Annotated in this window: 46 protein-coding genes and 1 pseudogene (2 of these 47 running past the window's edge); 24 read left to right on the top strand and 23 right to left on the bottom strand. The window is 69.5% G+C overall.

Annotated features, from left to right (window positions below):
• The 4 genes and pseudogenes from AORI_RS84420 to AORI_RS65910 form a co-directional block, all read left to right on the top strand.
• Positions 1 to 237: pseudogene (locus tag AORI_RS84420) on the top strand (diguanylate cyclase domain-containing protein) (its annotated part extends 1,047 nt beyond the left edge of the window); the annotation flags it as partial.
• 26 nt (positions 238 to 263) lie between these two features.
• Entirely contained in the window at positions 264 to 731 is a 468-nt protein-coding gene (locus AORI_RS84415) for an EAL domain-containing protein (RefSeq protein ID WP_228688421.1), read from the top strand.
• 259 nt (positions 732 to 990) lie between these two features.
• Positions 991 to 2,532: a substrate-binding and VWA domain-containing protein gene (locus AORI_RS65915; RefSeq protein ID WP_228688179.1), complete on the top strand. Its 1,542-nt coding sequence runs from the start codon at positions 991 to 993 to the stop codon at positions 2,530 to 2,532.
• 8 nt (positions 2,533 to 2,540) lie between these two features.
• Positions 2,541 to 4,286: a hypothetical protein gene (locus tag AORI_RS65910; RefSeq protein ID WP_016335318.1), complete on the top strand. Its 1,746-nt coding sequence runs from the start codon at positions 2,541 to 2,543 to the stop codon at positions 4,284 to 4,286.
• Here AORI_RS65910 and AORI_RS65905 read toward each other — a convergent pair.
• The gene (locus AORI_RS65905; RefSeq protein WP_016335317.1) at positions 4,280 to 4,984 is read right to left on the bottom strand and encodes a class I SAM-dependent methyltransferase; all 705 of its coding nucleotides are present in this window, start codon (positions 4,982 to 4,984) and stop codon (positions 4,280 to 4,282) included. The genes AORI_RS65910 and AORI_RS65905 overlap by 7 nt on opposite strands.
• Positions 4,985 to 5,024: 40 nt before the next feature.
• On the opposite strand from AORI_RS65905, the gene AORI_RS65900 reads away from it, so the two are divergent.
• A complete protein-coding gene (locus AORI_RS65900; protein WP_016335316.1) occupies positions 5,025 to 8,951 on the top strand; it encodes an alpha-(1->3)-arabinofuranosyltransferase in 3,927 nt (1,308 codons plus the stop codon).
• Here the strand turns inward: AORI_RS65900 and AORI_RS65895 are convergent.
• Both AORI_RS65895 and AORI_RS65890 read right to left on the bottom strand, forming a co-directional pair.
• A complete protein-coding gene (locus AORI_RS65895; protein ID WP_228688178.1) occupies positions 8,946 to 9,860 on the bottom strand; it encodes a hypothetical protein in 915 nt (304 codons plus the stop codon). The genes AORI_RS65900 and AORI_RS65895 overlap by 6 nt on opposite strands.
• A gap of 118 nt (positions 9,861 to 9,978) precedes the next feature.
• Positions 9,979 to 11,178, bottom strand: a complete 1,200-nt coding sequence (locus AORI_RS65890) for a lipopolysaccharide biosynthesis protein (RefSeq protein ID WP_043848965.1) — start codon at positions 11,176 to 11,178, stop codon at positions 9,979 to 9,981.
• A 69-nt stretch (positions 11,179 to 11,247) separates the two neighbouring features.
• On the opposite strand from AORI_RS65890, the gene AORI_RS65885 reads away from it, so the two are divergent.
• Together AORI_RS65885 and AORI_RS65880 are read left to right on the top strand one after the other, a co-directional pair.
• Positions 11,248 to 12,939 carry an MmpA family trehalose lipid delivery protein gene (locus AORI_RS65885; RefSeq protein ID WP_016335313.1) on the top strand — a complete coding sequence of 564 codons (1,692 nt, stop codon included), beginning with the start codon at positions 11,248 to 11,250 and terminating at the stop codon, positions 12,937 to 12,939.
• A 3-nt stretch (positions 12,940 to 12,942) separates the two neighbouring features.
• Positions 12,943 to 13,122, top strand: coding sequence for a hypothetical protein (locus AORI_RS65880; protein ID WP_016335312.1), 180 nt, complete (start codon positions 12,943 to 12,945; stop codon positions 13,120 to 13,122).
• A gap of 925 nt (positions 13,123 to 14,047) precedes the next feature.
• On the opposite strand, the gene AORI_RS65870 is transcribed toward AORI_RS65880, so the two are convergent.
• The gene (locus AORI_RS65870) at positions 14,048 to 15,280 is read right to left on the bottom strand and encodes a glycosyltransferase family 4 protein (protein WP_016335310.1); all 1,233 of its coding nucleotides are present in this window, start codon (positions 15,278 to 15,280) and stop codon (positions 14,048 to 14,050) included.
• A 163-nt stretch (positions 15,281 to 15,443) separates the two neighbouring features.
• Here AORI_RS65870 and AORI_RS65865 point away from each other — a divergent pair, with 163 nt between their 5' ends.
• Positions 15,444 to 16,142, top strand: a complete 699-nt coding sequence (locus tag AORI_RS65865; protein WP_043848214.1) for a methyltransferase domain-containing protein — start codon at positions 15,444 to 15,446, stop codon at positions 16,140 to 16,142.
• Here the strand turns inward: AORI_RS65865 and pgfA are convergent.
• On the bottom strand, positions 16,136 to 17,170 hold the full coding sequence (gene pgfA / locus AORI_RS65860; protein WP_043848213.1) for a cell envelope lipid trafficking protein PgfA: 1,035 nt from the start codon (positions 17,168 to 17,170) through the stop codon (positions 16,136 to 16,138). The genes AORI_RS65865 and pgfA overlap by 7 nt on opposite strands.
• A gap of 224 nt (positions 17,171 to 17,394) precedes the next feature.
• Between pgfA and AORI_RS65855 the strand changes: the two genes are divergently transcribed.
• Positions 17,395 to 17,778 (top strand): hypothetical protein, encoded by a 384-nt coding sequence (locus AORI_RS65855; protein ID WP_016335307.1) that lies wholly within the window; start codon positions 17,395 to 17,397, stop codon positions 17,776 to 17,778.
• Here AORI_RS65855 and AORI_RS65850 read toward each other — a convergent pair.
• On the bottom strand, positions 17,775 to 18,947 hold the full coding sequence (locus AORI_RS65850) for a PucR family transcriptional regulator (RefSeq protein ID WP_043848212.1): 1,173 nt from the start codon (positions 18,945 to 18,947) through the stop codon (positions 17,775 to 17,777). The two genes, AORI_RS65855 and AORI_RS65850, sit on opposite strands and share 4 nt — an antisense overlap.
• A gap of 60 nt (positions 18,948 to 19,007) precedes the next feature.
• Positions 19,008 to 19,445, bottom strand: coding sequence for a MarR family winged helix-turn-helix transcriptional regulator (locus AORI_RS65845; RefSeq protein ID WP_043848211.1), 438 nt, complete (start codon positions 19,443 to 19,445; stop codon positions 19,008 to 19,010).
• Between the two features lie 38 nt (positions 19,446 to 19,483).
• On the opposite strand from AORI_RS65845, the gene AORI_RS65840 reads away from it, so the two are divergent.
• Positions 19,484 to 20,005 carry a hypothetical protein gene (locus tag AORI_RS65840; RefSeq protein WP_016335304.1) on the top strand — a complete coding sequence of 174 codons (522 nt, stop codon included), beginning with the start codon at positions 19,484 to 19,486 and terminating at the stop codon, positions 20,003 to 20,005.
• Here AORI_RS65840 and AORI_RS65835 read toward each other — a convergent pair.
• From AORI_RS65835 to AORI_RS65815, 5 genes are all read right to left on the bottom strand, one after another.
• The gene (locus AORI_RS65835) at positions 19,995 to 20,774 is read right to left on the bottom strand and encodes an SH3 domain-containing protein (RefSeq protein WP_016335303.1); all 780 of its coding nucleotides are present in this window, start codon (positions 20,772 to 20,774) and stop codon (positions 19,995 to 19,997) included. The genes AORI_RS65840 and AORI_RS65835 overlap by 11 nt on opposite strands.
• Positions 20,775 to 20,869: 95 nt before the next feature.
• Positions 20,870 to 21,559 carry a sigma-70 family RNA polymerase sigma factor gene (locus AORI_RS65830; RefSeq protein ID WP_016335302.1) on the bottom strand — a complete coding sequence of 230 codons (690 nt, stop codon included), beginning with the start codon at positions 21,557 to 21,559 and terminating at the stop codon, positions 20,870 to 20,872.
• A 144-nt stretch (positions 21,560 to 21,703) separates the two neighbouring features.
• Positions 21,704 to 22,201, bottom strand: a complete 498-nt coding sequence (locus AORI_RS65825) for a hypothetical protein (RefSeq protein ID WP_016335301.1) — start codon at positions 22,199 to 22,201, stop codon at positions 21,704 to 21,706.
• A gap of 109 nt (positions 22,202 to 22,310) precedes the next feature.
• Entirely contained in the window at positions 22,311 to 22,931 is a 621-nt protein-coding gene (locus tag AORI_RS82505) for a hypothetical protein (RefSeq protein WP_016335300.1), read from the bottom strand.
• 62 nt (positions 22,932 to 22,993) lie between these two features.
• Entirely contained in the window at positions 22,994 to 23,863 is an 870-nt protein-coding gene (locus AORI_RS65815; RefSeq protein ID WP_016335299.1) for an alpha/beta fold hydrolase, read from the bottom strand.
• Positions 23,864 to 23,980: 117 nt separating this feature from the next.
• Between AORI_RS65815 and AORI_RS65810 the strand changes: the two genes are divergently transcribed.
• Positions 23,981 to 27,067 (top strand): ATP-binding protein, encoded by a 3,087-nt coding sequence (locus AORI_RS65810; RefSeq protein WP_043848963.1) that lies wholly within the window; start codon positions 23,981 to 23,983, stop codon positions 27,065 to 27,067.
• Positions 27,068 to 27,225: 158 nt separating this feature from the next.
• On the opposite strand, the gene AORI_RS65805 is transcribed toward AORI_RS65810, so the two are convergent.
• The 3 genes from AORI_RS65805 to AORI_RS65795 are packed head-to-tail and all read right to left on the bottom strand — an operon-like array spanning position 27,226 to position 31,671.
• A complete protein-coding gene (locus tag AORI_RS65805; RefSeq protein ID WP_016335297.1) occupies positions 27,226 to 27,516 on the bottom strand; it encodes a hypothetical protein in 291 nt (96 codons plus the stop codon).
• A complete protein-coding gene (locus AORI_RS65800; RefSeq protein ID WP_016335296.1) occupies positions 27,513 to 30,908 on the bottom strand; it encodes a TM0106 family RecB-like putative nuclease in 3,396 nt (1,131 codons plus the stop codon). Before AORI_RS65800 ends, AORI_RS65805 begins: the two co-directional genes overlap by 4 nt.
• A gap of 52 nt (positions 30,909 to 30,960) precedes the next feature.
• Positions 30,961 to 31,671 (bottom strand): GntR family transcriptional regulator, encoded by a 711-nt coding sequence (locus tag AORI_RS65795; protein WP_043848210.1) that lies wholly within the window; start codon positions 31,669 to 31,671, stop codon positions 30,961 to 30,963.
• Between the two features lie 121 nt (positions 31,672 to 31,792).
• Between AORI_RS65795 and AORI_RS65790 the strand changes: the two genes are divergently transcribed.
• The 3 genes from AORI_RS65790 to AORI_RS65780 all read left to right on the top strand — a co-directional run bounded on the left by AORI_RS65790 (position 31,793) and on the right by AORI_RS65780 (position 35,063).
• Positions 31,793 to 32,707 carry a glycoside hydrolase family 16 protein gene (locus AORI_RS65790; RefSeq protein WP_016335294.1) on the top strand — a complete coding sequence of 305 codons (915 nt, stop codon included), beginning with the start codon at positions 31,793 to 31,795 and terminating at the stop codon, positions 32,705 to 32,707.
• A 9-nt stretch (positions 32,708 to 32,716) separates the two neighbouring features.
• Positions 32,717 to 33,580: a sigma-70 family RNA polymerase sigma factor gene (locus AORI_RS65785; protein ID WP_016335293.1), complete on the top strand. Its 864-nt coding sequence runs from the start codon at positions 32,717 to 32,719 to the stop codon at positions 33,578 to 33,580.
• Positions 33,581 to 33,707: 127 nt separating this feature from the next.
• Positions 33,708 to 35,063, top strand: coding sequence for a deoxyguanosinetriphosphate triphosphohydrolase family protein (locus AORI_RS65780; protein ID WP_016335292.1), 1,356 nt, complete (start codon positions 33,708 to 33,710; stop codon positions 35,061 to 35,063).
• 53 nt (positions 35,064 to 35,116) lie between these two features.
• Here the strand turns inward: AORI_RS65780 and AORI_RS65775 are convergent, their stop codons facing one another.
• Positions 35,117 to 36,361 (bottom strand): HNH endonuclease signature motif containing protein, encoded by a 1,245-nt coding sequence (locus tag AORI_RS65775; RefSeq protein WP_043848209.1) that lies wholly within the window; start codon positions 36,359 to 36,361, stop codon positions 35,117 to 35,119.
• Positions 36,362 to 36,625: 264 nt separating this feature from the next.
• Positions 36,626 to 37,093 carry a GNAT family N-acetyltransferase gene (locus tag AORI_RS65770; protein WP_267283985.1) on the bottom strand — a complete coding sequence of 156 codons (468 nt, stop codon included), beginning with the start codon at positions 37,091 to 37,093 and terminating at the stop codon, positions 36,626 to 36,628.
• 106 nt (positions 37,094 to 37,199) lie between these two features.
• Here AORI_RS65770 and AORI_RS65765 point away from each other — a divergent pair, with 106 nt between their 5' ends.
• Together AORI_RS65765 and AORI_RS65760 are read left to right on the top strand one after the other, a co-directional pair.
• Positions 37,200 to 37,976 (top strand): cyclase family protein, encoded by a 777-nt coding sequence (locus tag AORI_RS65765; protein ID WP_016335289.1) that lies wholly within the window; start codon positions 37,200 to 37,202, stop codon positions 37,974 to 37,976.
• Positions 37,973 to 39,583: a thiamine pyrophosphate-binding protein gene (locus tag AORI_RS65760; RefSeq protein WP_016335288.1), complete on the top strand. Its 1,611-nt coding sequence runs from the start codon at positions 37,973 to 37,975 to the stop codon at positions 39,581 to 39,583. The genes AORI_RS65765 and AORI_RS65760 overlap by 4 nt, the downstream gene beginning before the upstream one ends.
• A 5-nt stretch (positions 39,584 to 39,588) precedes the next feature.
• Here the strand turns inward: AORI_RS65760 and AORI_RS65755 are convergent, their stop codons facing one another.
• Genes AORI_RS65755 through AORI_RS65745 form a run of 3 tightly spaced genes read right to left on the bottom strand, consistent with a single transcriptional unit; the run spans position 39,589 to position 43,524 of the window.
• A complete protein-coding gene (locus tag AORI_RS65755) occupies positions 39,589 to 40,851 on the bottom strand; it encodes a class I SAM-dependent methyltransferase (protein WP_016335287.1) in 1,263 nt (420 codons plus the stop codon).
• Positions 40,852 to 40,878: 27 nt separating this feature from the next.
• A complete protein-coding gene (locus tag AORI_RS65750; RefSeq protein WP_016335286.1) occupies positions 40,879 to 42,264 on the bottom strand; it encodes an FAD-binding oxidoreductase in 1,386 nt (461 codons plus the stop codon).
• 45 nt (positions 42,265 to 42,309) lie between these two features.
• Entirely contained in the window at positions 42,310 to 43,524 is a 1,215-nt protein-coding gene (locus tag AORI_RS65745) for an SGNH/GDSL hydrolase family protein (RefSeq protein ID WP_016335285.1), read from the bottom strand.
• A gap of 114 nt (positions 43,525 to 43,638) precedes the next feature.
• On the opposite strand from AORI_RS65745, the gene AORI_RS65740 reads away from it, so the two are divergent.
• The 4 genes from AORI_RS65740 (at position 43,639) to AORI_RS65725 (ending at position 49,073) form a co-directional block, all read left to right on the top strand.
• Positions 43,639 to 44,010, top strand: coding sequence for an MmcQ/YjbR family DNA-binding protein (locus tag AORI_RS65740; protein WP_043848208.1), 372 nt, complete (start codon positions 43,639 to 43,641; stop codon positions 44,008 to 44,010).
• 334 nt (positions 44,011 to 44,344) lie between these two features.
• Complete coding sequence (locus tag AORI_RS65735; RefSeq protein ID WP_043848961.1) at positions 44,345 to 45,511, top strand: sensor histidine kinase; 1,167 nt, start codon at positions 44,345 to 44,347, stop codon at positions 45,509 to 45,511.
• Positions 45,508 to 46,170, top strand: a complete 663-nt coding sequence (locus AORI_RS65730) for a response regulator transcription factor (RefSeq protein WP_016335282.1) — start codon at positions 45,508 to 45,510, stop codon at positions 46,168 to 46,170. The genes AORI_RS65735 and AORI_RS65730 overlap by 4 nt, the downstream gene beginning before the upstream one ends.
• A gap of 20 nt (positions 46,171 to 46,190) precedes the next feature.
• Positions 46,191 to 49,073, top strand: coding sequence for an AfsR/SARP family transcriptional regulator (locus AORI_RS65725; RefSeq protein WP_016335281.1), 2,883 nt, complete (start codon positions 46,191 to 46,193; stop codon positions 49,071 to 49,073).
• Here AORI_RS65725 and AORI_RS65720 read toward each other — a convergent pair.
• Together AORI_RS65720 and AORI_RS82500 are read right to left on the bottom strand one after the other, a co-directional pair.
• Entirely contained in the window at positions 49,045 to 49,485 is a 441-nt protein-coding gene (locus tag AORI_RS65720; protein WP_016335280.1) for a hypothetical protein, read from the bottom strand. The genes AORI_RS65725 and AORI_RS65720 overlap by 29 nt on opposite strands.
• Positions 49,486 to 49,660: 175 nt before the next feature.
• Complete coding sequence (locus tag AORI_RS82500) at positions 49,661 to 50,401, bottom strand: carbonic anhydrase family protein (RefSeq protein WP_016335279.1); 741 nt, start codon at positions 50,399 to 50,401, stop codon at positions 49,661 to 49,663.
• A 302-nt stretch (positions 50,402 to 50,703) separates the two neighbouring features.
• Here AORI_RS82500 and AORI_RS65710 point away from each other — a divergent pair, with 302 nt between their 5' ends.
• A complete protein-coding gene (locus AORI_RS65710) occupies positions 50,704 to 51,090 on the top strand; it encodes a hypothetical protein (RefSeq protein ID WP_016335278.1) in 387 nt (128 codons plus the stop codon).
• Positions 51,091 to 51,094: 4 nt separating this feature from the next.
• Here AORI_RS65710 and AORI_RS65705 read toward each other — a convergent pair whose 3' ends face one another.
• Positions 51,095 to 51,748: a TetR/AcrR family transcriptional regulator gene (locus AORI_RS65705; RefSeq protein ID WP_016335277.1), complete on the bottom strand. Its 654-nt coding sequence runs from the start codon at positions 51,746 to 51,748 to the stop codon at positions 51,095 to 51,097.
• A 116-nt stretch (positions 51,749 to 51,864) separates the two neighbouring features.
• On the opposite strand from AORI_RS65705, the gene AORI_RS65700 reads away from it, so the two are divergent.
• From AORI_RS65700 to AORI_RS65690, 3 genes are all read left to right on the top strand, one after another.
• The gene (locus AORI_RS65700) at positions 51,865 to 54,561 is read left to right on the top strand and encodes an MMPL family transporter (RefSeq protein ID WP_016335276.1); all 2,697 of its coding nucleotides are present in this window, start codon (positions 51,865 to 51,867) and stop codon (positions 54,559 to 54,561) included.
• The gene (locus AORI_RS65695) at positions 54,561 to 56,621 is read left to right on the top strand and encodes a YhgE/Pip domain-containing protein (protein ID WP_016335275.1); all 2,061 of its coding nucleotides are present in this window, start codon (positions 54,561 to 54,563) and stop codon (positions 56,619 to 56,621) included. The genes AORI_RS65700 and AORI_RS65695 overlap by 1 nt, the downstream gene beginning before the upstream one ends.
• A 523-nt stretch (positions 56,622 to 57,144) precedes the next feature.
• On the top strand, positions 57,145 to 57,671 hold the 5' portion of the coding sequence (locus tag AORI_RS65690) for a class I SAM-dependent methyltransferase (protein WP_016335274.1). The gene runs 307 nt beyond the window's last position; only the first 527 of its 834 coding nucleotides appear in the window; the start codon lies at positions 57,145 to 57,147; its stop codon lies off the right edge, out of view.

Here is a 57,671-nt window from a genome sequence, read left to right as displayed (position 1 = left end):
AATGGCTACCGGCAGTGGGCGCTGTCGGATTCCGTGCTCGACAGCAGGGAGCGGCACGAGTTCGGGCTGGCCGTCTCCATGGCGGGTGCCTGGGAGACCGGTGAGATCGAGGTCGGCTTCCGTCCGCTCACGTGGCTCGCGGACAGCAGACCGGCGGGAATCGAGCTGAGGCTCGCGTGGAACCATCCGCGTCACGGCCGGATCGGTCACGACACCTGCGTCCGCTTCGCCAACGAGACCGGCCTGATCGTGCCGCTCGGCGAATGGCTCATCCGCACCGCCTGCGAGGAATCGGACGACAGGCTCCCGATGGTCGTGGGGCTGACCCCGATCTCGTCGGGTCGGTGCGGAACATCCTGGCCGCGACCGGCCTCGGGCCGTCGCGGCTCCGCCTGGGCTTTCCGACCGAGGCCGTACTCGCGGACCTCGGCGAGACGGTCGACAACCTGCACCTCCTCGCCGAGATCGGGGTGGACGCGGAACTGCAGGGCTTCGGCGCGGGTGGCGACGTCGTCTGCCTGGTCGACGTGCCCGTGCGGACGGTCCGGATCGCGCCCCGGCTGGCGGAGCGGCGGACGGAACCCCTGGCGGAACGCACGCTGCGGAACCTCATCGACACCGCGACCATGGCGGGCGTGACGGTGATCGCGGACGGCATCGATTCGACCGGCGACGCCGGCTGGTGGCAGTCCGTCGGTGCCCACATCGGCGCCGGACGGTATTTCGGTTAGGCCGATCTCGCGTGTTTGGAGGCGCAACTCGCGTGATTGGAGGCGTAACTCACGAGTTACGCCTCCAATCACGCGAGTAACGGCTCTGATCACGTGAGTCACGGGTTTCGTTAGGCCGTTTGCCGCAACGGGGCGCGCTAAGTTACCCGAGGGTTGACGTTCGCGGGCGGATTGGGCAACATCCCAGGTCCTCACCCCGCACCTCGGAGGCACGCACATGCAGGACGGCCCGAGGCGTGGCGGGCGTTTCAACGCGCCCGTGGTCGTCTTGAGTCTGTTGCTGGTGATCGCGCTCGGCGCCTGGTGGGGTGTCGACTACCTGCGAGCCCGGTTGGCGGGCAACGGATGTGACGCGCTGACGCCGGTCGAGATCACCGCGGCGCCCGACGTGGCGCCGGTGCTCACCCGGCTCGCGAAGACCGTGCCGCAGGAAGAATGCTTCAGTGTCAACGTGACCGCGAGCGAGTCGGCCAAGACCGCCGACCTGCTCGGGACCACCGCCTCCGGTGGGCCCGACGTCTGGGTCCCCGAGTCGAGCACGATGTTGTCGCAGGCCAGGGACGCCGGCGCGTGGAACCTGCCGGAATCCGGTCAGTCGGTGGCGAATTCCCCAGTGGTGCTGGGACTTCCCGACGAAACCGCGCGGCGGTTCGGCTGGCCGGGGAAAACCCCGTCGTGGCAGGAGATTCTCGACGGCGCACCGATCGGCATCCCGGATCCGGCGCGCGATCCGCTCGGCGTCGGCACACTGCTCGCCCTGCGGAAGCTGACCGAGAAGGAACCCGACCCGGCCGCGGCCTTCACCGCCGCCACGCGGAAACTGAACCCGGTGCCGGACCGGTTCCCGGCAGCCTTTCCCACGACCGAACAATCCGTCCTCGCGCGGAACCTGGTGGCGGCCTACCCGGGTGTCCCGGTGCAGGGCTTCGACTATCCGTACGTCGTGCTGCCCAAGGCGTCCGAAGCGTCGAGGACCGCGGCGGAACGTTTCCTGCGACTGCTGCTCGACCCGCTCGCCGGCGGCATCTTCGCCGACGCGGGATTCCGGGCGCCCAGCGGCCGGTTCGCCGTGCCGCGGGCGCAGGACGGCCGGACCGATCCGGCGCCGCGTCCGCCGGGAGCCCCGCCGGTGGCGGACCTGTACGCCGTCCTGCAGGCCTGGGCGGGGACGAACCTGAGCGCCCGGGTCCAGGTGCTGCTCGACGTCTCCGGTTCGATGGCCGCCGCCGTGCCGGGTACGGGGAAGAGCCGGATGGAACTCACCTTGCAGGCCGCGACGCAGGGGCTCGGCCTGTTCAAACCCACGACGGAACTGGGTTTGTGGCTGTTCTCGACCAAATTGGACGGTGACAAGGACCATCGTGTCCTGCTGCCGATGAAGTCGATCGCCGAGCAGACGGCCTCGGGCGGTGTCGCGCGACTCCAAGCCGTGCGCCCGAAAGCCGGCGGCGCGACCGGGCTCTACGACTCGATCCTCGCCGCGTATCAGAACGCCAGGCAGAACTGGAAACCCGGCCGGATCAACCTGGTCGTCGTGCTCACCGACGGGCGCAACGAGGACAACGAGACGATCGGGCTGCCCCGGCTGCTGGAGGAACTGGGCAAGCTCCAGGATCCGCGGAAACCGTTGCCGGTCATCGGGATCGGCATCGGGCCGGATATCGACGCGTCCGAACTGCGGCAGGTTTCCACCGCCACCGGCGGGGAATCGTTCACCACCCCCGATCCGAGGAAGATCTCGGACGTCTTCTACCAGGCGCTGAGCAAGATCATGTGCCAGCCGCCGACCTGCAAGAATTGAGGCGATCCGTGGCTCTCCGGGGGAAAAGACCTTCGCCGGTCGCGCTCGCCGCGCTCGCGGCCGGCGTGATCCCGTTCGTCCTGCACGTGTGGGCCGCGCTGCGCGGCAGCCTCGCACAAGACGACTTCGTCATCACCTATCACGCCGCGAAGGCGGGACCGTTCGACATCGGCTACTTCTTCCAGGACTACCACGGCCATCTCGCGCCCGGCGGGTTCCTGCTCGCCGACGTGCTGACCGCATGGGCACCGCTGAACTTCGCCGTGCTGATGGCGCCGGTCCTGGTGATGCAGGCGGCGGCGTCGGTGCTGCTGTGGGCGGTGCTGGTGCGCTGTTTCGGGCGCCGGTGGGGGATTCTCGTCCCGTTCACGATGTTCACGACATCGACCTTGCTGCTCGTCCCGACACTGTGGTGGGCGTACGCCATCCAGATCGCGCCCGTGCTCCTGGCGGCCACGGCCGCCCTGCACGCGCACGTACGCTACCTCGCCGACGGCGGCCGCTGGGCGATCGCGACCGTGGCGTGGACCGTGTTCGGGCTCGCCTTCTACGAAAAAGCGGTGTTCATCCCGGTACTGATCGCCGGGATCACCGTGCTGCTCGGGATTTCCTTGCGCCGCCATCTCGTGCTGATGGGTGTCCTCGCCGTCGTCCTCGCGGGCTACGCCGCCGTTTTCCTGACGTTGACCACGAGTCAGGTCGGGCAAGGCGGCGGCCCGGTCACCGTCGGCACGGTCGCGGACATGACGGGCCGGATGCTCGGCGACACCCTGATCCCCGGGATGGTGGGCGGGCCATGGTCGGGGCCGGGACCCGGCGCGACGTTCGCCGCTTCCCCTGTGGTGGTGCGGATCGTGCTGCTGCTCGTGGCCGTCGCGGTGCTGGTTTCCGGGAGCCGCTTGGGCGGGCTCCGGGCCAGGAAGGCGTGGATCCTGCTGGGCCTGGTGTTCGTGGCGGACATTGGGCTTTCGGCGGCCACCAGGCTCACCGAGGTCGGCCCGGAACTGGGCAGCGATCCCCGTTACGTCGCCGATCTTGCGCTCGTCGTCGCGCTGTGTCTCGCTTTCGCCTTCCTGGAGCCCAAACCGCTCGACCGGCCTTCGGATGCCGTGCCGTCTCCGGCGAAACGTCCGTTCGCCCTGGCGTTGTGTCTCGCCTTGCTCGCGAGTTCCGCCGTGGGCTTTTCCCGGCTGGCGCCCGGATTACGGTTCGAGCACTCCCAGGAGTTCCTCGCCAACGCGCGTGCTTCGATCGAACGGGACCCAGACCTCGTCCTGTTCGACACGCCCGTGCCGAACGACGTCCTGCACGGCTGGTTCGGCGAGAACGCCCGGGCCTCCCGGGTGGTGGGCCTGATCCCGGGTTTCCAGTTCGACCAGCCGGCCAGCCGGATGTCCCTTTTGGACGACTCGGGTACCGCGAGGACGATCACCGGCGTGGAATCGGTTTCCCGCGGCGTGCCCGGTCCGGTGGCGGGCTGTGGGTACACCGTCGGCGAGCAACTGGTCCGGGTTCCGTTGGACACGCCCGTTCTCGGCCGGTACCTGCTCAGGATCGACTACTTCACCGCAGACGGCGGCGAAGGGTTCGTGGATCGCGACGGGACCCGCGTGCCGGTGTGGTTCCAGCCCGGCCTGCACACGATGTACCTGCCGATCGAGGGTCTGTTCGACAAGATCGGCTTTCAGTTGTCCGCGAAGGGTGCTCCCGTCTGTCTCGCGAAGGTCGACGTCGGCAAACCGCTTACTCAGTAGGGGTCGTACGGGCTGTCGTGGCCGAAGGCCTTCGCGACGGGGGACAAGCGCAGCCGCAGCAGGATCTTGATCCCGACGTTGCGCGCGAACCACGGCAGCTGGGCGACCACCCGCAGCCTGTCCTTCGCCGACGGCGGGGCGAGCCGGAACCGGGCCAGCGAGGTCGCGCGGTCGAGATAGGTGTAGCGCCGTCCGAAGAGGACTTTCGCGATCGTGCCCAGTGTGACGCCGATCGAGGAAAAGCAGTCGTGGACCAGGATTTCCCGGCCGTCGTCCAGGTTCGCCGACCAGCGCAGGTCGTCGGTGTAGGTCCAGTAGTCGTGTTTGCCGTCGATGTAGAGCAACTGGATCGGACGGTCCCAGCGTGGGCGGAGCTTCGTGCTGTACTCCGCCACGAGCTCGACGACGTCCTCGACGCCCGCCTTTCTCAGGTTCGCCTCGAACCGTTGGCGTGTCGGCGATCCGCCGAACAACCGGCCGTCGACGAACGGGTCGACCGCGACCACCCGCGCCCCGACCGTGCGGGCGGCGCTCGCGAGCACGATCGTCGAACGGCCCTGGTGGCTGCCGATCTCCACGATGAGATCGCCCTTGTCCAGCCGGCACGCGGCGTTCCACAAGGCGAGGCCCTGATCCCGCGTCATCCAGCCCTTGACGGGTTCGGCGAGCGACCACGCTTCTTCGAAACCGTCTGTCATAGGGCGCATAGTAGCCACGTTTCCGCCTAGTATCTACCGGATGGTAACCCCCGGCGCGCTCGTGAAGAGGCCGAGCACGTGGATCGTGCTCGCACTCACCGTGCTGTCCTTTGTGCAGCGTCCCGGCAGGACGACCTTCGACACGAAACTCGACCTCGCCGTGGATCCGCTGGCCTTCCTCGGCCGGGCGCTGCACCTGTGGAATCCCCAGGCGACGGCGGGGGAGTTGCAGAACCAGGCGTACGGCTACCTGTTCCCGATGGGGCCGTTCTTCGCGGCGTGCCAAGCCGTCGGCATCCCGGTGTGGATCGCGCAGCGGCTGTGGTGCGCGATCCTGCTCTCGGTCGCGTTCGGCGGCGCCCTGCTCGTGGCCCGCGCGCTGAAAATAGGGAACGAACGGACTCGGCTGATCGGAGCAGTGGGTTACGCCCTCGCGCCGAGGATGGTCACCGAAATCGGTTCGCTGTCCTCGGAAATGCTGCCCGCCGTCCTGCTGCCGTGGGTGCTGCTGCCGTTGATCCTCGCCGATCGCATCGGCTCGCCGCGCCGTGCCGCCGGGCTGTCCGCGCTCGCCGTGCTGTGCATGGGCGGGATCAACGGCGCGATGGTCGTGATGGCGCTCGTGCTCCCGGGATTGTGGCTGCTGACCAGGAAATGGCGGAGCACGCATGTCGCGCTGGTGATCTGGTGGTTCGTCTTCGTCGTCGGCGTGGTGCTGTGGTGGTTCCTGCCGCTGGTGCTGCTCGGCCAGTACAGCCTGCCGTTCCTCGACTACATCGAATCCGCGACGAACACCACCGCGCCGATGTCGCTGTTCGAGGTGCTGCGCGGCACCAACCAGTGGGTCGCCTACGTGGTGCAGGGCACGCCATGGTGGCCTTCGGGCTGGGCGCTGATCGACAATCCGGTGCTCATGACGGCGACCGGGCTGGTGGCCGCGGTCGGGCTGTTCGGTCTCGCGCGGCGTGGGCTGCCCGAACGGCGGTTCCTGGTGCTCGGCGTGCTGACCGGGTTGACACTGCTGACCGTCGGCTACGTCGGGACGCTCGACAGCCCGCTGGCGGAACCCGTGCGGCATCTGCTCGACGGCCCGCTCGCGCCGCTGCGGAACGTGCACAAGTTCGAACCGGTGCTGCGGCTGCCGTTGATGCTGGCGTTCGTCCACGGCATCACCAGCGCCGCGCCGGCACTACGCCGCCATCTGCGGCCGGCGCTGGGCGCTCTGCTGGTCGTGGCGATGGCCGCGCCGGTGTGGCTGCTGACGCTGCGGCCGGGGCCGGGCTGGGACGAGGTACCGGGATATTGGTACGACGCGATGGGCTACGTCGCCAAGACCGAAGCGACGGCGCGCACGCTGCTGCTGCCCGCGACCGGGTTCGGCGAGTACGACTGGGGCCGCACGGTGGACGAACCGGCACAGGCCATCGCGGACAGCCCGTGGGCGGTGCGCAATCAGGTCCCGTTGGGCTCGGAGGGCAACACCCGCCTGATGGACTCGGTCGACGCGGCCTTGGCCGACGGCAGAGGGGATCCCGGGCTCGCCGCGCTGCTCGCGCGGTCGGGCTACCGGTTCCTGCTGCTGCGCGGCGACGTCGACCGCGCCAAGGTCGGCGCGCCCGACTTCACGACGTTGCGCGCCGGGCTGGCGGGATCGCCGGGGATCGAGAAGTCGGCCCAGTTCGGGCCGCTGGAGGTCTTCGAGGTGAAACGCCCGGTGCCGCTCGTCACCGCGACGTCCACGAAGGACGTCCCGACGGTGAGCGGCGGCCCGGAGAACCTGTTGCCGCTGATGAACTCCGGCCAGCTCGACCCGGGTACACCGACGGTGCTGACCGGGGACGGCGGTTCGCCGACGGGGCCGAGGCTGGTCACCGACGGGCTGCGCCGCGCCGAACGCAACGTCGGCGGGGTGCGGGACAACCTGAGCCAGACGCTGACCGCCGGGGAATCCCCGCGCCAGCAACGAGCCGCGCTGGACGTCCTGCCGTTTCCTGGTGAGCAGCACCAGACCGTGGCCGCGTACCGGGGGATCCGCTCGGTCACCGCGTCGACGGCGGCGTCGTTCGCGGACGCCTTCGGCGGCTCGGATCCGAGCCATCAGCCGTTCGCCGCGCTCGACGGGGATCCGCGTACCGCCTGGCATTCGTCGAGCTTCACCGGGCCGATCGGGGAGTGGCTCGAAGTCGAACTCGACACCCCGAGGCTGGTGAACTCGGTCGATCTCGCGATGGTCGACGACATCCGCGTCGGCTGGCCGCCGACGAGGATCCGGATCACGACGGACAACGGTTCCGTCGATCACCAGGTCGTCCGGGGCGCGGGGGCGCACACCTATCCGGTGCCGGAAGGGGTGACGCGCAAGGTGCGGATCACGTTGCTGTCGCTCGTGGTCGGCAGGCAGGACGGGAACGTCGGGATCTCGGATCTGAAGATCCCCGGCGTGGAACCGCAACGCGCGCTGGAAGTCCCCGCCGATCTCGGCGCGGGAACGCCTCCGGGGTTCGCGTTCACCCGCGGGCCGCAGCCGAGGTACGCGTGCGTGCCCGGCCGCTGTGACGCCAACGCGGGCCGTGACGGGGAGGAGCCGAACGGGATCCGGCGGCTGTTCTCGACGACGTCGCAGAGCGCGTACGAATTCGGCGGCACCGTGCTGCCCGCGGGCGGTGGCCGGGTCCCGGTGGAACTGCCGGGTTTGCGGGTTTCGGCGACATCGCAACTGGGCGGGGATCCGTCGGCGAGCGCGTTCGCCGCGGTGGACGGGAATCCCGCGACCGCCTGGCAGCCCGACGTCACGGATCTGCGGCCGACGATGACCCTGGACTGGGCGAAACCGCAGACGATCTCCGGAATCCGCGTCGCCGCCGGCTCGCGTGCCCCCACGCGGTTGGAACTGACGACGCCGACGTCGAGCCGTTCCGTCGAACTCGACGCCTCCGGCGCGGCGACTTTCCCGCCGTTGGAGACCTCGCAGCTGAAGATCGCGTTCGCCGGCCTCGACGACGACCAGCGGATCCGGCATTCGCTCGGAATCGGGAGCCTTTCCCTGACCGGTGCGGAACTTCCCGCTCCTGCCGCGGAATTCACCCTGCCCTGCGGATCGGGCCCGAACGTCCGCCTGGACGGCTTCGACTACGACACCTCCGTGCGCGGCACGCTCGCCGACTTCGTCGCGCACCGGCCGCTGACGTTGTCCGCGTGCCCCGATTCGGCGGGCGGCGTGGACCTGGCTGCCGGCGGGCACGAACTGCGGACCGACCGTTCCGAGTCCTTCGTGGTCCAAGACCTCTGGCTCAAACCGGCAGGCCGGTCCGTTTCGCCCGCCGCGCATCGCGCCGTCACCGTGGACTCGTGGGACGCGACGTCCCGATCGGTCACCGTGGCGGGCGGCGACGAGTCCATTTTGGCCGTTCCGGAGAACGCGAACGCGGGCTGGACCGCCTCGCTGAACGGAACCCCGCTGGTGAAGACGCGCGTCGACGGCTGGCAGCAGGCGTGGATCCTGCCCGCGGGCTCCGGCGGTGTCGTGCGACTGGAGTTCACGCCGGACTGGAAGTACCGCTCGGGCCTGCTGATCGGGGCGGTCGCGATCCTGCTGGTGCTGATCGGGGCGCTGTGGCCGGTCCGCCGTCGTCGTATTTCGGTGGAAGCCGGTTCCGGGCCGGTGGTGCCGGTGGTCCTGATCGGACTGCTGGCCGTACTGGGCGGGATGCTGCCGATCGTGCTGCTGATCGCCGTCCTGCTGGCCCGCCAGTTCAGCGAACGCGCGCCGCGGTACCTCGCTTTCGGCGGGATGGTCGTGGGCACGCTCGTCGCGGTGGTGGGGCGGCTGCTGGGGCACGGGCAGGAGTGGGCCTATGGGCCGGTGACGCAGGCTTCGCTGCTGCTGGCTGCGGCGGCGATGGTGGCGATGTGTGTGCCTTGGTTCGCGGGCCGCTCAGCCGAGCCGGACGTCGGGCCGCGGTCATAGGCGAGCGCTGTCCAGCGCTGCTCGGAGCTCGGCTAGGACTTTGCCGGGCTCCGAACGCAGTCGTGAGGGCAGCGTCTGGACAACGATGATCCCGGCCGCGGCATAGCGGGCGTTGCGGGCGAGAGTGTCGCGAAAGCCGGTGTCTCCCGCGTGATGCTCGAGGGAATCGATTTCCCAGGCGAAGCCCAGTTCGTCGCACCAGCCGTCGGGCTGTGCGATGTAGGTGCCGTCCGCGCCGAAGATCTTGACGTTCCAGCGGCACTCGGGCAGCTTCGACCGCTGCCAGAGACGCCAGGCATCGGCTTCGGCGACCGATCGGGCGCCGCCCAGGATCGGGAGAAGCGCGCCTCGCAAGAGTGCCTTACCCGTCCGGCGGCCCGCGTCGAGTTCGTCGGCGAGGGACCGCGGCAGGCAGAAACCTCGCTGGACGGACTCGGCCATCATCGCCGTGATCGCGTCCTTGTGCGGTGTCCTTCGCGCCGCGTCGACCACGGCTCGGTGTACTGGAGCCGTCGGGACTCCGGACCGAGGCCTGGGATTCGGGAGACGTCGGGACCGTTCGATGTGGACGAACCCGCAGTTCGAGACCGAGCGGTTCGCGGGAATGAGCACGTGGACCTCGTCGGTGTGCGGGAGGTTGCGCAGCCCGTAGCGCTCCAACGCGCGTACGCCGGTCAGGATCGAGTCGGAGCCGGAATGCAGGAGCGCGGCGTGGATCTTGTGCTCGTCGGTGGCCTCGCCGTTCTGGAGCAGCACGACGCCGGGCAGCAGCATTCGCCACTGCCCGCCGGGCTCGCACCTACGCGAGATCGTCCGGCGCGGCATGCCGATGGCTTCGAGCTGTTTCGCCGTGATCACTTTCGGGCCGTTGGTGATCAAGGGGTGGTGTGCCCAATCTCCTCTACGCACTCGAACAGCTTGGAGCCGATCAACGACAGAACCCGGCGGCTTGGCGTCGTGACCGGACCTTTCACGCGTGACTGTGTGGGTTTCTGGACATCTGACGTCCCAAAATCCACACGGTCCCTCACCGCCGTCGCGACCGCACCTCCAGCAAGGCTCCGGACAAAGCGAGAGCCCCGGCACAGCAAGCAGCGACGGTCACCACCTGAGCGGCCGAAGAGTGCAGCCAAGTCGTCACCAGCACCGTCTCCACCACCACGGTCGTCCACATCAGCAAGGTCACCCACCGGTCACCGGCGGCGAGGCGCGAGAACAGCAGGATCTGCACCAGCGCGAGCATCGAGCCGGCGAGGGCGAACGGCCAGACCGGCATGGTGCTGGCGGCGTAGCCGGAGCCGCCGATGAACGAGAGCAGGCGCGACCCGAAAGCAAAAGAAACCACCAGCACGAAGGCGTCCAGGGCGGCGCAGACGGCCAGGGCGGCGGGCAGGATGCGGCGCCGGTCGGCGCCGTTCGCGAAACGGGGCAGCACCAGGACACCGACGGCTTGGGGGAGCCAGTAGGCGATCTTCGTGACGATCGCGCCGAGCGCGTATTCACCTGCTTCCCCGGCGGGGAGGGTGTGTCGCGCCAGTACGAGGTCGAGATTCACCAGCAGGACCAGCGCCAGCATCGCTTGAGCCGCGTGCAGGACCTCGCCCGCGTGCCAGCCCGCCTTGCGGGGCCGCGGCCGTCCACAGAGGACCCAGCCGCAGAAGATCACCAGGTACGAGCCGATCGCGGTGCCTGCCAGGGCGCCGGTGGCATCGCCGCCGATCAGCAGGCCGAGCAGCGAGCCGCCGACCTTCCCGGCGCCTTCGAGCGCCATGAGCCCGGCCAGCCGCGCGAACCGGCCAGCGCCCTGCAACAGGCCGTGGAAGAGGCCGAGCAACGTCAGCGGCCCGAGTGTGACGGCGAGCAGCAGCGCGGGCACCACCGAGTCCAGGTGCAGCACGAAGACCAGCACCGGCGCCAGGATCAGCCCGATGGTCGCGACGATGGCGCTCGTCGTGAGGCCGAGCGCGAGCAGTGTCCCGCTGTCTTGTGGTTTGCGGGCCACCCTCAGCGCGACCACGGTCTGCAACCCCATCGCGGGCACGACGCCGATCACCAGAACCGCCAGCAGCGAACTCAGCTCGCCGAACGCGCTCGGCGCGAGCAGCCGGGCGGCGACGATGCTCAGCGCGTAGGCGCCGGCGTTGTTCGCGGCCAGCGCGAGCGAGACGAGGACCGCCGCGACACGCTTGTCGGTCCTGGTCTGGTCGACCTCGACGTCTACGCTCAACAGAGCTCCCATTACCGGCGAGTAATCTCGGCGACCATAACCGCGAACGAGGCGGAAAGGGAAGGGCACTTGGACGCACGGCGCGAACGTCTCGTCCTCGCCGCGGTGTCGGCGGGGCTGGCGCTGCTGGTCTTCCTGCCCGTGCTCGGACGCGGGTTCGTCTTGAGCTACGACATGGTGTTCGCCCAGCGTCAGTCGCTGATCCCGGACGCGGTCGGGCTCGGCTCCGCGCTGCCGCGATCGGTCCCCGCCGACGCCGTGATCGCGCTCGCGACCGCCGTCGTTCCCGGCGACATCGTCCAGAAAACCATTCTGCTGCTTTCACTGTTCGTGGCGGCATACGGCGCAGCGCGGCTGGTCCCGACGGAGCAACTCGGTACGCGGATCGTCGCCGGCACCGGTTACGCGTGGACGGCCTACTTCGCGGAGCGGTTGTTCATCGGGCACTGGCCGCTCCTGCTCACCTACGCCTGCCTCCCGTGGATCGTGCGCGCCGCGCTTTCGTTGCGCCGGAACGAACCGAGGGCGCTCGCGCGGCTCATCCTCGCCTGTGCGCCCGCGATGCTCACCCCACCCGGCGGGGTGCTGGCCGCGCTCACCGCGATCGCCCTGGCCGGACCGCGAAAACTGGGCCACACCCTCGGTCTCGCCGTCGTGCTCAACCTCCCGTGGCTCGTCCCGACGTTGCTGCACGAAGGCGGAACGCTGTCCGATCCCGCCGGGGTGGCCGCGTTCAGCGCCCGCGCGGAAAGCTGGGGCTCGGCCATCCTGAGCGTGCTCGGGCTCGGCGGGATCTGGAACGGCGATGTCGTCCCGGGCAGCCGGGGCGCGCCGATGGCGCCGGTGCTGATCCTCGTCACGGTCGCCGTGGCCTTGGCCGGGCTCCGCCCGCTGGCGCGGAAGTGGGGAACACCGCCGGCGAGAGCGTTGCTGGTGCTGGGAGTTCTCGGTGTCGTGCTCGCCGCGCTGGCGACCCTGCCGTTCGGCGAGCCCGTGCTGTCCTGGGCGATGGCACACGTGCCCGGCGCGGGCCTGCTGCGGGACGCGCAGAAATGGGTGGCCTGGTGGGCGCTTCCGGTCGCGCTCGGGTTCGCGCTCGCGGTCGAGGCCGCCGCCGCGCGCCTGCGGACCGGGGCGGCGCGTGGGACGCTCGTCGCGGCCGCCGCGCTCTTTCCTTTGCTCACCATGCCCGATCTCGCCTGGGGCGGCTGGGGAAGGCTCGAAGCGGTGCGCTACCCGGACGACTGGAACGCCGTCCACCGGGTGCTCGCCGAAGACGACCGGCCCGGCGACGTCGTCGCGCTGCCGCTGTCCACCTTCCGGAGTTTCGCCTGGAACGACCACCGGACCCAGCTGGATCCGGCGCCACGAGCACTCCCGGAGACGGTGCTCGCCGACGACACGCTGCGGGTCGGCGGCGAGGAGATCTCCGGCGAGGATTCCAGAATGGACCGTGTCCGCGCGGCGAAGTCGCCGGAAGACCTGTCCGCGGCGGGAATCGGCTGGATCCTCGTCGAACACGGAACACCGGGGCGGGTCGATCCGCGGTTGCTGACCGGCGCGGAACCGGTGTGGTCCGGTGACTGGCTCACGCTTTACCGCACTCCCGGTGAGCCCGCCGTGACCGGGACGCGATCATCGGCGCCCGTGGTGCTGGCAAACGGAGTAGCGCTGGGGTCGATCGCGGCCGCACTGTTGTGCCTCAAGTTACCGGTGCGTACATTGAGCCGACGCAGGAATTCCCTGTCGCGGAAGGAGTAGGTCTTGGGCACCCTCATCGGCGCGGCCGCCGCCGTCATCATCGGGCTCGCAACGGCCGCGGGCGGGAGTTACGCGCTGACGAACACCGCCGATCCGGACGCCGCCCCCCAGGTGCAGGCGAAGATCAAGGAGCAGTTCAACCCGAACTCGAGCCCCGAGCACGTCATTTACGGCAACCGCTGAGCCGGTGTCCGAGCTCGCTTCCGACCACGCCGGCCGGGTCGTCGGGCTCTACGGCGACCCCACCGTTTCCTGGAGCATCCTCCTGGAAGCGAGGCTGTCTTCGGCCCTGACGCCGGAAAAGGCGCGGATGCGGCTGGCGGTCGCGGTCGGGGAACGGCCGTGGCTCGGCGCCGCTCCGGACGTCGAAGCCGTTCGGAGCGAAGAACTTCCGGCGGTCCGCGATCGGTTCGCCGAGGCGGCGTACGAACGCGGCGCCCCGCTGCTCCGGGTCGCCGTCGGCACCGACGAACCGGTCGTGCTCATCGCCGCGCACCACGGCGCGCTCGACGGTCTCGGCCTGCTCGCCGTCCTCGGGCTGGCCCTCGACGTCCCGATTTCGTCCGCCGCCAAGGGAATCGGCGCCCGTACGGCGGACCGGTCCTTTCTCGTCTCGGCCTTCCAGCGGCTCGCTGAAGCACTTTTCGCGCCTCCGGCGAGAATCACCCCGGAACGAGCCGAAAGCGGCCCTGGGGACGTGTTCAGCGCCAGGATCCTCCCGCGCTCACGGTTCGGGTCCTCCGCCTTCGCCGCGGCCGCCGCCGACCTGACCGAGACGTGGAATGCCCGGCACGGCGAGGAAACCACACGGGTGGTGGCCGCGGTCGGCGCGTCGTGGCGAGGCGGAGCCGCCCCGGAACCCGTGCACGACAGCGCGTTCTTCCGGTTGCGGCTCGGCAGGAGGCCCGCGGTCGCCGAAGTCGGCGCGCTGCTGGCCACGCAGCCGCCGGAGCCCGATTTCCCCGCCCGCAGCAGCCGGATCGCCCGGCTGGGCACCCGGCTGCTGGCGGGCAGACTCGGTTCGACCTATCTGGTTTCCAACCTCGGCGTCGTTTCGGCGGCGGACGCGGTCACCTCGATCGCGTTCTATCCCGCCGCCAGCGGCCGCTCAGGCGTGGCGTTCGGCGCGGTGACCGTCGGCGAGACGAGCACCGTCACCGTGCGCGCACGCCGCAAGGACTTCGACGACGCCGCCACGGCCGACCTGGCCGACGGGATCGTCGAAGCCCTGCGGCGTCAGGACCCTCGGTTGGGGAATGGCCACCCCGGCCACGTCGCGCACGAGTGACTCGAAGCGGTTCACGCTGTGCTCCCAGTCGAACAGACCGGCCCACGTGACCCCGGCCCGGCCCATTTCGGTCCGCCGCACCCGGTCGGCGAGCAGCCCGTCGACCTGCGCGGTGAAATCGGCGAAGTCGTCGGCCAGCAGTCCGGTCTTGCCCTCCACAATGGACTCGGCGACCCCGCCGGCCGCCCGGTAGGCCACCGAGGGCACGCCGTGCGCGGCGGCCTCCATGATGACGATGCCCCAGCCCTCCTTGACCGACGGGCACAGGTGCAGCCAGGACCGTTCCAGGATCTCGTGTTTCTCGTCCTCGTCCACCCAGCCGTGCAGCCGCACCCGGTCTTCGACGCCCCTGTCGCGGGCGTGCTTGCGCAAGACCTCTTCCCACGGACCCTGGCCCACGACCTCCAGCTTCAGTGTCGGCCAGCGCCGGGACAGTTCGGCGACGACGTCGATCGCGTGCTCGATCCGCTTGTGCGGCACCAGCCTGCTGACCGCGACCAGCGTCGGTTCGGTCTCCCGTACGGCCTTGCCACGCGGGGGAGTGTCCAATCCGTTGGGCACCACGGTGATCCGCGAGCCCTCGATACCGAGGCCCGCCAGTTCGCCCTTGGTGATCTCGGAAACCGTGACGTAGCGGCAGTGGCGGAACAGCCACGGCGCCAGCCGCGACTCGATCCACCAGCCGATGCGGCCCAGTGCCTCGCCCAGTGCGCTGATCCACTGTTCCTTGTGGACGTGGTGCACCAGCACGAGGACCGGACAGCCCGCGACGAGCCTGGCGAAGAACGGCATCCCGTTCTGCACGTCCACGACGAGGTCGGCGTGCGCCTTCCGGATCGCCCGGAGCGCGTGCGGGTACACGCCGAATTTGTTGCCACGACGGCGATAGCGGACGCCGTCACGCCATTCCCCGGCGTTCGCGCCCGGGTACGCCGCGCACTGGATCTCGACCCGGTATCCGGCCTTGGCGAGCCCTTCGGCCATCCGCTCGACGTACCGCTCGGAGCCGCCGCCCTCCGGATGCCCGGTGTCGCGCCAGTTGACGAGCAGCACACGTGGCCTTTCCATCGTGGTTCTCCCAACCTGTTAGCGACAATGCTAGGTTACCGGTGCGTACACGGTAGATGAATCATTCTCGGAAAGCGATGGTTCGATGGTCGGTAATCGGTCGGTGACCCCAGTGACGATGCCTCATCGCGCCACCTTGCGCAGATCGGTGACGTTGTTCCGGGCTTTTCTCACCGAGCAGACGGATCCGGACGGTTTCTACTCGGTGCTCGCCGAGGACTCGGTCCGGCAATTGGCGCAGCACACTCCGTTGAACGGCCGAACCGTCGTCGACGTCGGTGGTGGCCCCGGCTATTTCTCCGACGCGTTCCGTGCCGCGGGAGCCACGTATCTGGGCATAGATCCCGATGTCGGCGAGCTGACGGCACGGGGCGAGGCCGGGGAGAACATGGTGCGCGGCAGCGGGACGAAACTGCCCGTCCGCACCGCGTCCGTCGATGTCTGCTATTCGTCGAACGTCCTCGAACACGTTTCCGAACCCGAGGTCATGCTGACCGAGATGTGCCGGGTGACCAAACCCGGCGGAACGATTTTCGCCTCGTTCACGCCGTGGTATTCACCGTGGGGCGGGCATGAGACGGCACCGTGGCATTTCCTCGGTGGCCACTACGCCCGGCGGCGTTATGCCGAAAAGAACGGGAAGGAGCCGAAGAACAAATTCGGCGAGAGCCTTTTCGCCTTTTCGGCGGGCGCGGCCGTCCGGTGGGGGAAGGCCGCGCCGCTCGCCGATCTCCAGGAGGTCTACCCGCGCTACCACCCCTCCTGGGCCCAATGGATCGCGCGTGTCCCGGGCGTCCGGGAGGTCGCGTCGTGGAATCTGGTGATGGTGCTGCGCAAGCGTCAGTGACGTGAGGGGGCGGGGCGGCGCTTCGCGAGAAGGAAGACCCCGAGGGCGAGGAAGACCGCGCCGGCGACCCCGAGCACGATCGGCCCGGTGCTCCCGATGAAGTCGAGCTTGCCCTTGTTCTCGTCGACCTGCTTGACCATCGCGTCGACGGTGGCGTCGGTGAAGGCCAGCTTGCCGTCGAAGACCACCGTGGGGGTGGGGTTGGCGGCCGACCGCAGTTCCTGATGCGACTGCTGTTCCTGCTTGACCTGGATGCCCGTCACCGGCTCGATCCAGCTCGTGATGGTGCCCTGGTAGAACTGCCCCGCTTCGACGGAATCGCCGGTGGCGCCGATGAGGGAGCCCGGCACCTTCTTCATCGAGATCTTCGTGTCGGGGATCTCCTGGACGAACTTGTAGACCTCGACGCCCTTGATCTCTTCGACGCCCTTGAACCGGGCCTGGACCGCGCGGCCGGTGTTGTCGTCGTAGACCTGGTAGTCCTTCTGCTCGGTGTCGAAGGGGAACTTGAAGTTCAGGCCGGGCTGCGGCTTGTACTCCTGGACCTCTTCGGGCTTCTCGCCCTCCTTCGCGGGCTTCTCCTTGAGCTTGGTGACGAAGCTGCTGTTGTCGGAGCACTTCGACTCCTGGCCGCCGCCCGGCGGCACGTAGCCTTCCGCGGTGCGGCGGTCGAAGCAGACCTGGCGCTTGCTCGCGCTGACGACGGTCTGGTCGCTGGTGTCGACCACCGACACGGCCATCAGCCACACGGCGACGTCCGTGCCTTCCTGCATCTCCGGCGGCGCGAAGTTCGCCACCACGCGGGCGGTCGCCTTCAGCTTGGCGTCGTCACGGATCTCCGTGACGGTCTTGCCGTCCACCGTCTTCACCGCGAGCACCTTCGACGCGGTGCCTTCGAGGACCGATGTCGATTCCTGGTTCAGCGGCACCTTGGCGAGTTGGGGTTTCACGTAGGTCGGCAGCAGCACCGCGCCGGCGACGGCGAACACCCCTAGTGCCAAGAAGATCAGGCTCAACGCTCGACGCAACGGTCCTCCTGGTGAGACACATTACCCATCGGTAATCAGTCGCCAGATACTGGCCCGCGCGCCGGTCGGCGTCAAAGGTGTGACCGACGGTCACAGGCACGCCGTGCGACCGGAAGGTGGTACGGGCGCCCCCATTCGGCGCAGTCCGCCAAACATGTTTGTTCCCCGGAACAACGTGATGGGGACCACCATCGGACGACTTCCGGTGCGTGGAAAGGAACTCTGTGCCGCAGGACCCGAACGATCGTCGCGCGCTGGACATCGGCGCCTACTCGGATTCCATCACCGACATCGAGCTCCGCGACGCCGTCGCCGACGTCGCCGCGCTGCTTTCGTTGCACGGCAACGTGATCCGTGATCTCGACGCCAGGAGGTCACGGTGGCGCCCCGGTCGGCGGTCGCCGCATCCCGACATCGTCCTGTCCGCGGCCGGACGCCGTCCACAGTGGACGAGATCCGCGAATCCCGAAGTGACCCTGCCGGTCGCCACGACCGCGCGCGGCCGGACACTCGCGGTGCGGCTCACCGCGCGGCCCGGTCTCGGGCACACGCTGCTGGACCTCGCGAGGATCATCGACGCCGACATGGCGCCGGAGAGAAGAGGCTAAGCCTCCGTCAGCCGGACCGCTTCCAGTGCGACGTAGAGTTCGCCGACGTCGGCCGGGTCGGACAGGTCGCGCCGGGTCAGTTCCTGCACCCGGCGCAGCCGGTAGCGGACCGTGTTCGGGTGGACGATCAGCCGGTCCGCGGCCTCCTTGGCCGAGCCGTGCCCGGCGAACCACGCGATCAGGGTGTCGAGCAGGACCTGCCGCTCGGCTTGGGGCAGCACCAGCAGCCCGGCCAGCACCGAACGCAGCACGTCCCGCGACATCTCCGGCGCGCTCGCGACCAGCGTGGTGACCGGCGAGTCGCCGAACACGGCGACACCGGCGGCGCCCGCGGCCAGCGAGCGGCGGGCGATCCGGGCCCGGTGGACCGCGTCCGGCACTTCGAGGAATCCGTTGAACGGCCTGCTCATCCCCGCCGCCAGGGGCAGGGTGCCCAGCAGGTCGCGCAGCCGCCGGACGTCCTCGACGCGATCGATCACCACCAGGCCGACCTCGGCGCCCGGCCGCCAGGCCGACTTCCAGCGCCGCGCCCGCAGCAGCGCTTCGACGCCGGGCCGTTCCTCCGGCTCGACGGCTTCGGTCACGACGGCGACGAACGTGCCCGCGGCCGGCAGGTCTAGTTCCTTCGCGGCGTTCTCGAGCTCCGGCTGGGTGGCGAACCGGCCCTGCAGCAGACCGTCGAGCAGGGCGAGCTTCTCCTGGGAGAGTTCTGCGGCGACCTCGCTGTACGCGGTGGTCAGCGCGTCGGAGTAGAGGTCGATGGTCTTCCACACGTTGGAGTTGATCTCCACCGTGCGCGCGGGGTTGATGAAGCCGGGGCCGGCCAGCTCCAGCAGGCGCTCGTAGACGAAGATCCCGCCGATCCGGAACGCGCGGAGCACGGACGGCAGCGGGATACCCTGCCTGGCCTGGGCCAGCCCGGTCTTGCGGGCCGCGTCGAGCGGCAGCCCCCGCCCTTCGACGAGCGCCGTCAGCGCCCGCTCGAGATTCGCCCGGCAGACCTTGCGCAACTCGTCCGGCGCGGTGCTGTCCACCTGGTGGTAGAACTCGTCCTCGTCGCTGAGCAGCTGGGCGAGGCGATCACTGAACTCGGGCAGCCGGGTGAGCATCGCCTGCATGAGCACACGCTGCTCCCGGGGTGCGGGAGTAGCGAGAGCCTCGGTGCCCATCCGTCAACTCTAACCCGATGGTGCGGCCGCTTTTTATCACGATGCGACGAAAGGGCGGTTTCACGAGCTGAGCGCGGTTGACAACCTGCGCAGGGTTTCGCGGGCCCGCCGCAGCTCATCGGGGGTGACACCGCTGTCGTCGAGCATGTCCCGGCGCCGGGTTTCGCTCGCGTCCCACAGTCGTTGCAGCAGTCGCTCGCCCTCGGGGGTGATGGCGTACAAGGCCGAGCGCCGATGAGCGGGATTGGGCCGCGCGCACAGTTCGCCGGCCTCGGTGAGGTCGTCCACGACGCGCTGGACGGCTTGGCGGACCTGGCCGAGCCGTCGCGCGATGGCGGGGACGGCCAGCGGTTCTTCGGACACCGTGCTCAGCACGTGCCAGCGGGCGACCGTGGTGCCCTCTCCGGCGGCTTCCCGTTCGCTGATCCGGCGGCTCACCCCGGCCAGTTCATAGACGTCGGCGATCAGCAACCGGTAGTCGTGGACGAGCTCGCTCATGGTTGACAGCATACTGTCAAAGTGCTCATTCTGGCCGCATGGACGTCACCGAACGGATCGCCGCCGTGTTCACCGCCGCGGGGCCACGCCCCGAGCTCGCCGCCCGGCTCAGCTTGTTCGAGCCGCTGATCGGCAGCTGGGACCTGGTGGTGCACAACCACGCCGAGGACGGGAGTGTCCGGACCGTCGACGGCGAATGGCATTTCGGCTGGGCGCTGGACGGCCGTGCGCTGGCCGACGTGTGGATCAGCCCGGCCAGGGCGAGCAGGACCGGCGGCGTGGACGGGGAGTGGGGGATGAGCCTGCGCTTCTACGACGAGAAAATCGACGCGTTCCGGTCGACCTGGCTCGGCCCCGGCAACGGCTGGGTGATCCCGTTCCTCGGCAAGCCGACGGAGGACGGCTTCGAGATCGAGGCGGACACCGGCGGCGTCCGGCGCCGGTGGATCTTCTCCGAGCTGACCGCCACGAGTTTCTCCTGGCGGGCGGAGGAAACGCTGCCGGACGAGGACCCCTTCGTCCGGCAGCGTTTCGAGGCCACTCGCGCGGTCAGTGGTTGATCTTGAACCACGGCTGCGACCAGCCGAGATAGGTGTAGCCCCAGGTGTTCTTGATCTCCGCGATCGTGGTCTCGGTGAAGCTGCCGGGGCCGTGGATGTCGTTCGACAGGAACTTGCCGCCGCCGATGGAGAACATCGCGTGCCCGGTACCGCCGTTGCTGAAGAAGGCGAGCCCGCCCGCGGGAACCTGGGTGTCACCGGGGTGCTTGAACGAACCCGGGATCTGGGTCCAGTGGACGTAGGCCGTCTCCGAACCGCTCGCGTTCCAGCCGTAGGCCCACGCGTTGATCCGGTCGCACCAGCGGTAGTAGTCGGGGTCGTTGTGGGTGTGCACGTGCGCCTTCGCCCACGCGATGGCTTCGGCGCAGGTCCGCGGGTTGCCGGTGCCGGCGGTGGAGCAGGAGAGGGTGCTGCCGGCGCAGTCCGGGGCGACCCGGCCGTCCGAACCGGTGTAGACGTAGGCGTCGCTGATGTAGCCGCCCTTCGACGGCACGTAGTCCCAGATGTCGGTGGTGCCGTACTTGCCGGTCACCGTCGAGCCGTTCGTCTGGCAGTCGATGGTGACGGCGGTGCCGCTCGCGACGGTGCCGACCGAACTCGCGCTGGTGCTCGGGCTCGACCGCACGGTCACCGCCGCCCCGGAATCGGTGTTCACCGTGCCCGTCGCCGCGAGCGCCTGGCCCGCGCCGCCGAGCATGATCGCCCCGGCCAGCGCGATCGTGCCCGCCGCGCCCACCATGCCTCTGGCGATCCTCGATCGGATCTTCATCTGTGTCCTCCCGTGGTTTCCCCGAATAGGGAGCCAGGATGGAGGATCGCCGTACAAGGCCCGTACAAGAAGCCGATCGTCCGAAGTGGACTGTTCTATACCGGGACGAGCTCCGGTTCCGCGACCTGTCCGATGATCGGGACATCGCTCGCGTGCCGGATGTTCCGCTCGGTGAGCAGGACCCGCAACCGGGCGAGCGCCCGGAACTGGGCCGCGCGGACCGCTCCCGCGCTCGGCAGGCCGAGCCGTTCCGCCGTCTCCTCGGCCGACAGCCCGAAGACGAACCGCAGCGCGAGCACCTGCCGGTGCGGCATCGGGAGCCGCGCCAGCAGGACCCCGGCCTGCAACCGGTGTTCCAGCCGTTCGATCTCGTCCGGGTCGCGGCGCGCCCATGCCGTCAGTCCGTCGCCGATCTCGGGCACGCAGGAGACCGGTTCACGGGAACGGCGCCGGTGCAGGTCGGCCACCTTGTGCCCGGCGATCCCGAGGACGAAAGCGAGGAACCGGTCCGGGCGGTACCGGTAGCGGGGCAAGGCGATCAGCACCGCCTGCAACACCTCCTGCGCGCAGTCCTGTGCGTCGCAAGCACCCGTTCCGGCGCTTCCGAGCCTGCTCGCGCAGTAGCGGAACACGTGCGGGGAAAGGAAACGGGTCAGGTCCCGGAGCGCGTCCGGGTCACCGGCCACGGCCGCCCGGACCAACCTGCTGTCCGGGTTGGGCAGCCGTCCCGCCGTGGCGGCGGCACGGGAGTCCGCGGGTACCGTCGAGGGCGCTACCTCGTCCAAGTCTGCACTCCTGGTTCGGGGGAACTGGCCGCCAAGGTGCGCCCGTCATCGGGGGCTGGGACTTCGTGCGCGGTTGTCCAGCTTGCCGTTCCGTGCAGGGGATGTCCATACGACGGTCCGGAAGTCATCCGAACCGCGCAATGTCTATTGTGGACTGTTACCTTCCGGGGCCTTGAGGCAGGACAACACCGGGGGATAGGCGGTGGTATCGGTGCTGAGAAGATCCGTCGTCCAGACCACGCAGTGCGCGAGCACCCGGATCCGCTGATCGAGATCGGCGTTCTCACAGGCTTGCCCGATCTGGTCGGCGCAGGTGTCCCGGTCGTCGCGGACGCTGGCGGCGATGGCCCGGACGATCGCGGCCACTCCCGGCTCGAGGCGGTCGGGCCGGACCGTCATGCCCGCGTGATCCCGAAGACGCAGGGTGAACGGTTCACCGATCCGCAGCGAACGGCGACGATCCTTGGCCGCCAAGGAGAACGTGTCGACCAGCCGGCCCACGACGTCGTCGAGCGCCGGTTTTCGCCGGCTGGAGGTGGCGATGGAGACCAGTGCGGAGGCGAGCCGGTCGGCTTCACCCGATCTGGTGAGCGAAAGGAGATCGCGCGCGACGGTGTGCGCGCGTTCGGTGGTCGGTTTCATGGCGCGGCCCCTCGTTCGGTATGCCGCCTCGCGATACCCGTCCGAGTGGCGGCCAAACCCGAATGGCGGTCGATTGCCGCCTGTGGGGGCGCGGGTTGGGCCGTTCGGCTCAAGCCGATGGGCTCGCTCCGACGCGCAGGTAGCCACTTACGGCGGCGACCACCTGATCCGCGTGGGACGGCTCGAGGTTTCGCACCCATCGGCGGAGCGCTTCGAGAAAACCGGCGAGATCTCGGTGCACGCCCTGGAGAAGGCCGGGGAGATCCTGACGCCGGATCTCCAGCCGTCGTCCTTCGGGGGTCTCCCAGTCCTCGTCGTCCACGTCCGGCCAGAACCGGATGATGTCGCCGTCGAACTCGACCACCGTCCCCGGTCCGTGACCGAGGTCGGGCACGTTCCCGTCCGGCATCCCGTGCCAGTCCGGCCAGTCGGTCAGGTCACAGCAGCAGCCTGGAGTCACGGCGATTCCCTCGGCTTCGAGCAGCAGACCCCCGGGGAGGAAGAGGGTCTCGAGCCGCGCCAGCTCGTCGAACGCGGTCCCGAGGTCGGGGCGGGCGAGCTCGCCGCTCGTGCTGTGCCCGAGCAGCGAGAGCACGACCGCCCCGACGTCGTCGGAGGACATCTCACGGCGCAGGGGGATCCACTCGCCGTCGTGGCCGCGGAACGGCCACAGATCGAACGACGAATAGCCGGGCGGCAAGGATTCCACCACCGGAAAGAGCCTGGTCACGCGGCGACGATACGGGGCGGGCCTGGCAAGCGCCACGGCGTTTCAAGGGACCCGCCCCAGGCCTAGCGTGTCAACAGGTCGCGAAGCGCCTTCGCCACCTCCGACGGCGACTCCTCGGCCATGAAGTGACCCGACGTGACGGTCCGGTGGTCCAGGTCCGTCGCCCACGCCCGCCAGAGCGCGGCGGCGTCGTAGCCGAGCACGGCGCCCCAGTCCTGCTGGAGCACGGTGAGCGGCATGGTGAGCCGGTTGCCCGCCGCGCGGTCCGCCGCGTCGTGCTCGACGTCGATGCCCGCCGACGCGCGGTAGTCGGCGACGATCGAGGGCACCGCGTTCCGTGACGCTTCGAGGTACGCCGCGCGGACGTCGGCGGGGATCGCGTCGCCGTCGCGCGTCCACGCGTCGAGGAAGTGACCGAAGAACGCGTCCGGCGCGCCCGCGATCAGCTGTTCCGGCAGTCCGGGCGGCTGGGCCATCAGGTAGAGGTGGAAGCCGACCGCGGCGCCGGCGCCGTGCAGCACGTCCCACATGTCCAGCGTCGGCAGCACGTCGAGGATCGCGAGATGGCTCACCTTGTCCGGGTGGTCGAGCCCGGCCCGGATGGCCACGAGCGCGCCCCGGTCGTGCCCGGCGAGGGCGAACCGGTCGTGGCCGAAGGCCTTCGCGACGGCGACGACGTCGGCCGCCATCGACCGCTTCGAGTAGGTCTCGCCGGTGTCGGCCGGCTTGTCGCTTTCGCCGTATCCTCGCAGGTCAGGGCAGAGGACGGTGTGGTCGGCCGCCAGATCCGCCGCGACGTGCCGCCACATGAGATGGGTCTGGGGGAAGCCGTGCAGGAGCACGATCGGGCTGCCCGTCCCGGCGACGGCGACGTCGAGTGCCACGCCGTCCGCCACGGGGACGCGCTGGTAGTCGAATCCGGTGATGCGCATGGGTACCTTCCTGGTCGTTCCGTGATGACCGCCAGCGTTCCCGGCCCGGATCAGCACCCGGTCAGCGACGACCGAGCGGCCAGGGCACGATGATCACCGTCGGTGAAGGAGGTGACGATGCGGTTCGGGGTGCTCGGCCCGCTCGTGGCCGAGGACGGGCGAGGCGAAGTCGGGCTCAAGGGCCCTCGGCACCGCGCGGTGCTGGCCAGGCTGCTGATCGCCCGCGGCCGGGTCGTGCCGGTGGAACGCCTGGTCGACGACCTGTGGGAACGCCCGCCCGACGGCGCGGTCGGCGCGGTCCAGACCTTCGTCGGTGCCCTGCGCCGCGCGCTGGAACCGGATCGCGCGCCCCGTGAGCCCGCGCGGCTGCTCGTCACGGTCGCCCGCGGCTACGCCCTGCGCGCGGATTCCGTCGACGCGTGGGATTTCGAGGCCGCCGTCGCCACGGCCCGTGAGCTCCTCGACGCCCGCCGGGCGGACGCGGCACTGTCGCAAGTGGACACCGCGCTCGCGCTGTGGCGCGGCCCCGCGTACGCCGAATTCGCCGGGGAAGGCTGGGCGCTCGGCGAGGTCTCCCGGCTGACCGAACTCCGGTTGCTGGCGGGCGAACTCCGTGCCGAAGCCCTTCTCGCACTCGGCCGGGCCGCTGAGGTGGTCCCCGAGCTGGAGCCACGGGTACGCGAGTTCCCCTTGCGGGAGAACGGTTCCCGACTGCTGGCACTGGCGCTCTACCGCTCCGGACGGCAAGGCGACGCCCTGTCGGTGTTGCGCGCGACGCGAGAACGGCTCGCCGACGAACTCGGCATCGATCCCGGCGCGGGGCTGCGGGACCTGGAAGCCGACATCCTCGCGCAAGCGCCCCGGCTGGAGCCGTCCGTGCCCGGGATCCCCGAGCGGCCGCTGATCGGGCGCGACGCGGAGTTGGCCAGGCTCGAAGAGGCCTCGTCGGCGTCGCGGCTGGTGCTCGTGTCGGGTGAGGCGGGGGTGGGGAAGACCGCGCTCGCCGAGGCGTTCTCCGCCCGTCTCGCCGCGCGAGGCTGGACCACGGCCTGGGGAAGTAACCCCGACGACGAGGGCTCGCCGCCCGCCTACGCCTGGACCCGGATCCTCGCCACCCTCGCCGACGCCGGGTACGGAGCGCCACCGACCGCGGAGCCGGCGGCCGAAGATCCCCTCGCCGCGCGCTGGCGATGGCACCGGGCGGTCGCCTCCTACCTGTCCGGCGCCGCCCCCTTGCTGCTCGTCCTCGACGACCTGCACTGGGCGGGCGAGGAGACGCTGGCGCTGCTGGCCTCGGTGCTGAGCGAGCCGGTGCTGATCGTCGCGACCTATCGCGGCACCGACCCGCCCGCCCGGTTGACGGATTTCCTCGGCCGGGCCGCTCGTCACGAGCCGGCGCGGATCTATCTCGGCGGGCTGCCCGAAACCGAGATCGCCGCGCTTGTCAGGGCCACGACCGGGGAGGACATCGAGCCGGAGACCGCCGTGGCGCTCCATCGGCGCAGCGGCGGGAACGCGTTCTTCGTCCGTGAACTCGCCCGGCTGCTGGCCGACGAGGGGCCCGCCGCCTTGGCCGCGGTGCCGCCGGGAGTCCGCGACGTCGTCCGGCACCGGGTGGACGCGTTACCGGACGAGGTCCGCCGTGTGGTCCGGCGCGCGGCGGTGCTCGGTACGGACGTCGATCTGGACGTACTCGAGGCGCTGGCGGGGGAAACCGCGCTCGACGCGGTGGAAGTCGCGGCCAGGCAAGGAATCCTGACCGAGCGGGCGCCGAACCGGTTCCGGTTCGCGCACGCGCTCGTCCGCGACACGCTCTACCACGACCTCTCCCGTTCGCGACGGGCCCGCGAGCACGGCGGGATCGGCCAGGCGCTGGAACGTCTTCGCCCGGACGACGTCGACGCGCTGGCACACCATTTCCTGCTGTCGGAGGAGCATGGCGACCGGGCCGCACGGTACGCGCGGGCGGCCGCGGAACGCGCCGAAAGTCGTTTCGCCCCAACGGAAGCGGCACGGCTCTGGGAGGCGGCGCTCGCCGCGTACGACCGATCCGGCGGTTCCGACCCGGAGAGGCGACTGGAACTGATCATGGGCCTGGCCCGTGCTTCGGCCGTCGCCGGTGGCCTCGGCCGGTCCCGGCGGAATCGGGCCGAAGCGTTGGAACTGGCGGAAAAGCTGGACGATCCGCTGCTGACCGCACGGACGATCGGCGCCTTCGACGTCCCCGCCAGCTGGACCGAAAGCGACGACAGGGAGCTCGCCTCCCGGATCGCGGGCGCCGTCGAGCGGACCCTCGCAGCGCTACCGCGGGATCGGCGGGCCGAGCGGTGCCGCCTGCTGGCCACCCTCGCCGTCGAACTGCGCAACACGGGCGGACGGCGGGCTCGCGAGGCGGCCAGGGAAGCCGAGGCACTCGCCCGCGAGCTCGAAGACCCGGCGCTGCTCGCGTTCGCGCTCAACGCCCGGTTCCTGCAGTCCTTCGACCGCGCGGGGCTCGCCCCCGAGCGGGCCGCGATCGGCGCCGAACTGGTCGATCTCGCCTCACGGCACGGGCTGGTGACGTTCGAGGTGCTCGGACATCTCGTGCTCCTGCAGGCGAAGAGCGCGCTCGCGGAGTTCGCCACCGCGGACCGGCACGCCGCGTCGGCCGACGAACTCGGCGAGAAGTACGGGCTGCCGCTCGTCGGCGTGTTCACCCGGTGGTATCGCGCGATGCGGACCGCGATGACCGGCCCCGGCGGGGAAGCGGCCTATCGTGCCGCGGCGGCGGGGCTCGCCGGAACGGCCATGTCCGGAGTGGACAACGGGATCCTCGCGCTCGCCCTGTTCTGCGACCGGCTCCAGCGCGGCCTGCCTCCGCAAGCGCTGGAGGAGAGCTACGGTGCCTACGAAAGCTGGTGCCGTCCCACCCTCCCGATCCCGGATTCGCCCCGGGACCTGCTGTTCGAGGCCCGCACCTGTCTGCACGCCGTGGTCGCGATCGAAGTCGGCGACCGGCCGGCGATGGAACGCCTGTACGCCGACCTGCTGCCCGCCGAGGACGAGATCGCCGGTGCCGGGAGCGGGATGCTCACCCTCCGCCCGGTCGCTCATTATCTCGGTGACCTGGCCACGGCTCTCGGTCGGTCGGAAGCCGCCGCCGGGCACTACCGGAAGGCGCGGGCCCTCGCGGTGAAAGCCGGTTCACCGCATTGGGATTGTTAAGGCGCAACTCGCGTGATCAGACGGCGAACTCATGTGATTGAAGGCGTAACTCGCGTGATCGGACGCAGCACACCGAGTTCGCCTTCCAATCACGTGAGTTACGCCTTCAATCACGCGAGATCCGTCTTTGATCACGCGAGTGCGGTGCTTGATCACGGTCACTGCTCCCGCATCGCGCGGCGGATCTCGGCCAGCTTGTCCTTCGCGGCCTTGTCGCGGTCGGCGATCTTCTTGTCCAGCGAAGCGACGTCTTCCTTGCCGCCGAGGCCCGCGAGTTCGGTCGAGCCCAGCGAGGTCGTGTAGCGCTGCTCGATCCGGTCCCGCACGTGGTCGAACGACGGCACGCCGCCTTCGCTGTAATCCGGCTCCGGGACCTCGACAGGGGCTGTCGGGGACTCTTCGACGATCTCGGCGTCGAGGATCTCCTTGTCCGGGTCTTTCTCGGTCATCGTCCACTCCGTCCTGCGTGCCACGGCACGGCTTCGGTCATCAACCCGAGCATGCCCGAAACCAGCCGCATCTGGTCGACCGTGCGGATGTCGGCCTCGACCAGCCGCGGCGAGCAGACCATGACCGCGAGCGCCTGCGCCCGCGAAAGCGCCACGTTGAGCCGGTTCCGGGAGAGCAGGAAGTCCAGGCCACGCGGCAGATCGACCGCCGAGGACGAGGTCATCGTGGTGATCACCACCGGCGCCTCCTGGCCTTGGAACCGGTCCACCGTGCCCACCCGCACACCGGGATGCCCGGCCTCGTCCAGCGCGCGGGCGACGACCCTGGCCTGCAGGTTGTACGGCGCCACGACCAGGATGTCCTCGTCGCCGAGCGGCCGGCGCTCGCCGTGGTCGGTCCAGGCGCGGCCGTGGAGTTCGGCGACGAGGGCGGTCACCGCCTCCGCCTCCTCGACCGACCGCGTCGTGTTGCCGTGGTGGTCGACCTCGGCCAGGTACAGGCCCGCTTCGACGCCGTCGATCGCCCGCTCGGCCGCCGACGGATGCGAGTGCAGACGGCCCGCGTAGGACAGCCGTGACACCGGCGCGCAGACGGCCGGATGCATCCGCCGGGTCTCGTCGAGGAAGTACCCGAGTTCGGCCGGGATGATGTCCGCCTCGCCGATCAGGTGCCCGAGCGCGGAGGCCTCGGCGCCGGCGGGATGCGTGCCCTGTACGACCTGCGGCAGCTGCTGCGGATCGCCCAGCAGCAGGAGATTCTTGGCGCACATCGACACCGCGAGCGCGTCGGCGAGGGCGAACTGGCCCGCCTCGTCGATGATCAGCAGGTCGAAGGGCTCTTCCCGGATCGCGGCGTTCGCGAACGTCCAGGCGGTGCCGCCGACCAGATGACCGGTGTCGTGCTCCTCACGCCATTTCACCAGCGCGGGGTTGGTCTTCGGCTGCTCCCACGGCGCGGCCGGATCCGGGGTGCGCTTGGCGCGTTTCGCGCACGGCAGATCCGGCGCGTTCTTCAGCGCGGCGGACAGTACGTTCTCCACGGCCTTGTGACTGGTCGAGGTGACGGCGATCGTCTTGCCCGCGCGCACGAGTTTCGCGATCAGCCTGCCCGCCAGATAGGTCTTGCCCGCGCCCGGCGGGCCTTGGACGGCCAGCGTGGAGCCGTCGAGCGCCTCGACGGCCTCGATCACCGTGGTCACCAGGTCGGCCCCCGGTTCGGGCAGGGTCTTGTCGTCGCGAAGGCGGGGTGTCGTGCGCCGGAGCAGATCGACGCCGGGATGCGCGGGCAGCGCCGGCAGGCCGTCGACGACGAGGCGGGCGAGGTCCGCGACGGCGTCGTCCTTGGGGGAGGGGCGGACCGGGCTCCCGGGCAGCACCGCGACCGGCCGGTCGGCGGTGGTCTCGTCGGGCGCGCAGCCTTCTTCGAGGGTCAGTTCGACGGCGGTGGCCGAGACGACCTTGGCGTCGCGCGCGGCCGCGCCGTAGCGCAGACGGACGTCGTCGCCGGGCGCGAAGGGATGTGGGCGGTCCGGGTCGCAGCGGAGCACGAGTGAGCGCTTCGCCTTGCGGACCCGGCCCGACGGCGGGACCCATTCCCCGGCTTCCAACGAGATCGGGACGGTGCAGGAGTTGTCGGTCTCCAGATCACCGAGCGGGGCGGCCAGCTGGCGGAAGTACTCCCACCACGCCGGATTCGTCTCGCGGCGGTGATAGCCGACCGACGCGGCCAGCAGCGCGCGGGCGCGATCCTCGCCGGTGAACTCGGCCGGATCGTCGGGCAGCCCGTCCAGCAGCGGATCGACCAGCGCGGCCAGCTGCGCCGCGCGTTCGGCGCGTTTCTGGGCCGCGACGTCCTCTTCGGTCTGGCGGAGCAGAGCGTCCACATCGGACTCTTCGGGCGGCTCGGCGAGCGCGATCCCTTCGTCCACGCGGATCTTGTGGAGGAACTCGAACAACCGCAGCGTGGAGACGCAGTCGTATTCGTTGTAGTCGCTGATCCCGCGCAGCACCTCGTCGGCGTGCTCGGTCTCGCCGGAGGCGGTGAGCGTCAGGTACTCCTCGTAGGCCTCGATGCTCGACACTGCCGTCTTGACGTCGCCGTCACGTGCCTCGGGCATGTAGAGCGGTTCGAGATACTTGATCGAGTACGACCGCTGCGAGACCCGGAGTGCCTTGCGCACCACGGAATACAAGTCCACCAGGCCGCCGCTGCGCAACAGATGGTCGACGGCGTCCTCACGGGTCCCGTGCACGGCGGCGAGCCGTTTGATCGCGGTGACCTCGTACGGCGCGTAGTGGTAGACGTGCGAGCCGGGATGCTCGGCGAGCCTCGCGGTGGCGAAGTCGACGAACTCTTCGAAGGCCCGCTTCTCCTGCGACCGGTTGTGCGCCCAGAACGGCGTGAACTTCGTGCCGTCCTCGGCGGTCACGGCGCCGAAGAGGTATTCGAGCCCTTCGCCGGCCAGCGCGTACGGATCGCCCTCCATGTCGAAAAAGACGTCGCCGGGCGCGGGTGGCGGCAGTTCGGCCAGCGCGTCCGGATCGATGACCTCGTAGGCGATCTGCCCGGTTTCGTCCTGCCGGACCTGGATCGCGGCCTGGGCGCGCAGCGTGGTGAACGACGTCGTCGAGATGTCGCGCGGTCGGTCTTCCGGTGCGGCGGCCGCGAGCGCGTCGATGGTGCCGAGTCCCGCCGCGACGAGCTTGCGCCGCTGATCGCCGCGCATCCCCGCGACCAGCGAAAGGTCGCGGTCGGCTTCGCGGGCGCTCGCGCAGTGCGCGGCGTAGGAGCAACCAGCGCACGCGGGTCGTTCGTCGGCCCACAGCTGGACCGGCAGGGTCGGCGGCCGGTTTCGCAGCCGGGCGCGGAGCCGGTCCACCAGCGGGAGGAAGTCGTCGACGCGGAACGAGCGCGTGCTGTGATCGCCGAGCAGCAGGTGCATCTGCGGACCGGCGGGCCAGCCCGCCCGGCGCAGGGCATCGGCGTACGCGGTCAACTGGACGACGGCGGCGGGCTTCGCATGCCTGGCCAGCTTCGTGTCGTAGACCTCGTAGCGGCCTTCGTCGTCCCGCATCAGGAAGTCGGCCCGGCCGGAGAACTCGCCGTCGTGGAAGACCGCCTGGTAGATCACCGGAGCACCGGCCCGAAGCGCTTCTTCGGTGGCCTTCGCGGCGACGGCCGGATCGCGTTCGTCGATCTCGACGACGGCGCTCCGCTCGCCCCGCAGCTTGTCCAGCGTCGCGGCCTCGTGCGCGCGCCCGTGCGTGACCGCGAGCTGATCCGGCCCGGACCCCGGCCGCGGCGCGCCCGGCAGGCCGGCGGCCAGCGCCTGGTTGAGGAGGCTGCGGTGCTCGCATTCGAGCAGGTCGGCGAGATCGGACGGGGTGTACATCGCCCGGGAGTCTTACATGGACTCCGGCCGCGGCCGCCCCGGCGCGCCGGAGTCAGCCCGAGGTGTGGTCGAACGTCAGGTGCGAGGTGATCCGGTAGCGGTCGCCCCGGTAGATCGAGCGGGTGTACTCGATCACGCGGCCGCCGTCGTCGCGGGTGGTGCGTTCGAACAGCAGCGCGGGGGAGTGCTGCGGGACGCCGAGCAGGCCGGACTCGTCGGGGTCGGTGACGGTCGGCTCGATGATCTGCACGGCCGTCGCGGGCACGACCTCGTACCGCGTGCGGAGCAGTTCGTAGAACGAGCCGGACTCGAAACCCGCTGCCGTGATGTCGGGCACGAGATCACGCGGGACCAGGATCCGCTCGATCGCCATCGGTGCCTCTTCGACGACGCGGACGCGGGTGACGGCCACCAGTACGTGGCCGGGGGAGACTTCGAGCCGTTTGCCCAGCCGGGCACCCGCCGGCGTGGTGGCGAAGTCGATCACGCGGCTCGTCCAGTGTCCCTCGGCGGGCGGGGCGAACTGCTCGCCGCCGGTGGCGGGCAGGAGGTCCTGGGAGATCTTGCGCGGCGCGGTGAACGTGCCGCGGCCGTGCTCGCGGACCACGAGACCGTCGCGCTCCAGTTCGTCGATCGCGGCCCGCAGAGTGGGGCGCGAGACGCCGATTTCGGTGCTCAGCGCGCGTTCCGAAGGCAGGACCTCGCCCGGCTGCCGCCGCTCGATGAGCTGGCGTAGCCGATCCTTGACCTCTGTGCGCCGCATGACCACAGCTTACCCAGTGGTCACCGCGAATTGGCTGGTGGACAAGTTGTCTAGACCTATTGACTTTACCACTTCGCCGGGCGACGGTGGAAAGAAACTGACCAGTGGTAAAGGAGACGAGATGTCGACCTCAGGGAAGTTCCGCGCCGCCGCCGTCGCGGCCTTGTCGGTCACCGCACTGGCTCTGGCGCCGGGCGCCGCTTCGGGAGCGGCCGGTTGCGGGGCGCTGTTCGACGACTTCCACTACGGCTCGCACACCGACGGTCTCCTCGCCCAGCACGGCTGGCAGGTGCGCTCCGGAGCGGGGGGCCCCGGTGTCGGCGGTGCGCGCTGGGCGCCCGAGGGCATCACGTTCCCGACGTCCGACGGGGACAAGGTGCTGCAACTCGCCTCCACCACCGACGGCACACCCGCGGGGACGACGCAGACCGAGATCATGCAGCCCGATCGGCGGTTCTTCGAAGGGACGTACGCGGCCCGGATCCGCTTCTCCGACGCGCCGGCGTCCGGCCCCGACGGCGACCGGATCAACCAGACGTTCTTCACGATCAGCCCGCTCCGCTACGCCAACGACCCGATCTACAGCGAACTGGACTTCTCGGAGTACCTGCCCAACGGCGGATGGGGCGAGGCGGGGCCGGTGAACTTCCAGACCAGCTGGCACACCTACACGCCGGACCCCTGGTACGCCGAGAACAAGAGCGACAGCCAGCGCCGCAGCATCGACGGCTGGCATTCCGTCGTCGCGACGGTGTCCGACGGCCATGTGCGGTACTACATCGACGGCGCCCTGGTGGCCGACCACGACCGCAGCGGGCCGTTCGACGTGTACCCGCGGCAGAACATGTCGCTCAACGTGAACCAGTGGTTCATCGACCTCACGCAGCACAGCGGCGGGACGAGCACCTACCTCGAACAGGTGGACTGGGTCTACTACGCGAAGAACGAGGTGCTGACGCCGCAGGCCGCCGCCGATCGGGCCGCGTCGTACCGGTCTTCGGGCGTGCGGTTCACCGACGATCTCGGTGGCTGTTAGATGTGAACGGTGGATCGGCTGACGGAACGTTTCGAGGAACACCGGACCAGGCTGCGGGCGGTGGCCTACCGGATGCTGGGCTCGTCCAGTGAGGCCGAAGACGCCGTCCAGGACACGTGGCTGCGGCTGAACCGCACCGACGCGGCGGAGATCGAGAACCTCGGCGGCTGGCTGACCACGGTGGTGGCGCGGGTGTGCCTGAACGTGTTGCGCTCACGCGACCACCGGCGGGAGGAACCGCTCGACGCCGCGTTCTCCGAGCCCGCCGACTCCACGGTCGATCCCGCCGCCGACGCGGTGCTCGCCGACTCGGTGGGGCTCGCGATGCTGGTGGTGCTGGACACGCTGGCCCCCGCCGAACGGCTCGCGTTCGTCCTGCACGACATGTTCGCGGTGCCGTTCGACGAGATCGCCCCGCTGATCGACCGCACCCCGGCCGCCGCGAGGCAACTCGCGAGCCGGGCCCGGCGCCGGGTCCAGGGTCGTTCCACCGCCGCGGAACCGGACCTCGCGCGACGGCGCCAGGTCGTCGACGCCTACCTGACCGCGGCCCGTGGCGGCGACTTCGCCGCGCTCCTCGAACTCCTGCACCCCGACGTCGTCCTCCGCGCGGACAAGGCGGCAGGCCCCTCGCGCGAACCGATCTTCCTGCGCGGCGCCAACGTGGTGGCTCGCGGCGCGGCGGCCGCTTCGGTGCGGGCGGCGGTCACCCAGCTCGCGCTGGTGAACGGCGGCATCGGTCTCGTGATGGCCGACGAAGGACGGCCTTCGGTGGTGCTCGCGTTCGAGTTCGTGGACGGGAAGATCAGCGAGATCGACGTCATCGCGGACCGGGAACGGCTGCGGGGGCTGGATTTGGTGATGGTGGACTGAGCCGGGGTTGCGGTTCGGTCGCGAACGAATACCGATGGTCCGGTGTCTTCGCCGGATTCGTTAACGGTCTTCTGGTGGTGGCCGCCTTCTTTTCGAAGCTCTTTTGAGTCACGACGAGGAGGCGACCATGTCGCAGGGGACAGTCGGAAAGGCCCGGCGTCATCCGGTGAAGGAGCAGGACACCGCGTATCGGGACGATTATCAACGGGACCGGGACCGGGTTCTCTATTCGTCCGCGTTCCGGAGACTGGCCGGAGTGGCGCAGGTCGCCGCGGTCAATGAGCAGCTGGTCTTGCACAACCGGCTGACCCACAGTCTGAAGGTCGCCCAGATGGGGCGAAGACTCGTGCAACACCTGCGCTATCAATTGGACGATCCGAAGCGTGGCTTCCCGGCAGGATCTGATCTGAACGAAGACGTTGTCGAGACGGCGGGACTCGTGCACGACATCGGACACCCGCCGTTCGGCCACATCGCGGAGGAGGTCCTCGGTCAGCGACTGGCCCAGATCGACGGGCTGGAAGGCTTCGAAGGGAACGCTCAGTCCTTCCGGGTGGTCACAAAACTCGCCCGGCGGAAGATGGAGCACCCGGGCCTCAACCTTACCCAGGCGACGTTGAACGCGATCCTCAAGTATCCGCGTCTGAAGCATTCGTCCAAGTCGACGGCCCTGTGGACCGACCGTGGCTACGGGGACAAATGGGGCGCGTATCAGACCGAAAAGGTGGACTTCGACTGGGCGCGGCAAGGCAGCCGAGGTGACTTGAGATCCGCGAACGCTGTCCTTATGGATTGGGCGGACGACATCAGTTACGCGACGCATGATCTAGAGGACTACTTTCGCGCCGGTCTCATCCCACTGCACAGCTTGTCGGTGGACAAGGAGCGCATACTGAAGCATGGCCTCCGCAGGCTGAAGCAGCACAGGGGATTCGACGAGTTCCGATTCCGGAACGAGCTCGAAACGATCATCGCCGAGTTCGGCGGACGCCTGCACTCCCAGTGCTGGGAGACCCGTAAGAACCGGGTGCAGATGAACAAGATCAGCAGTGGCCACCTCACCCGCTTCGTGAAGGCGGTCCGGCTACTCGGTGAACCACCCTACGTCGAGATCGAGCAGAGCAGTCAGTACCGGGTCGCCGCACTGAAGGAACTCACGTGGTTCTACGTGATCAACAGGCCTCCACTGGCCATCCAGCAGGAAGGTCAGAAAAGGATCATTGGTTCGCTCTTCGATCGGCTGATGATGTGCTTGGAGAAGTCTCCGAGTAGCCCGAAAATCCCCATACAACTCCGCGGGATCTATCGCGATATCACGCAGGATGACACGGTGGAGGCCATGTCGGATAAAAACAAGGAAGCCGGCTGTGCGCGGGCCGTCACCGACTACATCTGTCTGCTCACCGAAGCGCAAGCGGTCGATCTTGGCGAGCGGCTCGCGGGCAGGTCGCAGAGCTCGATGTTCGGAACCTGGTTCAACTGAGCGAGCGCATGCCGAGGGGCCCGTCGCCATGTGGTCGGCGGGCTCTCTCGGGTTCAGCGGTGGTTGTGGCGGGGTGTTTGTAGCGGGTCGAGGTATTGCGGTGGGATGAATTCGGGTCGGCCGTTGGTGATTTGGACTTTCCAGCCGGATTGGCCGTGGATGACCATGTGGTGATAGCGGCACAACAGGCAGAGATTGTTCAGATCGGTGTCACCGAACTGTCCCCACGGGAGTATGTGGTGGGCTTCGCAGTGTTTGGGTCTTCGCCGGCAGCCGGGGAACGCGCACCCGTGGTCGCGCAGGTTCAAGGCGCGGCGTTGGGCGGGAGTGACACTACGGGCGGCGCGGCCGATGTCGAGGGGTTCGCTTTCGGTGCCGAGGATGGCGGGGATGATTTTCGCGTCGCAGGCCAGCATCCGGGCGTGCCGGGCGGTGATCTGCGCGACCCCGTCCACACAGGCCGCCCCCAGCCCTGAGGTCAAAGTCTCCAGCGGGATGGTGACCACGACCGTCGTCCGGTCTCCGGAGAGGGTGGGGGCTTTGTCGTTGGTCATCGCGTAGTGGATCGCGTCGAAGAGTGCGTCCCCATTGCGCTCGCCGGGGGTGCGGGGGTCGCGGTTGCCGTCCTCGTCGACGGGTCTTCGTTGTCCCCAGGTTTCGAACAGGGCGTTGGCGCGGGCCCCGAATTCGGGGTCCAGGAGGCCGTTGAGCCGCCACCACCCGTCGTCACGCTTGTGGAGGTGCACTTCGCGTGACGGGGGTTTGAGGTCTTCGTCTTTGGGTTCGTTGCCGTCGGGGTCGAGGTGGGCGAGGAGTTCGGCGCCGACGTTGCTGATCTCCTGCGGTCCGGCGTGGCGGGCCAAGGTCACCAGGATCTGTTCGGCGCCGGTCCGGTCGTCGGCCGAGGCGTCGGCTGGGATTTTCTTCAGCACCGCGAGGATCGGGTCGAGTTGCTGATGCCCCAGGTCACCCTCTGCCGCCGCGGCACCGGCGATCGGCGCGAACGCCGGGACGGGAGTGCCATCCAGATTCCGGCTCTCGTTCACCGCCAACGCGCGAGTGACGGTGTCGCGGGCCTCGTTCGGGGTGATTCGGGCGGTCTCGGCGAACCAGCCGGCGGTCGAGCCGTGCCCGAACAGTTCCATCGGGCCGCGGGATTCGATCTCGACCAGGAACTGACCGACCTCCGCCAACGCCTGTCGTGCCACCGACAACCGCTCGACGACACCGTGCGCGAGCTCGCGCGCACCGGCACGCCACAGCTCCTGCGGCGGTTCGAGGATACGTTGTCCGGACACCCCACGAGAATAGCAGGAATCGAACACGTGTGCGAATCTGAAAGGGTTTCTTGAAATTTATTCAAGTAGTGTTCGCGGGGGAGATTGCGAAAGAAGGTTTCGCGACCTTCGACGTTGCATCATGTTTCGGGAGGTGTCGCATCATTTGAGCCATCATCTGTGTCAAAGTGTCTGAGGCTCAACACAACCTCCAGCGTTGTGAAAGTGGCTTTCGCAACGCGCCGCTCCGCCTGGCTTAGGCCGGACTCGTGGACTGCCACCCCCTCAAACGTCAAGGCAAAGAACGGTGTCCTCGATCTCATCATCCCGAGCGGACGCGTACGCGACCTCGGTCCCAATGACACGGAACCCCGCCTTCCGCAGCACCCGAAGCGACCCTAAATTGTCGCTGGCGGCCCGGGCGTACAACGGCCGGACCTCGACCACGTCCAAAAACAGCGCGAGGGCGCGGCTGGCGACTCCCCGCCCCCAAACCGCACGGTCTATCCAGTAGGTGATTTCGGCGTCGCCTTCCACGAAGAAGCTGCCGATGGTGCCGAGGAAGCGACCGTCGCCGGTCACCGCACGCAGGGTCAGATCCGGGAAAGTCCTCAACCTCGCGATGTGGCGGTCGAACGCTTCGCGATCGTCGGGGTCCCTGGCGATGAACGCGGCCATCTTCACCGATTCGGGGTCACGCATCAGCTCGTACAAGGTGTCCAGGTCGCGATCCTCGACCGGCCGCAATGCCACCTCGATCATCGATCTCCTCCGTCTGCCGGCGACGTTCCCGGCAACCATCAAACCCGAAATCCGCCTAAGGTGGCCGAGACGCCGCAGTCACTCCCGGGAGGCATGCATGTCGTTGTTGGCCCAGCTGAACTCCGCGATCACCACGGGCGCGATCGAGGTCGTCGACCTCACCGCCCCGTTGAGCGCGAACACCCCGATCCTCCAGTTGCCGGAGCCGTTCGCGAACACGATCCCGTTCGGCCTGGAGGAGATCAGCCGGTACGACGAACGCGGGCCGCGCTGGTACTGGAACAACATCCACACCGGCGAGCACACCGGGACCCACCTCGACGTCCCCGTGCACTGGGTGTCGGGAAAGGACGGCCACGACGTCTCCGAGGTGCCGTTGCGCACGCTGGTCGCCCCGGCCGTGGTGCTCGACGCGTCCGCCCGCGCGGCCGAAGACCCGGACTATCTGCTGTCCATCGAAGACATCCGTGAGTGGGAGCGCGTGAACGGGCCGCTGCCCGAGGGCGGCTGGCTGCTCTACCGCACGGGCTGGGACGCGCGCTCGCACGATCAGGAGGCCTTCCTCAACAACGACGAGAACGGTCCGCACACCCCGGGCGTTTCGGGGGAGTGCGCTCGCTGGCTCGCGGAGGAGGCGCCGATCACCGGGTTCGGTGTGGAGACCGTCGGCACCGACGCGGGGCAGGCACTCGCCATCGACCCGGCCTTCCCCTGCCACGAACTCCTTCTGGGCGCCGGGAAACACGGCCTGACCCAGTTGCAGAACCTGGCGAGTCTGCCGGCCACCGGCTCACTGCTGGTCGTCAGCCCGCTCCCGATCGTCGGCGGTTCCGGCAGCCCCGCCAGGGTCTACGCGCTGGTCGAGCGGGTATGAACGTCGCGGAACTGGTCGGCCGCACGCTCGCGGAACTCGGCGTCGGCGCCGCGTTCGGGGTCGTGGGCAGCGGCAACTTCGAGGCGACCAACGGATTGCGGGCGGGCGGGGTACGGTTCGTCGCCGCGCGGCACGAGGGTGGCGCGGCGAGCATGGCCGACGCGTACGCCCGGATGAGCGGCCAGATCTCGGTACTGAGTCTCCATCAGGGCTGCGGGCTGACCAACGCGCTCACCGGCATCGCCGAGGCGGCCAAGAGCCGGACCCCGATGATCGTCGTGGCGGGCGACACCGCGGCGTCGGCGGTGCTGTCGAACTTCCGGGTGGACCAAGACGCGCTCGCGGCCGCCGTCGGCGCGGTGCCCGAGCGCGTGCACGGCGCGCGGACCGCGGTCGCCGACACCGTCCGTGCTTATCGGACGGCGGTGCAACAACGACGGACGGTCCTGCTCAACCTGCCGCTCGACGTCCAAGCCCAGGAAGCGCCCGAAGCGGTCGCCGTCCCGGAAATCCCCGGCCCGGCGTCGATCCGGCCGAGTGCCGACGCGGTCGCGAAACTGGCAGACCTCCTGGTCGAAGCGCGGCGGCCGGTGTTCATCGCCGGCCGCGGCGCACGGGGGAGCGCCGCACCGCTCAAGGAACTCGCGGAACGATCCGGTGCGCTGCTGGCGACTTCGGCGGTGGCGCACGGCCTCTTCCACGACGATCCCTTCTCGATCGGGATCTCGGGCGGCTTTTCGTCGCCGCGAGCGGCGGACCTCGTCAGGGACGCCGACCTCGTGATCGGCTGGGGGTGCGCGCTGAACATGTGGACCACCCGGCACGGCACGCTGCTCGGCCCGGCCGCCCGGCTGGTCCAGGTCGACATCGACCAGGCGGCGCTCGGCGCGCACCGGCCGATCGACCTGGGCGTCGTCGGCGACGTCACCGGCACGGCCGTGGACGTGCACGCCGAACTCGGAAGGCGTGGCCACCGCAGGAGCCGCGAAACCCCTGAAAGCACCCGATGGAACGACGTCCAGTATAACGACCTATCCGGCGGCGGGAAGATCGATCCGCGTACGCTCAGCCGCCGTCTCGATGAGATCCTGCCGTCCGAACGGGTGGTCTCGATCGACTCCGGCAACTTCATGGGCTACCCGAGCGCGTACCTGTCCGTGCCCGACGAGAACGGCTTCTGCTTCACCCAGGCGTTTCAAAGCATCGGGCTCGGCCTCGGGACGGCGATCGGCGCGGCCCTGGCCAGGCCGGAGCGCCTGCCGGTGCTCGGAGTCGGCGACGGCGGGTTCCACATGGCCCTCTCCGAGCTGGAAACCGCCGTCCGCCTACGGATCCCGCTCGTCGTCATCGTCTACAACGACGCGGCGTACGGCGCCGAGATCCACCATTTCGGTGCCGCGGACATGACGACGGTCCGGTTCCCCGACACCGACATCGCGGCGATCGGACGCGGTTTCGGCTGCGCCGGGGTCACTGTGCGGTCGGTCGAGGATCTCGCCGCCGTCACGGACTGGCTGGACGGCCCACGGGACGCGCCGCTCGTCGTCGACGCCAAGATCGCCGACGACGGCGGCTCGTGGTGGCTCGCCGAAGCCTTCCGGCATTGAGTCCTCTAAACGCCCCAGTCCGGCCGCAGCGGCATGCCCGCGTCGCCGTCCGGGCCGACCTTCACCCCGAGCACCTGGTGCAGTTCGATTTCCCGGCGCTCGAAGGCGAGCCGGCACGCGGCCATGTACAGCGCCCACACGCGGCTCCGGCCGGCGCCCGCTTCGGCGACGGCCTCGTCCCAGTTCGCGTCGAGGTTGGCGCACCAGGCGCCGAGGGTGGTGGCGTAATGCTCGCGGAGGTTCTCCGAATGCCGCACCTCCAGCCCGCTGTCGTGCATCGCGGTGGCGATCTCCCCGACGGACTCCAGCTCGCCGTCGGGGAAGACGTACCGGTCGATGAACCCGCGTGACCGGTGCGGGACGGAGGTGTCCGGGTTGGTGATGCAGTGGTTCAGCAGGCGTCCGTGCGGCTTCAGTTTCCCGGCGAGGAAACGGAAGTACGACGGCAGGTTGCGCGCGCCGATGTGCTCGGTGAGCCCGATCGAAGACACCGCGTCGAACCCCGTTTCGGTGACGTCGCGGTAGTCGAGATGCCGTACTTCGGCCTTGTCCGCGAGCCCCTTGGTCACGATGTCCTTCTGCGCCCATTGCGCCTGCTCGCGCGAAAGGGTGACGCCCAGCGCTTCGACGCCGTAGTTCGCGACGGCGTGCTCGACCATCCCGCCCCAGCCGCAGCCGACGTCCAGCAACCGCATCCCGGGCCGCAGCCCGAGTTTCCGGCACACCAGGTCGAATTTGTGCGCCTGCGCCTCTTCCAGTGACGCGCCTTCGGACGGATACGCGGCACACGTGTAGGCCATCGACGGGCCGAGGACCAGTTCGTAGAACCGGTTCGAGACGTCGTAATGGTTCGAGATCGCGTTGCTGTCGCGCGCTTTCGAGTGCCGTAGCCCGTCGAAGACGCGTTTGGCGCGGCTCGGCAGTTCTTCGGCGGGCGGGGCGACGCGGCGCAAGTGCTTCGGCCCGAGTTCGCGCAGCAACCACAGCCGATCCGCGGCGCTGAGCTGATCGACGTGGGCCACGAGCGCGCGCAACGCCGAGTAGAGGTCACCGTCCACATCGAGCGCGCCGGCGACGTAGGCACGGGCGAGCCCGAGGTCGCCGGGGGACGACATCAGGTACGTCAGCGCCAGCGGCGACCGCACCCGGATCGACACCGGCGCGTCGGCCGGGCCGCTCGTGCTGCCGTCGTAGGCGGTGATGGACACTTCGGCGCTCGGGCCGAGCAACCGCTCGAAGATCTTCCCGACGGTGGTCGTCTCAGCCATGGTCGTCTCTCTTCTTCCCTGGCCCGATCACCGCCGCCGCACGCATTTCGCGTACAGGTCGAGCAGGCGGCCGTCGGGGTCGTAGGCCGTCTTCAGTTTCCGGTAGGCGTCGCCGTTGTACAGCCGCCAGAACTCCTCTTCGGCATAGAAACTGTCGGAGTACAGCGACTTCCGCCCGCCGAGCCGGGTCACTTCGGCCTCGATCAGCCGATTGTGCGTATCCGGCGCCTCGCCGGGGTCCAGTGGCACGGCGGACCAGAACCCGAAGTTGACGTACAGCGTCCCGGGGTCCATTTCGTACAGCGGCGAGTTCACGCCGCCAGGCCGCTGCTTCAGCGGGCAGATCCACACCGGGCTGATCGGGATCTCGCGGCGGAAGAAGTCCAGGAACTCCGCGGCCCGCGACAGCGGCACTTCGATGTCCTGGACGACGGTCTCTTCCGGCGGGAGGCGACGCAGCTTGAGCAGTTTCGCGGCGATCCCGAACCGGCGGTCGAGCGCCACGACCTTCCAGTAGACCGACGACCGCAACAGTCGCCTGCCGAGCAGCAACCGGGGGAGCCGGTGCTGCACGCCGAACGCCCGTGAGCACCAGAACCAGTCCGTGTCCCAGCGCCACAGGTAGTCCCGGACGCTCAGGTGATCGGTCTCGCGGGAGCGGATCGACTTGTAGTAGATGTCGAGCCAGGTGTAATCGCTGGTCACCGGTGCCGAGGAGGTGAAGGTGCCCAGCGTCAAATACTGCTCGCCTGGTCCGAAGACCGTTCCGTCGACGAAGTCCGCCGACCCGCTCCGGCATGCCTCGCCGAGCGCCGCGAAGTACTCCTCGGTGTCTTCGTACCGGACGTGGTCGAGCCGGACGTACGGCTTGACCGGCTCCAGCTCGATCTTCAACCGCAACGCGTAGCCGAGCGTTCCGTACGAGTTCGGGAAACCGTGGAAGAGATCGCTGTGCTCGTTGTCCGGCCGCGCGACGACGATCCTGCCGTCACCGGTGAGCAACTCCATCTCCAGCACCGACTCGTGCACGAGCCCGTTGCGGAACGAGGAGGACTCGATGCCGAGGCCGGTGACCGCGCCGCCGAGCGTGATCGTCTTGAGCTGCGGCACGACCAGCGGCATCAGCCCGTGCGGCAGGGTCGCGTCCACCAGTTGCTCGTAGGTGACCATGCCTTCGACGTCGGCCGTGCGCGCCAAGGGATCGACGTCGAGTACGTGCGTGAATCCCGAGACGTCCAGCCCCGGCGTGCTGGTCGCCTTCCGCGCCCGGAACAGGTTCGACGTCCGCTTCGCCAGCCGGATGGTGCCGTGGAGATCGGCGAGCCGCGCCCGGAGGATTTCGGCACGCGCCTCGTGTTCGGCGAACCGGACCAGCCGCGCCGTCTCCCGGATACCGCTGTCACTGCTCGCCATCAGTTCATCGTGCCCCACCGAACCGCCTGGCGCAGCCCTCGCTTTCTAGCCGAGCCCAGCCAACGGGACGGCGTTCGCCATGGCGGTGAAGCCCTTGTCACCGGGGTGGAGGTGATCGCCGGAGTCGTACTCGGGTTTCATCCGCTGCGGGTCGGCGGGATCGCGGATCACCGCGTCGAAGTCGATGTAGCCGTCGAAGAGCCGGCTCGTCCGGATGAACCGGTTCACCGCCTGCCGGGTCTCCTCGAGCTGCGGCGTGTACGAACCCCAGCCCTTCCACGGCGTGATCGTCGCGCCCAGCACGCGCAGGCCGCGGTCGTGCGCCCGGCCCGCGATCTGCTTCAACGCCGAGATGATCTTGTTCGGGTCGGCCTGGTGCGGCGTCTGCTGGATGTCGTTGATGCCCTCGAACACGATCGCCGTCCGCACGCCGGACTGGCCGAGCACGTCGCGGTCCAGCCGGGCCAGCGCGTTGACGCCGTAGTTGCCGCCGTCGAGCAAGAGCCGGTTCCCGCTGATCCCGGCGTTGAGCACGCCCGTCCGCGCGCTGATCTTGTCGGCGAGCTGATCGGGCCAGCGCAGGTTCGCGCCCCAGGTCGAGTTCGCCCCGTCGGTGATCGAATCGCCGATCGCCACGACACTGCCCCGCAGCCCCCGGCCCCGGACATCCACTCCGGACACGTAGTGCCAGACGGCGGTCTTCTCCGGGAACGCCGCCGCCGACTCGTCGGCCGCTTTGTCGCCGTTGCGGGTGAAGTAGGAGTTCTGCATCGCCAGCGGGTGGTAGGTGACCGGACCCGACGGCGTCGGTGTGTACGTGGTCACCAGGAGATCGCCGTCCCTGGGCACGGTCAGCGCCGCGCCGTCGCTGAGGATGTCGGCGCCCGGCGGCACGGTGACCTCGCGATCTCCGCCGAAGGTCAGCGTGCGCATCGTGCCCGGCACGGCCTGCGGGGTGTCGGGGCCGGCGGCGACCGCGACGGTCACCCGGCCGAACAGCACCGGAGTCCGGCCGAAGGCGTTGGACAGCCGCACACGTACCTCGTGCCCGCCGACGCTGGTGTGCACGATGTTGCGGATCGAGAAGTTCGGATAACCGTTGTCGGTCCCGGCCACCCCGGCCGCGGGAGCCGCCGCCCAAGTGCCCACCCAGCCGCTGGGGGCGGCGCTTTCCACTCCGGACGGCGGGGCCGCCGCGGCGACCCCGGGCACCACACCCAGCAACAGGATTCCCGCTACGGCGAGCTGCTTCACGCGCATGTCGGTTTCGCCTCCACCCAGTCGGCTCCACCCATCGTCAGTGAATCACCGACAAGCGGTCAACGTCCCGGACGGGACAGGTTTCTGTCGGTGGGCGCGATTAGCCTGAACGCCATGAAGCCAGCCGCGCTCGCGAAGCTCTGCCTCGCCCTCCCGGGTGCCCGGGAGGAGTTCCCGTTCGGCGAGGACATCAACGTGTTCAAGGTCGCGGGCAAGGTGTTCGCGCTCGGTCCGCTCAAGGCGAAACCGCTGCGGATCAGCCTCAAATGCGAGCCCGACCTGGCCGTCCGGTTGCGCGCCGAGCATCCGGCGATCATCCCCGGCTACCACCTGAACAAACGACACTGGAACACCGTCGAGCTGGACGGTTCGCTGACCGACGACTTCGTCCGGGAGATGATCGAGGACTCGTACGACCTCGTCGTCGCGGGCCTGCCGAAACGAGAACAGGAGAAACTGAACTGGGTCGCGCTCAGCCAGGAATGAGCGGCGAAGCCGTTGTGGCTGGCCGGCACTTTCGCGTGATCGTCCGTCCAGTCACGCAAGGCCGCCAGTAGGTACCTAAGCGTCCATCAGCGCCGGGCTGGGTGAGGGGGACTTTCACCGCGTGCGATGCGGGTAAAGCGTCCTTCACCGCGTCAGCTGAGGGGGTCGTGAGTGGCGATTCGGGTTAGAACACTCATTGGCACTCACGACCGTGGCCCGCGCCCCTCGGAGGTTTCATCGGGATTTCATCGGTCTCTGCCTCCTACCGTGGGCGGAGACGGGTGCCGACCGCCGCACGATGACTCGCACACCGCGACTTCCTAGGCTGATGTCCGTGCTGGAGATCTTGCGGGACCGGTTGCGGGCACGGGTGCAGGTCAGCCTCGCCCGGGCCGGGCTGACCCTGCCGTGGTGGGTGCCGGTGAGTTCCACCCTGGTGAGCGCGGTGTTCGCGGTGGTCGCCCTGGTCCAGCGAGACGCCCTGCTGCCGCCGAGCCCGGTGGCGCTGGCCGGGCTGGTCGTGATCGTCAGACCGCTGATCTGGGCCACCACCGATTGGGTCGTGCCGTGGGTGCGGATGGCCGCGCTGATCGTCGCGGCCGCGATCCTGCTCATCGAGCCGGTGCTTCCGGATTTCGCGCCGTTGCTGCTTCTGATGGCGGCCACCGAGGCGGGCAGTATCCTGCGGACGCCGCTGGGGATCGCCCTCGTGACCGCCGCGGGTGAACTGGTCCTGGTCGTGGCGGGGATCTGGGGCGGGCTGATCGGCGGGCCCGTGTACATGGTCGCGGTCCTGCTCGGCCTCTGCGGTGGGCTCGTGGTCCGCTGGTACACCCGGGCGCTCGACGCCGAACGCGGCGCACGCGACGTCTCCCGCGACAAGGCGCTGCTCGCCGAACGCCAGCGCATCGCGCGTGAGGTGCACGACGTCGTCGGCCATTCGCTCAGCATCACCCTGCTGCACCTGACCGGTGCCCGGCACGCGCTGCAGCAGGACCGCGACGTCGACGAGGCGATCGAGGCGCTCACCGAAGCCGAGCAGGTGGGGCGGGCCGCGATGGCCGACATCCGCCGCACGGTCGGCCTGCTCGCCGACTCCCCGTCGGGCAGTGCGCCGCTCCCGGGCATCGAGGACATCGCGACGCTGGTGGAACGCACCCGCAGCGCCGGACTGGCGGTGCGCTATACACAGGAAGGCGACCTCGGCCGGGTAGGCGCCTCGGAAGGATTGGGCCTCTACCGGATCGTGCAGGAATCACTTGTCAACGTCGTCAAGCACGCCCCCGGCGCGACCGCGGAGGTCCGGCTGAACGCAGGCCGTTCCGGGCTGGATCTCGTCGTCAGCAACACCCTTCCCTCGACCGTCCGGCGCACGGCCGAGGACGGCTCGGGACTGGCCGGGATGGCCGTCCGGGCGGCACAGCTCGGCGCCGATCTGAGCGCCGGGCCCAACGGCAGGCAGTGGATCGTGCGCGTCACCGTGCCGGGAGCCAAGCCGTGACCGCCGCCGAGATCCAGGTGCTGCTGGTCGACGACCAGGAGCTGGTCCGGTCCGGGCTGCGGCGCATCCTGCGGCGGCGCGACGGGTTCGTCATCGCGGGGGAATGCGGTGACGGCTCGGAGGTGCCCGCGGCGCTGGCCGCGCACGAGGTCGACGTCATCGTGATGGACCTGCGGATGAAGAACGTCGGCGGGGTCGAGGCCACCAGGCGGCTGCGGCGGACCGGCGGGCATCCGCCGGTGCTCGCGCTCACCACCTTCGACGACGACAACCTCTTGGCCGACGCGCTACGGGCGGGCGCGGCGGGTTACGTGCTCAAGGATTCTCCCGCCGAAGACCTGATCCGGGCCGTGCGGGCGGTCGCCGCGGGCGACGCCTGGCTGGATCCCGGGGTCACCGGGCGGGTGCTCGCCGCCTATCGCCAGGCCGCCGGGAACGGCAGCGGCGGACGCTCACCGGAACTGCTGACACCGAGGGAACAGGACGTGCTCAGGGCGATCGGCCGGGGGCTGACCAACGCGGAGATCGCCGCGACTCTCGTGATTTCGGAGGTGACCGTGAAAAGCCATATCGGCCGGATCTTCACCAAGCTCCAGTTGCGGGACCGGGCGGCGGCGATCGTGTACGCGTTCGACCACGGGATCGTGGTGCCGGGCTAGTGCGGAACGAAGGGGGGATCATGTCGGAACCGAAGCTGCGATTCGAGGTGCTCGGCCCGCTGCGGGCCTGGCACGGCGAGACCCGGCTGGACCTCGGTCCGGTCCGCCAGCAGGCCGTTCTCGCCGCGCTGCTGCTGCGCCCGGACGTGACGGTCAGCCATTACGAACTCACCGACGGGCTCTGGGAGAAGCCGCCGGAGTCCAACGTGCTGCCGGTGTACGTCCGGCGGCTGCGGCAATGCCTGGACACCGCGGGGACAAAGCCGCGGGACTCGGTGATCGTGTCCGACCGCGGCGGTTACCGGTTCTCCGGTAGTGGGGTGCTCCTTGACGTCGTCCGGCTGGAGGAGGTCGCCGCCGTCGCGGTCGCCGCCGAGGAATCGGGCGACCTCGTCGCCGCGGTGGACACCTTCGCCGACGCGCTGCGGTTGTTCCACGGCGAGCCGCAGACGGGGCTGCCCGGCGCGTTCGTCCAGGGCGAGCGGCGACGGCTGGAGGAACGCAAACTGCTGTTGCTGCGCCGGAAACTGCGGGTCCAGCTGAAACTCGGACGGTTCGACGAGGTGATCGGCGAACTCTCGGCGCTGGTGTCCGCCGATCCGCCGAGCGAGCCGCTGGCCGCCTTGCTGATGCGCGCGCTCTACGGCGGCGGGCGGCAGGCGGAGGCACTGGAGGTGTTCACCGACGTCCGCGAGCGGCTGGTGGAGCAGCTCGGTGTCGAGCCCGGCGAGGAGCTGCGGCAGGTGCAGGAGGCGGTGCTGCGCGGGGACGAAGCCCTGCTCGGCGTCGCCCCGCGCAGGGAGCCTGCCCGCCGGATCCGCAACGAACTGCCCGCCACCAACGGCGAACTCGTCGGCAGGGACCGGGAACTCGCGCTGCTCGTGGAGGACGGCGATCCGGAGTCGGTCTCGGTCGACACCATCGACGGCGTCCCGGGCGCGGGTAAGACCACGCTCGCGGTGCGCGCGGCCCATCGGCTCCGCGAGTCCTATCCGGACGGTGCGTTGTTCGTGGATCTCCACGGCTACACCGAAGGCCGCGAGCCGGTGACGCCGGAGCGCGCCCTGCGGCGGCTGCTGCGCGCGGTCGGGGTCGAGGACGGGCTCATGCCGGACGATCTCGACGAGCTGTCCGCGTCGTGGCGGGCGGCGACCGCGCACCTGCGATTGCTGCTGGTGCTCGACAACGCCGAGTCCGCGGGGCAGGTGCGGCCGCTGCTGCCGTCCGGGCCGGGCAGCCGGGTGCTGGTGACCAGCCGTCGCCGTCTGTCCGGTTTGGACGCCGATCGCCGTGTTTCCCTCGGCGCGCTGGGTCTCGAAGCGGCGGAACGGCTGCTCGGCCGCATCGTAGGAGCGCCGAGGGCCGAGGGGGAGCGGTTCGCCGTGCGCGCGCTGGCCGGGCTGTGCGGGCGTCTGCCGCTCGCGCTGCGGATCGCGGGCGCCAGGTTGCAGAACCGTCCGATGTGGACGTTCAAGGACCTGGTGGACCGGATGTCGGACGACGAGCGCAGGCTCGGCGAGCTGACCGCCGAGGACCGCAGTGTCGAGGTGGCGCTGCGGCTGTCGTACGAACAGTTGCGGCCCGCCGAGCAGGACGCGTTCAGTGTGCTCGGCCTGTCGCCGACGGCCGAGTTCGACCGGCTCTCGGTCTCCGCGCTGCTGGACTGTTCGCCCGCCGAAGCCGAGCGGCGGCTGGAAAGCCTGGTCGACGCCAGCCTCGTGCAGGAGCCGGCGAGCGGCCGCTACCGGCTGCACGACCTGGTGGCCGTCTACGCCCGGCGGCTCGCCGGGGAGATGCCCGAGGAGGCCGCCGAAGCGGCACGGAAACGGGTGTACGGGCTGTACCTCGGCGCCGCCCGGCGGGCGAGCGAATGGGGTGTCGCGCGGTTCCCGCTGGAGACGGGCGGTCCGTTCACCGGCCAGCGTGACGCTTCCGCCTGGCTCGACGCCGTCGGCGATCTGCCGGAGGTGGTGAGCCAGGCGGCCGAAGCCGGGCTCGAAGACCTCGCGTGCTCTGTCGCCGAGGGACTGGTCGACTACCTCGCGCGCCAGCAGCGGTATCACGAATGCCGGACGGCGTTGCAGATCGCGCTGCCGTTGGCCGAACGGGCCAGGGACGGACGTCTCGTCTCGTCTCTGAAGTTCTGCCTCGGTTACGCCTACGCCATGCAAGGACAGCTGGACCGGGCGCGCGGCTGGTTCGACGACGCGCAGCAGGCGGGTCAGTCCTCCGGAGACCGCGGTCTGGAGGCGCGGGCGCTGGGCGGGCTCACCATGGTGGACCTGATCGCCGGACGGTACGAACTCGCGATCCCCGGCATGCGGCGGGTGATGGTCCTGGCCGAGGAGGTGGGTGACCGCTGGCTCGCCGAGAGATCGTTGTCCGCGCTGGGCTATCTCGCCTATCTGCAAGGCGACCACGAAGAAGCGCTCCTTCACCTCGGCCGCGCCCGTGAACTGAGCGAGGAGGTCGGCAGCCCGGGGATGCTGGCCAGGGTGCTCTGCCACAGCGGCACCGTCCGCCTCGAAATCGGCCGGTTCGCCGAAGCGGTGTTGGACCTCCGACGTTCCGTCGAACTCGCCGAAGAGACCACGGACGGCCTGCTGATCGCGTCCAGCCTGGCCCGGCTGGGAGCGGCGGAACTGGAGCTCGGGAACCTCGGCGAGGCGTTCGAACTCCAGCGGCGGGCGCTGACGGCGGTCACGGAGGAGACCGTCGTCGGGATGGAGTCCGAGATCCGCAACCGGCTCGGCCGCACCCATCTCGCGGCGGGCGATCCGGTGGCCGCGCGGGAGCATTTCGAATGGGTGCTCACCACCATCGGGCCCGACGGCGATCCCGCTCAGCGCACTCTCGCGCTGGAAGGCCTGGAACTCACCAGACAGTCGGTACTCCGGCGTTGACGATCGTGAACCGGTGCCCGGCCATGCTCGTCCGCCAGCGCGCGAAGTAGGTGTCGGCGGCGTCGGCGAGGTGCACCCCGGCGCGGACCTCGTGGACGGCGTAAGCCCACTCCGCGGCGTCGCACAGCACCAATTCCCTTGGCGCGCCGCGCTTGCGGAGCACGGAGGAGCAGAGGGCGCCGCGACGGCCGACGGCGCCGTCGTCGAGACAACGACGGAGATCGTCGACGGCGTCGGCGGCGGTGTCGAACAGCGTCCACCGGTACTTCGGCGACGGGCGGCCGTCGGCCCACGGCGTGAAGAACGCCGCCCAGCTCCAGCCCGGGCCGACGACCCCGTCCCGTTGCCCGGGGCTCGGCGCGTCGTCCCGGGGCGTCACCATGTTGTACGGGGTCCGGCTCGCCGGGCTCATGCACGTCTCCTTGTGGACCACCGGTCCGCGGTCGCGGATCCGTGCCCGGAACCGTAGGGCGGAGCCATGAAATCCCGATGAAACGCCGGCTGGGGTGAAGGCTCCCTTCACCCCACCATCGACCCGGCCGCGACCACGACACGTTTGCCTTACCCCGAATAACCGTCCTCACCGCTCACGAGAACTGCGGCACCACGGTCAGCCGCCGCCCGTTGAGCGGTTGCGGCGCGCGGGCGTTGCCCGCACCGAACAGACCTTGGAACCGCGCGATCGTCGACGGCGAGACGGTTTGCTCGGACATCAGGAACCACTGCACGCCTTCGGTGAACGGCGCCGTGGTGAGTGAGCCTTCGTACCGCAGCGTGCTCCGGTCACGGGGCAGGAGCGTGGCGAGGTCGAAGTCCGCCAACGCCACCGTTTCGCCGCACTCCGGGGCGAGCGTCGCCAGGACACGGTCCACCGGCGACTCGGCGCCCGAACGCAGGGGCACGCCGATCACCAGCAGTTTCCCGGCGGCGCTGCGGTGCACGAAATGCATTTCCAGCGGATCGGTGCGGCCCCGGAAACGGTGTTCGGACGGGGTGTGGAAATGGAACTGTTCGAGTTCGTAGCGGACCCCGGCGAGTGTGACGTGCCCGGTGCCCGGTCTGACGATGGCCTCTTCGGTTTCTTCGTGATTCCTCGTACTGCATCCGTCGGCGTCCGACGCGTCCTTCCGGATGTATTCGAGGTCCAGATCCGATTGGCCGTAGGAGATGTCGAGCCTCGGCAGGGTCGGATCGAACCTGATCGCGCCGGGGGAGATATCGACCGGGCTCTGGGCGGGCGGCCGCGAGTGGGCGGTGCCGCCCGCGGTGAGCAGGAATCCGGCGAGGGCGAGGGGAACGACGAATGCGGCAAGGCGCCTGCGCGTCACGCTCTGAACCTTTCGAAGAGCCGCACCCGATGGAGTGGTGCGCGCGAGAAGAACACATCTTTTTCCTGTGCCGAAGAATGTGCAAGTCCCCTGAACAGGGCAATTTCCGACATATTCTCTCCTTTCGTGCGAAACGGAGCGTGATTTGTGTCGGCACTCCTCGAAAGATTCACTGTGCGCAGCCGAGGGGGCACCCCTAGTATTCGAAGGTGTCGATCTTGACGGTGCTCCTCAGCCTGGTGGCCCTTTTTCCCGCCGTGAACCCCATTGCGCGAACGGGCGCCTGTGAAGGAACCCAAGGGGTGACTGTCGCGGTCGGCGTGCTCGTGCGATGCGTGCCCGGCTCACCCGGTGACGCACGGACCGCGCTCGAACGCTCCGGGCTCGCGGTGCGCCTGGGGGACGGATCGGGGCCGTACGGCGATTCCCGCTACGTCTGCCGCGTCGAAGACCTGCCCGAGGGCGATCCCTGTACCGGCCATCGGGACGGAGCGTCGTTCTGGAAGGTGTGGCGTACGGGGCTGGATCCGGTCGCTTGGCGCGAATCCGGGACCCAGGATGGGCCCGCCGCGGTGCGTGTCTGCCCCGGCGGGCTCGTCGGCTTCGTCTTCGGGCCGAAGACCGCTCAGATGCCCGTCGCTCCCGAGCAGGTCGTGACCACGCCCGGGTGGCTTCCGCCCCGGTGCTGACGGGTCAGTGTGCCGGGACGATGAGCGACGCCATCACCTTCGGGATCAGTTCACTGACGAACCGGCCGTCGGCGGGGAGTTCGTTGCCCTCCAGCAGGTAGTTCTGCAGTCCCTGTTCGTACAGGGCGACCAGGACGAGCACCGCGTCGTCCGGCGAGATTGTCAGTTGCCGTCCGATCCGGTCGAGGGTGCCGACCAGGATCGCGCCCAGTTCGGTGTGGAAATACCGGAACGCGGCGCCGATCCGGTCGCGGATCTCCGGCTGCCGCAGGCCCTGCGTGCGGAATTCCGCGCACAGCAGGTACCAGTCCTTGTCCGCGTTGAGCGCGACCATGAACAGTTCGGCGATCCGCCCGAGTGTGGGGGAGAGGTCTTCGTGCGCGCCGACGACGGTGCCGCCGAGCACGCTCTCGGTGGCCTCGCGGAACCGCTCGAGCCGGATCGCGTTCTCCTCCTGGAACAGGGCGAGGAAAAGGTCTTCCTTCGAGCTGAAGTTCGAGTAGAAGGCGCCGCGGGTGAAGCCGGCGCGTTCGCAGATCAGCTCGACCGGGGTGTCCCGGATGCCGCGTTCGGAGAAGGCCTCGTACGCCGCGTCGATCAGCCGTCGGCGGGTGTCCGCCCGGCGCCTGGTCATGGTGGCGCTCCGCTCCTCGGTCATCTCGCCATTCTTTCGCATCGGCCCGGTTCACCCGGCTGTGGGACAGGATACATCGTGAATCGGATACAGCGTGTATTACGATACGCCATGTATCCAACGAGTGCCGGGAGCCGATCGTGTCGTCATTCCTCTACCGCCTCGGCAGGCTGGCCGCCCGCGGACGCGTACTGGTCACCGCGTTGTGGCTGGTCGTGCTGTGTGTCTCCGGCGGCGCGGCGCTGCTGTTCGGCCAGGGCACCGACGACACGTTCGCGATCCCCGGCTCGGAGTCGCAGGAGGCGCTCGATCACCTCGGGCGCGTCTTCCCGCAGGTGAGCGGGACTTCGGCGCAGTTGGTGGTGCTCGTCCCGGAAGGACAGCGAGCCGATTCCGCGGCTGTGCGCGACTCCGTCTCCGCCGTGGTCCCGGAGCTGACCGGTGCCCCGCAGGTCTCGACGGTGGTCAACCCCTTCGATCCGGCCGTGCACGACGCGGTGTCCAAGGACGGCCGCGCCGCGTTGGTCACCGTGCAGCTCGACGTCGGGCTGGCCGACATCCAGCCGTCGACCCGGACCGTGCTCGCCGGGATCGCGCAGGATCTGGAGCACCGGATCGGCCACGGCACCGAGGTGCTCACCGGCGGCGACGCGTTCTCGGACAAGGTGCCGAAGCTCAGCCCCACCGAGGGGATCGGCCTCGTCATCGCGCTCGTGGTGCTGCTGATGGTGTTCGGTTCGTTCATTGCGGCGGGAATGCCTTTGCTGACGGCGATCCTCGGCGTCGGCGTCTCGGTGGCGCTGGTCTACGCGGCTACGTCGGTGGCCACGGTCTCCTCCACGGCGCCGATGCTCGCGGTCATGCTCGGGCTCGCCGTCGGCATCGACTACGCGCTCTTCCTCCTTTCCCGCCACCGGGATCAGCTCGCCGAAGGACTGGGCGTCGAGGAGTCCATCGCCAGGGCGACCGCCACCGCCGGATCCGCGGTCATCTTCGCCGGGCTCACCGTGGTGATCGCCCTGCTGGGCCTGTTCGTCGCCGGGATCCCGTTCCTGACGACGATGGGTATCGCGGCGGCGGGCGGTGTCGCGGTCGCGGTGATCGTGGCCATCACCCTCATTCCCGCGCTGCTGGCGTTCGCCGGCGAGTGGCTGCGGCCCAAGAAGCCGCGGAAGGCACGGAAGACCAAGAAGAAGACGCGGTTCAGCCTCCGCTGGGTCCGGCTCGCCACGAAGTCGCCGTGGGTCACGATCGGACTGATCGTCGGGGTGCTCGCGATCGCGTCGGTGCCTGCGCTCGATCTCCGGCTCGCCTTGCCGGACAACGGAACCGACGAGGACGGCACCCCGGCCAGGGTCGCCTACGACGCCGTGGCCGAGCATTTCGGACCCGGCTTCAACGGACCGCTGGTCGTCACCGCGGACATCCTGTCGACCACCGACCCGGTCGGGATCACGAACGGCATCGCCGACGACATCCGCAAGGTGCCCGGCGTCGCCGTCGTCCCGCTCGCGACGCCGAACCCCAAGGGCGACACCGCGATCATCCAGGTCGTGCCGACGACCGGCGCCTACGACGAGGCGACCGACGACCTGGTGGAACGGCTGCGCTCGATGGAAGGGCAGTTCAAGGACCGGTACGGCGTGCAGACCGCGGTCACCGGCTTCACCGCCGTCGGCATCGACGTGTCCACGCAACTCGGCGACGCGCTGCTGCCGTTCGGCATCCTGGTCGTCGGGCTCTCGCTCGTGTTGCTGGCGATGGTGTTCCGCTCGATCCTCGTGCCGCTGAAAGCCACCTTCGGCTACCTGCTGTCGATCGGTGCGGCGTTCGGCGCGACGTCGTTCGTGTTCGGGCAGGGACATCTGGCGGAGGCGCTGGGCGTCACCCGCACCGGCAGCGTGATCAGCTTCCTGCCGATCATCCTGATGGGTGTCCTTTTCGGACTCGCCATGGACTACGAGGTGTTCCTCGTGTCCCGGATCCGGGAGGACTACGTCCATCACGGCGACGCGCACAAGGCGATCGAGACGGGCTTCGTGTCCGCGTCGAGGGTCGTGACCGCGGCGGCGGTGATCATGCTGGGCGTGTTCGCCGCCTTCGTGCCCGACGGCAGCGCCACGATCAAACCGATCGCGTTCAGCCTCGCGGTCGGGGTGTTCGTGGACGCCTTCCTGGTACGGATGACGCTCGTCCCCGCCATCCTCGCGCTGCTGGGCCCGCGCGCCTGGGGCCTGCCGCCGTGGCTGGACCGCAAGCTCCCGGTGTTCGACGCCGAGGGCGACGGTCTCGTCCACGAACTCCGGCTCGCCGACTGGCCCGCGCCCGGTTCGCCCGAAGTGATCAGTGCCGCCGGTCTCCGGGTCGACGACGACCGGGGCCGCACGATCTTCCGCGACGTCGAACTGCATCTCGGCCCGGGCGAGATCCTCGCCGTGCACGGTTCCGGCCCGGCGGGCAAGAGCGCGTTGCTCTACGCGCTGGCCGGCCGGGTGCCGAACGTCCGCGGGGACCTGAAGGTCCTCGGCCGGGTGCTGCCGCAGCACGCGCACGCCGTCCGGCGGAACGTCGCCTTCGTCGCCTGCAAGGAGACCGACGATCCCGCCGGCGAGGTCCGCCGCGCACTCGACGACGGCGTCGCGCTCGTCTTCCTCGACGACCTGGACACCGTCGTCGCCACCGCCCAGCGCGCGGGCCTGCGAGCCGCGTTCGCGAGCCGGGCCGCGACGTTCGCTGTGTCCTGCCAAAGCCTCGCCATCGTGCGGGATCTGTTGCCCACCACCGCCGTCGCGGGTCTCGCCATGACGCCCGCCCCCGTCCCAGCCGAGGTCCGCTGATGTCCCGCTTCTTCACCGGTTCCGCCCGCGCGACCGCCTTCGGCCCGCTGACCTGGAAGACCTGGCTCGGGATCGTGCTCGTCCCGGTGATCGTCGCGCTCGGGCTGGCGTGGGCGTTCTGGTCGCCCGGCGACAACCACGGTGCGGCGAAGGCCGCCGTGGTCAACGACGACGAGCCCGTGACGGTGAACGGACAGCTGATCCCGCTCGGCCGGGAACTGGCCGGGAACCTCGTGCACGGCGAGGATTCCGCGTACACGTGGGTGCTCACCGACGCGGAGGACGCGAAGGAGGGCATCTCCGACGGCACGTACTCGGCCGTCGTGACGATCCCGCGGGACTTCTCCGCGCAGGCCACGTCGACGTCGGGTAAACCGCTCGAAGCGAAGCAGGCGATCATGCGCGTCGAGACGTCACAGCGCACCGGCCTGATCGACCCGGTGGCGAGCCGGGAGGTCGCGAACGCGACCCTCACCGCGCTGAACCGGCAGATCGTCGAGACCTATGTGGACAACCTGTACGTCGGATTCTCCTCGATCCACCAGCAGTTGGTGCAGGCGGCCGACGGCAGCGGCCAGCTCGTCGTCGGGCTGCGGCAGTTGTCCGACGGGACCGGGAAACTGGCCGCGGGCGCGGGAGAACTCGCCGGTGGGGCGGGAAAGCTCAGCGGTGCGGCCGGTCAGCTGGCGGACGGCGCGCGCGAGCTCGCGAATGGCACCGGACAGCTCGCCGCCGGTTCCGGCCGGTTGTCGTCGGGGCTGACCCAGGCCGAGAAGGACACCGCCCAGTTGCCCCGGCTGACCAGGGAACTTGCCGACGGCGCACAGCAGGTCGCGAACGGCAACAAGCAGCTGGCCGACAAGATCTCGCCGCTGGCGGACAAGGTCGTGCGGATCATCGACGCGTTGCCTTCGGCGGGCGACTCGGCGCGGAAGTTCGCCGAACTGGCCGGAAAATGCGATCAGGACACGAGGTTCTGCGCCGATCTCAAGGCCGCTTCGGAGAAGCTCACGGCCGACGCCGCGATCCTCGACGGCAAACGTGCCGAAATCCGCGACGCCGTCGTGCAGACGAAGAAGGCGGTGCAAGACCTTTCGGCGGGCTCGCAGAAGGTCGCCGACGGGAACAAGCAGCTCGCGGACAAGTCGAAGGAACTCGCGGGCGGCATCGGCACGGCGGCCGACGGCGCGCGGAAACTCGACGCCGGGGTCAAGGCCGCCGACTCCGGGGCACGGCAGCTCGCCGACGGCTCCGGTCGGCTCGCCGGCGGCGCGACGACGCTGTCCACCGGTGCCGGTGAACTCGCCACCGGTGCCCGCTCCGCCGCCGACGGCGCCGAGCGCGCCGAATCCGGTGCCTCGGAGCTGGCCAAGGGCCTCGACGAAGGCCGGGGCAAAGTGCCCGACTACACCCAGGCCGAACGCGACCACCTCAAACAGGTCGCCGCCACCCCCGCGATCGCCGACACGGCGGGCTCGGGTTCCTTCGGCGAAGGCGCGGTCGCGCTGATCCTCGTGCTGGCGCTGTGGGGCTGCGCGCTGGCGACGTACCAGGTGATCCGCGCGGTGCCGCCGAGCGTGCTCACCACCCGCGAACCGAGCTGGCGGATCATTCTCGCCGCGGCCGTCCCTGGCGCGACGCTCGCGGTGCTCACCGCCCTGATTCTCACCGGGGTGTTCTGGGCGTTCCTCGGCCTGAGCTTCGGCAAGGCGGTGACGCTGCTGGTGGTGCTCGTGCTCGCGGCGGGGACGTTCACCGTCGTCAACCAAGCGCTGGTGGCCATCTTCAAACGCCCTGGCCGCTTCGCCGCTCTCGCGATCCTCGTGCTCACTGTCGGCGCTTCGCTGGTTTCGACCGTGCCTGGCTTTTTCGGGACGGTGCTGGGGATCCTGCCGACCAACGGCGCCTTGGTGGCGTTGCGGTCGCTGCTGACCGGGACGGACGGTCTGACGTCGGGGATCGTGCAGCTGGTGGTGTGGCTGGGGATCGGGACCCTGGCGATGATCATGGTGACGGACCGGCGGCGGTCCCTGCCCGGACGAGAACTGCGGCTGGCGTAGTGACGAGTGTCAGTGGTTCGCGTCTTATTGAGGGGTAAGGCAAACGTGGCGTGAGCGAACCCCTGTCGCGCAGGCCGTCTTAGCCGGCTTTGCGATGAGATGACCACCCTGGACGGCAGGGGTTCCGGACCGGCTTGCGGGCTCACCCCGGCGTACAGTGTCTACAAGGGACAATGCGCGCCAATGGCGCGCCCGGTTGATGTCGTGATGTCCGGTTCTCGCACCCCCACGCAAAGCGCGCAAACCGGACACGAATGACGAGGCCGCCATCCTTTGCGGACAGTTGCGGGTGCGGCTGGTCCTGCAGGCGAGCCCTTGGCGGGCAGCACGCCACGTTTGTCCTACCCCTCGATAGGTTCTTCTGGTCTTGGGGTGGATGAAGGGGACTTTCGCCGCATGTGACGCGGGTAAAGCGTCCTTCGCCTCGCGAGCCCTCGACAGAAGCGCTTGACGGCTGGACCGAACCTCGTTCAGTATGAACGCGTGTTCATGAACGTGTGTTCATAACTGAGGAGGTTCTGGGATGTCCGGCATCGTCAACACCGCGCAGTCCGAGGCGTGGAACGGCTACGAGGGGCGGCACTGGGCCGAGCACGACGGGCGCTACGACGCGGTGAACAGCGGGTTCAACGAATTCCTGTTCGAGGCGGCCGGAATCGGCGAGCGGGACCGGGTGCTCGACATCGGCTGCGGCAACGGACAGGTCACCCGGCTCGCCGCCGTCCGCGCCCCGCTCGGGGGCGCGACCGGGATCGACCTGTCCGCGCCGATGCTCGCCACGGCGCGCGCCCGCGCGGCGGCCGAAGGCGTGACGAACGTCGGGTTCGAGCAGGGCGACGTCCAGGTCTTCCCGTTCGGGGAAGGGGTTTTCGACGTCGCGCTCAGCCGGTTCGCGGTGACGTTCTTCGCGGACCCGGTGGCCGCCTTCGCGAACGTGCGCCGGGCGCTGAAACCGGGCGGCAGGCTCGCGTTCCTGTGCATGACCGCACTCGCGGGAACCGATCTCGGCACCGTTTTCGGTGCGCTGGCACCGTTCCTGCCGACGCCGAC

It is taken from the genome of Amycolatopsis keratiniphila (genome assembly GCF_000400635.2).
Classification (GTDB): domain Bacteria; phylum Actinomycetota; class Actinomycetes; order Mycobacteriales; family Pseudonocardiaceae; genus Amycolatopsis; species Amycolatopsis keratiniphila.
Note: the sequence above shows the minus strand (reverse complement) of the source record. Positions and strands in the feature narration are given on the sequence as shown.

What these genes read in the sequence shown, in the direction of transcription:
- AORI_RS84415 (WP_228688421.1), top strand. Translation starts at nt 264, where the DNA reads ATGGCTCATCCGCACCGCCTGCGAGGAATCGGACGACAGGCTCCCGAT.
- AORI_RS65905 (WP_016335317.1), bottom strand. Translation starts at nt 4,984, where the DNA reads ATGACAGACGGTTTCGAAGAAGCGTGGTCGCTCGCCGAACCCGTCAAG.
- AORI_RS65900 (WP_016335316.1), top strand. Translation starts at nt 5,025, where the DNA reads ATGGTAACCCCCGGCGCGCTCGTGAAGAGGCCGAGCACGTGGATCGTG.
- AORI_RS65850 (WP_043848212.1), bottom strand. Translation starts at nt 18,947, where the DNA reads ATGGGCACCGAGGCTCTCGCTACTCCCGCACCCCGGGAGCAGCGTGTG.
- AORI_RS65845 (WP_043848211.1), bottom strand. Translation starts at nt 19,445, where the DNA reads ATGAGCGAGCTCGTCCACGACTACCGGTTGCTGATCGCCGACGTCTAT.
- AORI_RS65840 (WP_016335304.1), top strand. Translation starts at nt 19,484, where the DNA reads ATGGACGTCACCGAACGGATCGCCGCCGTGTTCACCGCCGCGGGGCCA.
- AORI_RS65835 (WP_016335303.1), bottom strand. Translation starts at nt 20,774, where the DNA reads ATGAAGATCCGATCGAGGATCGCCAGAGGCATGGTGGGCGCGGCGGGC.
- AORI_RS65825 (WP_016335301.1), bottom strand. Translation starts at nt 22,201, where the DNA reads ATGAAACCGACCACCGAACGCGCGCACACCGTCGCGCGCGATCTCCTT.
- AORI_RS65815 (WP_016335299.1), bottom strand. Translation starts at nt 23,863, where the DNA reads ATGCGCATCACCGGATTCGACTACCAGCGCGTCCCCGTGGCGGACGGC.
- AORI_RS65810 (WP_043848963.1), top strand. Translation starts at nt 23,981, where the DNA reads ATGCGGTTCGGGGTGCTCGGCCCGCTCGTGGCCGAGGACGGGCGAGGC.
- AORI_RS65805 (WP_016335297.1), bottom strand. Translation starts at nt 27,516, where the DNA reads ATGACCGAGAAAGACCCGGACAAGGAGATCCTCGACGCCGAGATCGTC.
- AORI_RS65800 (WP_016335296.1), bottom strand. Translation starts at nt 30,908, where the DNA reads ATGTACACCCCGTCCGATCTCGCCGACCTGCTCGAATGCGAGCACCGC.
- AORI_RS65795 (WP_043848210.1), bottom strand. Translation starts at nt 31,671, where the DNA reads ATGCGGCGCACAGAGGTCAAGGATCGGCTACGCCAGCTCATCGAGCGG.
- AORI_RS65790 (WP_016335294.1), top strand. Translation starts at nt 31,793, where the DNA reads ATGTCGACCTCAGGGAAGTTCCGCGCCGCCGCCGTCGCGGCCTTGTCG.
- AORI_RS65780 (WP_016335292.1), top strand. Translation starts at nt 33,708, where the DNA reads ATGTCGCAGGGGACAGTCGGAAAGGCCCGGCGTCATCCGGTGAAGGAG.
- AORI_RS65765 (WP_016335289.1), top strand. Translation starts at nt 37,200, where the DNA reads ATGTCGTTGTTGGCCCAGCTGAACTCCGCGATCACCACGGGCGCGATC.
- AORI_RS65760 (WP_016335288.1), top strand. Translation starts at nt 37,973, where the DNA reads ATGAACGTCGCGGAACTGGTCGGCCGCACGCTCGCGGAACTCGGCGTC.
- AORI_RS65755 (WP_016335287.1), bottom strand. Translation starts at nt 40,851, where the DNA reads ATGGCTGAGACGACCACCGTCGGGAAGATCTTCGAGCGGTTGCTCGGC.
- AORI_RS65750 (WP_016335286.1), bottom strand. Translation starts at nt 42,264, where the DNA reads ATGGCGAGCAGTGACAGCGGTATCCGGGAGACGGCGCGGCTGGTCCGG.
- AORI_RS65745 (WP_016335285.1), bottom strand. Translation starts at nt 43,524, where the DNA reads ATGCGCGTGAAGCAGCTCGCCGTAGCGGGAATCCTGTTGCTGGGTGTG.
- AORI_RS65740 (WP_043848208.1), top strand. Translation starts at nt 43,639, where the DNA reads ATGAAGCCAGCCGCGCTCGCGAAGCTCTGCCTCGCCCTCCCGGGTGCC.
- AORI_RS65725 (WP_016335281.1), top strand. Translation starts at nt 46,191, where the DNA reads ATGTCGGAACCGAAGCTGCGATTCGAGGTGCTCGGCCCGCTGCGGGCC.
- AORI_RS65720 (WP_016335280.1), bottom strand. Translation starts at nt 49,485, where the DNA reads ATGAGCCCGGCGAGCCGGACCCCGTACAACATGGTGACGCCCCGGGAC.
- AORI_RS65705 (WP_016335277.1), bottom strand. Translation starts at nt 51,748, where the DNA reads ATGACCGAGGAGCGGAGCGCCACCATGACCAGGCGCCGGGCGGACACC.
- AORI_RS65695 (WP_016335275.1), top strand. Translation starts at nt 54,561, where the DNA reads ATGTCCCGCTTCTTCACCGGTTCCGCCCGCGCGACCGCCTTCGGCCCG.